Consider the following 57,671-nt stretch of genomic DNA (forward strand, 5'->3'; position numbering starts at 1 on the left):
TGCAAATCTGGACTTCAGGCAGTGATGAATTTCAGGAGTATTCCTATGAAGACTTGGGGGCGGCACGCCAGATCTTTATTTCTTCCGACAGTGCCTGGCTCGCCGTTAGTGGCGGTAACGCCACATCTCATATTTTGGATGCCGGGTCGTTGCGGCCAAGAACTTCTCTTACGGAAAATCGAGGATTCATTCGCACCGCAGCCGCGGCACCTGATGGCGCCTGGATTGCAACTGGCGGGAGTGTCATCCGTATTTGGGATCGCATATCCAGTTCTGAACCACGGAGTGCGCCGACGGCCGAGGCGTCTGTTCGGCAAGTGGTTGCAGCTCCGGCCGGAGATATTCTCGCGACGGTGAATGTGAACGGGCAGGTGTGTATAAGGAGCCAGAGCACCGGAGGATTGATTACGCGATTCGAACATCCGGTTCGAATTGAACGGCTTGTTTTTTCTCATGATGCCACGTGGCTGGCCACAGTGGGAGAGGAAGGAGTGCGCCTTTGGGATACTTCCGGTGTTCTACTTGAAACCCTCACGGAAGTGGGATTTCTGCGTGCAGTAACGATTACTTCCGATGGCACTCGGATCATCGCTGGCGGTGAAGAAGGGAAAGTGTATATCTGGAACAGACTCGGTATGCTTGTCGAACAATTTGTTACAGGTCCAAGAACCGTGCGCTCGATCGCAGTCTCTCCTGATGGGCGCTGGCTCGCCACGGGAGAGGGGGAAGGTTTTGACTCTATGGGAGGAGGTAAGGCCGTCCAAATTTGGCGTCTTAATCCTGACTCCTCCGTCGTGTCGATTGCAGAGTTTTCCGATGGGTCCCAGGAATTGAGCGTGACGCCAGATGGCGTGTGGTTGGTAGGTCTAGACGGTTCACATGTGAAAGTGCGGGATATTGCTACCGGCCAAATATTTCCCGTGTTCGGTGAATCCTCGACAAAGCCGGCTTATTCTCCGGCAGGCACTTGGATGGCCACCGTTTATCAAGGCCGAACAATACGCATTTGGAACTGGATGGATGGCGCCCTAGTTACCGTGTTGCGCACGGAAGGGCTGCTAGCCGACCTTTGCTGGTCGGCTGACGGGACGGTTCTATTTGCATGCGGTGAATGGGGTGTATATTCATTTAGGTTCGTCCCGTAACTCATCTAGGACCTTGATTTTAGGGTGCAGCAGTGTCATGTGGGCTGCCGTGGTGCTTCGGGGTCGCTCTTAGGGCGCGGGCTCGGTACGGTCGAGGTCGTGTCTGGCGTGCGTCGGGTTGGTCACCTGTAGACGTACGCCGGTTGATCGCGCGCGACTAGGGGAGCTGGTACGGGCATGGCGGTTGACGCTGCTCGGACGGACGAGGGGTTCACGTCGGCGAGGGCTACGCGGGTGATGAGTGCCGCGTGCCAGGCGGCGGGATTGGCTGACAGAAGTGCTGAGCTAATTCGGCTCGGTGAGAACGCGCTGTTTCGGCTGGCCTCGGCGCCGGTGATCGTGCGTGTGGCTCGGGGAGAGGCCTGGCTGCCCAAAGCCCGTACGGAGGTGGCCGTCTCTCGGTGGTTGGAGGGGGATGGGTTCCCGGCTGCCCGTCTGGTTGAAGGCTTGGAACAGCCGCTCTTGATCGACGGGCACCCGGTGACGTTCTGGCAGCTGATTGTCGAGGGCGAGCGGAAGGCCTCGTACGGGGAGTTGGGTGGCATCCTCCGGGATCTGCACGCCATGACGCTGCCGGCCGGGTTGGAGTTGCCTCGGTTCGATCCCTTCGACAAGCAAGAGCTGCGGATCAACCGGGCCATGATCCCGGAGGATGACAGGGCCTTTCTGAGGAAGCGCTGGCATGAGTTGCGGGCTCAGTATGAGGAGTTGCAGTTCGAGAGCCCCAAGGGGCCGGTGCACGGTGATGCTCACGTGCAGAACCTGATGGTGGACACCCAGGGGCGGGTGATCCTGATCGACTTCGAGGCCTTCTGCTTCGATCACCCTGAGTGGGACCTGATGGTCACAGCCACCGAGCATCACAGCCTTGGATGGCAGACGGATGAGCAGTACGCGGACTTCGTGCGGGCCTATGGGCGAGACCTGCACGACTGGCACGGCTACGACACGCTGCGCAGGCTCCAAGAGTTCGGCATGACGACGTGGCTCATGCAGAACGTGCAGGAGGACGAGAGGACGGCGGCCGAGTACCAGCGGCGCATCGCCGGGTTGCGTAACGACGATGCGCCGCGTGACTGGCGGCCCTGGTAACTGCTACTCGTCCTCTTCGTCGAAGCGGGCTATTGCGTCCCGCACCGTCTCGTTGAAGGCGGCCACGGCGGGGTTGCCGGCGTGCACGTCGACCTCCTGCTGGAAGTCGGTCACGTAGCGCTGGAAGCGGGAGGACTGTAGGGAGTCGCCGCCGTCGACCGCCAGGCTTGCGGTGGTGACGGCGGCTTCCAGCTCGCCGTTGAGTAGCTGACTCTGGGCAAGCACCATGCGGCAGAAACCCAGAGTGCGCGCGTACATCGGGTCGGTGCTGTCGACGGCGCGCTGTGCGTGCACGACTGCCTCGCGACGCATCTTCAGATCGCGGAAGCAGTGGCAGAACTCGCCCATGAGCTCTGCATCGTCGAAGTAGCCGAGCCACGCCGGGTCTTCGACGGTGTCCGCGCGCTCGAAGTTTCGTTCAGCCTCGTTCATCGCGCGGCCGGCCCCGGTCCGGTCGCCCGCGTTGGACAGGGCCCGGGCTTCCATCGCCCAGTAGTTGGCCATCGCACGTGGGGTGGCTCGCCCCCTCGCTCCCTCGACGGCGGCACGGGACAGCTGGATGGCTTGGGCGTGGTTGCCGAGGTAGTTGGCTTGGTGACTGAGGTTACCGAGGATGCGGGAGCCGAACATACGGTCGTCGGTAGCCTGGGACAGCCGCAGCGTGGCGGTCAGGTACCGGTAAGCCAGTTGGTGGTTACCAACGTCGTATGCCGTCCACGCCAACAACTGGGACACCTCGGCGGCGGCGCTGAACAACGCGGTACCCACCTTCTCGCTGTAGCTCGCGCTGAGCAGCGGCAGGACCTCGTGGCGGAAATAGTGGCGCAAGGCTCGGTGGCCGTGACCCCCGCCGTACTTGAAGTCGAGCTGCATGAACGTGGCAGCCGCGTCTCTGATCGCCCGCACGTCGCGCATGCCTACACGTTGGTGGGCCGGATTGTCTGGCTGGACACCGTCAGGGCGCGCGATCATCCATGACAGAACAGCAGCACTCAGCTCGGCGTCGGCAACGACCAGGCGATCGGTAACCGCGGCTTCGGCGCGCTCCTGTGCGAGGCCATCCAGCATCGACAGGACGGCGGGGACCGTGCTCGGGTAGTCGACTGGTTCCGGCGCAGTCGACTGTGTGTGGTCGAAGAAACCAAGGTCACCCGGTGTGACGCGGCGTCCGAGCTTCGAACTGAACACGTCAGCCATGATCGCCGCAGTCTGGGGCTGGATGCCTGTGCCGTCGCGCCATCGCTGCACGGAGACGTGTGTGGTTCCCAGCCTGATGCCTCGATGAGCGGCGGCATCCTTCATTCGTTTCGCGAGACCCTTGTTCGAGACACCTGCCTCGGTCATCACGGCGATTAACTGCGCGTTCGGCTCTCGGCTCATGCTCCCCTGCCAACCCGAGAATGACGGCGAGTGCTCATCCTGTCACAGCAGTATCGCGCTAGGGGGTTCATCCTCGAACCCCCTTTGGCTTTGCAAGTGTTCGCGTGAACCCCCTGGTGAACGCTCCCGGTCGCGCCCGGAGCGTCGTGTACTGGCTTGCGTGAAGCAATCGGTGACGTGAGCGCCGGCGAATGCGCAGAAGGGGACGTGATGGACGCGGGGAAAGCTGAGTATGTGGCGAGGGAGCTGGAGGCATACGCCCACTGGTTTGCTGCACCGGATCCATCCGCAAACGCGCACTTCCTGGCGCTGACGCTCTTCGACGGGTGCGGAGACGCCGCCCGCGTCGCACGTGACACGACGTCGGCGTTCCTGCGTGGCGTCGTCACGGGTGAAGTGGTGCATGACGCCCGGCTGGCCGTCTCGGAGCTGGTGGGAAACGTGGTGAACCACGTGGTGCCGGACCGTACCCGTTCCCGGCCCGGCGGACGTCGGCGCATCGACGTGATCTTCAAGCTGTACCCCGCGTGGTTCTTCATCGGAGTCAAGGACGAAGACTCGACGCCGCCGATTCTCCCCATGGGCGATGCCCTCTGTCCCGAGTTGGTGGGGGAGCTGAGCGAGGCGGTTCTTCCGGATAGCGGCCGCGGGTTGATGATCACGCAACGGATGGCGGCGGCGGTGTGGTGGACGCCGGACGAGGGCGGCGGCAAGACGATCTGGTGTCGCTTCGACCTGGACGGTTACAAACCGCGTCAATGATCTCCGGGCCGCCGCCTCCTCGTCACTCCCACGCGATCGGGAGCAGGGCGGTGGCTCGGAAACCGGCCGGAGTCTGACCCCTCCGGCCAGCGGAGCGCGGCCTCTTGCGATAGGGCCACTGGACTCCCCCGCCCTGGAGCAGGGGGCCGCGCTTCACAACCACATACCGAGGCCGGGCCACCCCATCAGCCCTGGAAAGCGAAGGGTGGCCCGGCTGGGAACACGGCGGTTCCCGGTGCCTGATGGTACCGGGGCCGCCGTGCTGCTTTCGGCCCTGGTCCAAAGGAAGTTGATGACCAGTTATGTGGATCAGGGCTGAGGTGGGCAAGGTGACTGGCGCAAGTGAGGACTGGCTCGGCGATGGGCTCGACGGCATCGCGGGCGTGGAGACCGGCCTCTGGGTGCCGGGAGTCGACTACTTGGCGGGCTGGCGTGAGGGGCGTGAGGTCGCTGATCGCCTGAACAGGGCGCTCCTGAGCGCGGGCTTCGAGTTGTCCGTCGTGCGGGCCGTCGCCTCGACGAATGAGGACGGGCGCGGCGTCGTTCGCCTGGCGGGCAGGCCTGCTGACATGGACCGGCTCGCTGTGCTTCTGGAGGCGGGGGACGATGGCGACGGTGGTGCAGCATGAGGCGTCCATCCGCTGGTGAGCGCGGCACGTGGGCACGTCGCCGGCCGCAGAGACTTTGGGCAGTAGCTGCCATGGGGCGAGAGAACAGGGGGCCTTACGCTCGCCCGCGAACCGGGCTGGCTGTTGGCCTGCCCGCAATAGCCCGGTCGGCCCCCTGTTCTTCGAGGCTCGCCCCATGGGAGCTGCCTAAAGTCCCGGAGGCCGTCGACCCCCAGCCCACCCCGCCCCTGCTCACGACGGCCGGTCGACTCCTCGACGTCTCGGGCGTGCTGCGGTCTGGGGCGGCCGGCGACTGGCCGGGACCGGCGGTCACGCCGCACGCCCGGCCGGGGCGGCCGGGCGGCCCGGCGCGCCGCAGGCGCGCCCTTGAGGAAGTGAAGGCTGTTTCGACCGATCGCCGCTGGCACTCAGGCGCGGGCGCGTCGTGCGGGCTGCTTGTCGGCGGTGATCCGGAAAGCGAGTTCGGCACGGTCGGCGCCGATTCGGAGTTCTTCGAGGATCAGGGGACGGTCGTCGGTGCCGTGCGTAACGCGGGCGAGGTGCAGGATGGGGGTCGCGTCGGGGAGCTGGAGCGTAGCGCGCTCATCGGGCAGCGGCATGCGGGCGCGGACCGTCTCCGACCACCACAGCTTGTGGCCGTCCGTGGTGAGCACCCAGTAGATCGCTGCCGGTCGCTTCCACGGTTCTTCCGCGAGCAGCGGCACCGCCTCGGCGACTTCGAACGGGATCAGAGTGCGATGCATCGCGCGGGTGCCGGTGGCAGTGTCGATCAGGAGCCGGTCACAGCCGAACACGGCTTCCTCCTCGGCCAGTTGGAGAAGCTGACCGGTGGCTTTCGTGGTGCGCGCGCGGTACGTGGTGGGCTCTTCGGCCTCCTCCCAGACGTCAGCATCGGGCATGGCGAACTGGCCGTCTGTGGTGCGGCTGATACGTCGTTCGAGGGTGAGCGTGGGCTGGCCGTCGGAGCGTACGAAGCTGCCCTTGCCGTGGCGGACGTCGATCAGGCCTTCGGCGCGCAATGCGGCGATCGCGTTTCGGACCGTGGGGCGGGAGACGCCGTAGCGGCTCATGAGCTGGGCTTCGGACGGCAACAGGGAGTCAGGGGCGAACTCGCCCGACAAGATCGCCTCGCGGATTGCGGCGGCGACTTGCTGGTAGAGGGCTCCGGGGCGCTGGATCTCCGACATCTCGGCATCTCCGGTGTGAGGTCGTAGGCACGTCGCACGCGCGACGTCACTCGTCAGCATAAGTAGTTGCGCTCTCGCCGTACAGAACCTCATAGTCATAACTCGTTAGGACAAGTGACGTCAGCATCTCTCTGATGTCCCGACTGGCCAGGGAGGCCAACACCAATGCAGTCCATTCCCGTGGACACGGCGCGGCTCGGCGTACTGCGGTGCGCCAGCGCGCCCGAAGTGAAGCTCAGCAACACCGAGACACAGGAGGTGAAGAAGGACCGGGACGGCAACACGGTCTACACCGTCGCCGTCACCGTGCGGCCGGACGGACGGCGTATCTCCGTGATCGAGATCGCCGTCAGCGGTGAGCCCAAGGGCATCGAACCGGGTCAGGTCGTCAAGGTCACCGGCCTGACGGCGTTCGCCTGGTCGATGGGCGACCGCAGCGGCGTCAGCTTCCGCGCGGACGCTGTCTCGCCCGCGCACGGAACGGCCGGGCAGGGCAAGGGCGGTGACGCGTGATGGGCGCGATCCTGCTCGCCTTCGCCCTAGCCGTGCTGGCCTGGGTGCTCGTCGTCGGCGACCTGGTCCGCCGCCACCGGCCGGCCTGGCACTGGTACCTCGTCGGCTACCCGGTGACTGCGTGCCGGGTGATGTTCACCTGGCGCCGGGTCGCCATGCTCAACGACCTGTCCGTATCCCGTCTTCCGGCGCGCACGCTGATCGGGCATCTGCTGGTCAAGGGTGATCCGGTGCGGCCAGTGGCCCCGCGGAGCTCCTTTCCGCGTGCTACGCGCACGGGGCTGACTGTGACCGTGAGGCTGCACGCGGGCCAGACCCCGGTGACCTACCTGAAGGCGGCCGATGCGCTCGTGCACGCGTGGAAGGTCCACGCAGTGCGGGTCACCTCGCCGGAACGCGGCCTCGTCCTGCTGACTGCGATGGCCAGTGATCCGCTGGAGCGGCCCGGCTTAGCGACCGCACCCGCCGAACTGCTGTCCGCGCTCATCGGCGCGCTGGAGACCGGTCGGGCGTGGGTGATGAACCTGCGCCTGGTGCCGCACTGGCTCATCGTCGGGGCCACCCGGTCCGGCAAGTCCACCCTGCTGGCCCGGCTGATCACTCAGCTCGCACCGCAGCCGGTCGCCTTGGTCGGCATCGACTGCAAGGGTGGCATGGAACTCGGCTTGTTCTCCGGTCGGTTGAGCGCGCTGGCCACATGCCGACGCGAAGCGGTCGCCGTGCTCTCCGCGCTCGTCATCGACATGCAAGACCGGATGAGCGCCTGTCGGTCGGCCGGTGTGCGCTCGATATGGGAACTGCCGGACAAGCTCCGACCGGTTCCGGTCGTCGTGCTCGTCGACGAGATCGCAGAGCTGTACCTGTCCGACGGCACACGCGACAGCAAGGCGGAAGCCGAACAGTGCTCCACGCTGCTGCTGCGTCTGGCTCAGCTCGGGGCAGCCCTCGGCGTCCACTTGGTCGTGGCCGGACAGAGGGTCGGCTCCGACCTGGGGCCCGGTGTCACCGCCCTGCGGGCCCAGCTCGGCGGCCGGATCTGCCACCGGGTCAACGACCCAGGCACGGCAGAGATGACCTTGGGCGACCTGAACAAGGACGCCGTGGCCGTCGCACAAGCGATCACGGCGGAGGAACGGGGCGTGGCCGTGTGCACCGGCCCGGATGGCGGGTGGAGTCGTGCCCGCTCCCACCTCACGCCCACAGAAGAGGCCGTGTCGACGGCCCGCAAGCATGCGGCCCTCACCCCGGATCTGCCCGCCCTCGGCCGCGCTCTGGCAGCACTGGAAGGAGACGACAAGTGATCAGCGAAGGTACGGCGTTCACGTTCGCGGTGGTCTTCGGGATCATCACCGTCCTCCTCGTCCGCTCCCGCGATGTGCGCGCGTGGGAAGCGGTCTGCGTCGGCCTCTTCGGCCTGTACCTCGGCCAGACCCCTGTCATCTACACGGTGCACGGACTCGTCACCTGGGTGATCAGCGGCTTCTCCCACACCTGACCAGAGAAGGGAACGCAACGGCATGCCTATGCCCCGCGTGAGGTGCCCCCACTGCAAGGGCGACGGAGCCCGGAAGACCTGGACCGGCCGGCTGCGGCGCTGCCGCGTCTGCCGGGGGACCGGCACCATCCGCTGAACCTCAGACTCCACCCGGCCACGCACGGAAGGTGACCCCATGACCAACACCGCTCCGCCACCCCTCCACCGTGCCGCTGCGGCGGCCCTCCCCGGAAGGTCACCACCATCATCCCGGAGTACGCACCGGCTGACCGGCGCGCCGTCCTCGACCGCGCGGCGCGCCTGCGTCAGTTGCCCGAAGCAGACCGCGACGCAATCCGCCTCGCTCAAGACCCTAAATTTCCGCGCTGGCTGGACCAGGTCACCGCTACCGGTGGCTGCGCACACCCCGTCCACCTGTCCGGCTCGACCACGACCCTGGACGCCGAAACGGGGGAAATCCTCCACCACTACGACACCCGCAACGAACCTGGCGAACGCCTCCTCGTCCGCTGCCGCAACCGACGCGCAACCGTCTGCCCGGCATGCTCCCGCCTCCACGCGGGCGACACTTTTCACCTTGTCCGCGCGGGCCTCCTCGGCGGCAAGAACGTCCCCGCCACGGTCCGGCACCGCCCTCGGCTCTTCGTGACCCTGACCGCCCCGTCCTTCGGCCCCGTGCACCGAGCCGGAGAGCAATGCAGGCCCCGCCGCGACCGTGGGGTGTGCGAACACGGCCGCTCCCTTGGCTGCGGCGCCATGCACGACCCTGATGATGCCGCCGTCGGACGACCGCTGTGCGCCGAGTGCTACGACTACACGGGCCACGTGCTGTGGCACGCGCACGCGTCCAAGCTGTGGGATCGGTTCGTCATTGACGTCCGGCGGCGTCTGGCCTCCTCGGTCGGCCTCGTGCAGTCCCGATTCGCCGAGCATGCCCGGCTGTCCTTCGCCCGCGTCGCCGAGTATCAAAAGCGGGCGGCCGTCCATGTGCACACCATTATCCGCCTCGACGGCCCGGCCGGGCCCAGCGACGAACCCCCGGCTTGGGGCACCGTCGACCGCCTGACCGATGCCGTGCGGGCATCGGCGCGTCGGGTCCAGATCGGAACGCCCCACACTGCGGCCGTTGGTGAGGTGGTGCTGCGCTGGGGCGCCCAGCTCGATGTCCGTCGGCTGCGCGTAGACGGTGAGGGGCCGGATGACGACGCGGTGGCCGCGTACGTCGCGAAATACGTCACCAAGGGAGCCAGCGAGACAGGCGCCGGCACCGACCATCCGCTCACGACCTGGCACGACATCGGCATGACGCCCGTGAGCGAACACGTCCGCACAATCATGCGGACCTGCTGGCGCCTCGGCGGCCTCCCTGAGTACGAACACCTCCGCCTCCGCGCCTGGGCTCACACTCTCGGCTACCGGGGGCACATCCTCACCAAGTCCCGTGCTTACTCCACCACCTATGCGGCCCTGCGTGCCGAACGCGCCCACCACATGGGCCACGGCGACGGACGAGACGAGATCCCCAACCAGGTCACCGATCGGCACTGGCGTTACGTCGGCTCTGGCCATACCCCCGGTGCGGCGCTCATCGCGGCGGGAATCGCGGATGACCTTGCAGAGTCTCGACGGCTTGGCACCGAAGCGAAGCAAGAGGGGGAGTGGCGCTTATAACCGCACTTCCCGAGCGTGAGCCGCAGCAGTCAGGGCGCCCGCTGCTACGTCGGTGTGGCGACGGCAGGGCACCGAGTGTGATCGAAAGCGAGATCGTGATCGTTGACGATGATGGCACGGAAGAGCCGTTCGACCCCGCGTCGTGGTTCTCGTGAGTCGAGAAGCCACCTCCCCGTACGGCACGAGAAGGCGGCTGCCCGCGTCAGTCGGACGGACCGTGTTAGAAGGCCTCCGCGAAGTCGTCTTCCTTGAGTATCAGCCGGTCTCGCACGTCCTTGGGGATCATCAGCTTCATGTGGATGCGTGGGGCGCGTACACCCTTCACCTTGGTCCGCGTGATCACGCACTTCACGCCGACCCGGAGCAGATCGGCGGCCATGGCCTCCATGCCGCCTTCCTCCCAGTGGGTGCGGAACGACTTGCCGTTGTGCACGGCCACCCACCGGTCCTTGGTCGCCTCGGGGTCGATGGCCTCCAGCTGCTTGATGAGGTCGTCCAGTGTCTTCTCAGCCTGTTCCTTGGTGAAGCGCGTCTTCGTGAAGCGGCCTCCAGGCTCAAGCCCGGTCATGTAGTAGCTGATGGACTGTTCCAGGCGCTGTTGCTCCTTGCGGGCCTCGGCGCCCTGTCGGTACTCGCGTGTCATGACGGGATCGTCCCCGAGAACCCTCAGAACGTCGCCGACGAGCTTGCCGTAGATCTCATCGGGGTTCGGAGCGCCGTGGCCTCCGGCCTTGCACTTGCCACACCGCAGATACGAGTAGGACCGCTCCTTGACGCGGTTCTGCTGAACAGTCATGTTCGAGCCGCAGTCGTGGCAGATCAGGACGCCGAGGAACTTCGTTGCCCCCTCCGGGCGCCGGGTGGGCTGGTTCTTCCCTCGGCGGTCGAGTGCCTCTTGAAGGCTGTTGAACTCGTCCTCGGTGAAGATCGGGTCTGCCACGCGAATAGGCTTCGCGTCGCTACCCAGAACGATCTTTGAGCGGCGTACGCCCCCGTTCTTGTCCTCTTCTACGCGGTAGCCCATGAGTGCCGGGTTCCTGAGTCGGCGGAGCTGTGTCGACGCTGTCAGGCCTGATCCGCAGAGGCCGGCGCGCACCAGGACCTTGACCATGCGCCGGGCGGAAGCAGGCTGGTCCCGCATGGCGGCCTTGCGGGACCAGTGCAGTGCCCGGTGCGCGTCCTTGTCGATGGCGAGTACGACCCTGCCGTTCTCGTCCTCCGCCGTCTCGTACCCGTACGCCGGCTTGCCCACAAGCCAGTCGCTCTGTGTCTTGGTGTAGTCCCAGAGGCTCGCTACGCGCGTGCTGGTGTTGGCGGCCTCGATCTCGGCGATGCCGCCGACGATCGTGACCATGATCTTCCCGGCCGTCGTGGTCAGGTCGATCGAGTCGTTCTTGGAGACGAGGTTCTTCCCATACTTCAAGCACCAGTCGATCATGGTGCTGAGGTCCGAGAGGCGACGTACGAAACGGTCCAGTTTCCAGAAAAGGATCTCGTCGAACTCGGGCGCCCGGTTGTTCAGCCAGTCCCCGAGCTCCTTGCGCCTCCACGGCGGGACCTTCGTCGCCGAGACGTTGAGATCGCTCGCGACTCCGATCACTCGGCAGCCGCGCTCCCTGGCGAGCAGACGCAGATCGAGTTCCTGCCGGACGGGCGATGTCGTGTCGTCGGTGAGGACCGACAGACGCACGGACAAGAGTGCCCGCGGTGCGTCGTCCGGCAGGAGGGCTTCCGTCTTCTTCAGCTCCCGTAAGAGGGCTAAGTCACCCTCGGACCATTCGGCATCAACTGAGTACAGCCCGCGGTCAGTTGCGGCGCGGGTCCTCGTTCGCTTCCCCATGACCTGCACGGTAGCGGTTTTGGGTCCGTTGGTGAATGGCCGCAGATGGACACGGAGATCCAGATCGGCCCGACGGGGAAGAAGCTGCTGCCTCTGTCGGTCAAGAACGCCGGCCCGGCGCCCGCCGCGAGTGGGCACGCGCACTGAGCGTGACGTCGGCGGCTGCCTCCGCGAGGAGGAGGTAGCCGGCGGCGGTCCAGGTGTAGGCGCGGTCCCGTAGGCCCGTGCCGGTCAGGGCGTCGAAGTTCTCGGCGAAGCCGTGGGTTTCGCACAGGGTGCGGAAGCGGGTGCTGATGTCGGCTGCCAGCCGGTGGTGGCCGGCGCGGCGCAGGCCGTCTTCGACGAGGACCGTGGCGGGGGCCCAGATCGGGCCGCGCCAGTAGCCGTCGGAGAGATAGTGCGGTGAGGCCGGCAGCTCCGTGGCCAGGCCGTGGGGGGTCAGGTGGGCCGCGATGCGGTCGGCCAGCTGTGCGCTGATCTCGGGCGGGAGGTGCTCGCCCAGCACGATGGGCATCAGGTCGAGGAGGCTGGAGCCGGTCCAGGTGTTCCCGCTGTGGACGCCTCGGGTCATGAAGCGGTCGCCGGTCCAGAGTTCGTCCAGCAGGGCCGCCTGGGTCGTCTCGGCGGCTCGTGTCCACCGTGCGGCGTCGTCAGGTCTGTCCAAGTGTGCTGCCAGGGCGGCGAGTTCGTGTAGCTGGAGAATGAGGAAGGCGGCCAGGTCCGCGGTGACGACCACGCGTTCGGGGTCGAACGTGGTGGCGTTGTCCCAGCCGCTGTCGTTGCCGTGGTGGTAGTGGGGGAGTGCCGAGCCGCCGGCGCGTCGGGCGGTGAGCCAGAAGGTCGTCCAGCGTTCCAGCCGGTCGTAGGCGGCTGCCAGTTCCGTGCGGTCGGGGGGTGTGGGCAGGCGGCGGAGCAGGTGGCCCAGTGCCCAGCCGTGGATGGGCGGTTTGACGAAGTTGTGCAGGACCTCGGAGTGGGTGACCGAGTCGGGGAGCGCCCCGGTCTCGTCCTGGTGGTCGAAGGGCAGCCGGTACTGGTCCCAGGCCAGTTCGGGGCAGCCCGGGGCCAGGGCCAGGGCGTTGAAGCAGTGGTCCCAGCTCCAGACCTTGTCCATCCAGTGCTTGGACATCAGGACGGCGGGCCGGGGGACCAGCCCCGCCGGGCGTACGGTCGCGGACCACAGGACGTAGGCGGCCAGTTCGGGTGGCCGGAGAACGCCACGGGGCCACCGCGTCGACGAAGTCCGCGAAGGCGTTCCGCGCCGCCTCGACGATCTTGCCGAAGCGTGACGCCGATACGTACGGCGGGCGGGCCGTGTCGAGTTCCTCGACCGCGATCTCCCAGGAGTCGTCCGGGTCGGCGGTGACCGTGAGGCCGCGGTCGGCGGTGCCCAGGGTCTGGTCGCCGTGGGTGTGGGTCACCGTGCCGGACAGGACGGTGACGCGGTAGCGGCGGCCGGTCTCGTACGAGGTGAAGACGTAGGCCTCGGTGGCCGCTTCGCGGAAGAAGTACGTGCCGCTGAAGGGGGTCAGGGTGGGGGCTGCCGCGGAGACGCGCAGCGACAGGGCCGTGCCGCGCAGGCGTACGGTGTCCGGCGATTCGTAGGCGAGGTCCACGCGGCCGGCCCCGCTGACGCCGATCCAGCTCAGCAGGCCCGGGGTGGCCTCCACCCGGGTCTCGGCCCGCTCGCCCGTCGCCCGGTCGAGCGGCGTCAGGGTCAGGACGGCGTGCATGCCGTTCTGGTGCGAGACGAGGTGGAGGTCTTCGGCGTACGTCTTCTCCGCCACCACGGGGGAGATGTCGAACCAGGACCCGTACGTGCTGAACGGGATGTCCTGGACGGAGAAGGCCGGGCCGGAGCGGTCGGCGGTCATGAAGGGGCACTCGTTTCTCGAGCAGGGATCGTGCGGAGGCCGGTCCTTGACCACACTGGACCGGTCCTTGACCACACCGGGTCAGTCCTTGACCGCGCCGGCCGTCACGCCGGCGGCGACATAGCGCTGGGCCAGGACGAGGATGACCGCGGCCGGCAGCGAGGCCACGACGGCGGTGGCCATGATCGCGTTCCACTCCTGGTTGTTGTTGCCGATGTAGTGGTAGATGCCGAGGGTGATCGGCTCCCGCGCGCCGCCGTTGACGAGGGTGCTCGCGAAGACGAAGTCGGACCAGGACCACAGGAACGCGAACAGCGACACGGTGACGACGGCGTTGCGGCTCATCGGCAGGACGATCGACCGGAAGGTGCGCCAGGGGCCGGCGCCGTCCGTCCGCGCCGCCTGGAGCAGTTCGTCGGGGATGCCGGACATGAACGCGGTGAAGATGAGGACCGCGAAGGGGACGGCCAGGGTGGAGTCGGCGACGATCAGGCCGGGGACGGACTGGAGCAGGCCGAGCTGGAGGTAGATGGCGTAGAAGCCCATCGCCATGATGATGCCGGGGATCATCTGGGCGGCGAGCAGCACGAAGGTGAGGATGCCGCCGCCGCGTGGGCGCAGTTTCGCCAGCGCGTAGCCGGCGGGGGCGGACAGGGCCACGGTCAGGGCGACGGTGCCCAGGCCGATGACGAGGCTCGTGCCGAGGTAGGGCAACTGCTCGTCGAGGACGGTGCGGTAGCCGGCCAGGGTGCCGTGGACGGGGAGCAGGTCCGGCGGGCTCTTGCGCAGGGCCTGGGGGCGGGTGAGGGACACGTTCAGCATCCAGTAGACCGGGAAGAGCATGATCCCGGTCAGCAGGACGCCGAGGGTCGTCTTTGTCCAGCCTCCCCACGTGCGCTTGCCGTTCCGGCTCATGAGAGCGCCTGCTTTCTCTGCACCCGGACGTAGACCAGGCCGAACACCAGGGCGGCCACCACCAGCAGGTTGCCGACGGCCGCGCCCGGGCCGAAGGCGGGCAGCAGATTGCCGAAGCCGAGCTGGTAGGACCAGGTGGCGAAGGTCGTGGACGCTCCGGCCGGGCCGCCCTTGGTCATGATCCAGATGATGTCGAAGACCTTGAGCGTGTAGACCAGCCCGAGCAGCAGGGTGATCGCGGACACCGGCCGCAACAGCGGGAAGGTGATGCTCCGGAACCGCCGCCAGGCACCCGCCCCGTCGAGGGCGGCGGCCTCGTACAGGCCGGCCGGGATGGACTGCAGGCCGCTGTGGAGCACCACGAGGTTGAACGGGACGCCGATCCAGATGTTGGCGATGATCACGGAGGCGAGCGACCAGGAGGGCGAGGTCAGCCAGTTCACCGGGCCGATGCCGACGCTGCTCAGCAGGGCGTTGACCAGCCCGGAGTCGCTGTTGAACAGCCACGACCAGGTGGAGGCCGACACGATCAGCGGCAGCAGCCAGGGCACCAGGAACAGGGCCCGCAGCGTGGCGGAGAGCCGGAAGTGCTGGTGGAAGAAGACCGCGAGCGCCAGGCCGATGACGTACTGGAAGACCAGGCACACGGCGGTGAACACCACGGTGTGGAGCAGGGCGGGCGCGAAGGCCGGGTCGTCGAGGACGGTCCGGTAGTTGTGCAGGCCGGTGAAGGGCGCGTCACCCTGGACGAAGGAGCGGACGGTGTAGTCGCGCAGGCTCAGGTCGAGGTTGCGGTAGAGCGGATAGGCGTAGAAGAGGACGAGGTACAGCGTCACCGGGGTGAGGAAGGCCCAGGCGGCCCACTGCCTCGGGTGGATCGTCGGATGACCTCGGTCCATGGTCACTCGGCCGCGGACTGGGCGGTGGCGAGCGCGTCCTTCGGCGACTTGGAGCCGCTGAGGGCGGACTGCACGGCCTTCCACAACTGCTCGGAGATCTTGGGGTACTTGGTGCCCAGGTCGTCACTGGTGCGGCCCTTGGCCGACTTGACCGCGTCCACCCATGGCTTGAGGGCGGGGTCGGCCGCCACCTGCTGGTCCTGGACCTCGCTGGTGGGCGCGACGTAGGAGAGGGTGGTGTCGGTGTCGTACAGGTTCTTGGTGCTGGTCAGGCAGGTCGCGAGCTTGCGCGTGGTGCTGTAGCGGCCGGTGTCGCTCTGCACCGGGACGGTGACGAACTCGCCGCCCGTCGGGGCCGCGGCGCTGCCTCCCCTGGATGCCGGGATGGGCAGGACACCGAAGTCGAAGCCGGCCTTCTTGGCGGCGGCGAGCTGCCAGGTGCCGTTCTCCGCGAAGGCGTAGTCGCCGGTCGCGAACTCCTGCCAGCTGGTGGTCTGGGTGTTGTTGAGCACCGAGTTGGGGGCGTAGCCCTTGTCCAGCCAGTCCTTCCAGAGGGAGAGCGCGGAGACGGCCGCGGCCGAGTCGACGTCGGTCAGCTCGGCGCCGGAGCCCCAGAACCACGGCAGGAACTGGAAGCTGCCCTCCTCGGTGCCGATCGCGGAGAAGGTGATGCCCTTCTTCCCGGCCCGCTCGACCTTGGCCAGCGCGGCCGTCAGCGACGCCCAGTCCTTGACGGTGGATATGTCCACCCCGGCTTCCTTCAGGACCTTCTTGTTGTAGTAGAGGGCGAGGGTGTTGGCACCGATCGGGGTGCCGTAGGTCTTGCCGTCCGACTGGCCGGCGGCGAGCAGGTTGGGGTCCACGCCCGAGGTGTCGAGCTTGCTGTCGTCGGTGGTGGTGAGCACGCCCGCCTCGGCCAGGGTCGACACCACCGGGTTGTCGACGACGAGGACGTCCGGGGAGTTGCCCTGCTGGGCGGCGAGCAGCGTCTTGTTGGCCAGGTCGCCGGTGTCGAAGCCGGTCCGCTTGATCTTCACCCCGGCCTCGCTGCCGCAGGCGTCCAGCAGCTTCACCCACGCGGAGCCCTTGGCGAACTGCGGGTACGGGTCCCAGATCGTGTACCTGCCGTCGTCGGCGGCCTTCGTCCCGGTGCCCGCCGAGCCGGATCCGCAGGCGGTGGCACTGGTGGCGACGGCCAGGGCGGTCAGGGCCGCGGCGGTCAGGCGGCGCCGTCTGGAGAAGCTGTTCATCGCGGGGTCCTTTGTGTCGGGCATGCGGGTGCCGAGGCGAGGGCTGCTGAAGGTGGGCACGCCGAACGGCACCGCCGTCAGGGCGTGTGACGGGAGGAGAGGAGGTGGGTGTCGATCAGGGAGTGCCCGCGCCGGGCGCGGCTCCCGCGGGCCCGGTGCTGGCCCGAAGGGAGATGGGCGGGGTGAGGAGGTGGTGCCGGGGCGGGGCGCCGGGATGGTCGAGCCGCTCCACCAGCAGGTCGACGGCGAGCCGGCCCAGGTCGGCCGCGGGTACGTCCGCCGCCGTGAGCTGAGGTGTCACCGTCTCCGCCCAGCGGGCGGCCACGACCCCGGTGACGGAGAAGTCGCGCGGGACATGGCGGCCGGCCTGGGCCAGCCCCCGGTACAGGCCGCCCAGCGCGGCCTCGTTCAGCGTGACCAGGCCGGTGGTGGCCGGGTCGTCGTGCAGGATCCGTTCCACACAGGCCTGGCCCGAGGCGGCGTCGTCCCCGCAGCAGTAGGTGCGGACGGTCAGCCCGCGTTCGGCCGCGGCCTTGGTGAAACCGTCGAGGCCGCGGTGCGCGGACTCGTACCCGGCCCGCAGCAACTGCTCCGGACGGTTGACGAAGGCGATCCGGCGGTGGCCGAGATCCGCCAGGTGATGGACGCACGCCTCCACGAGGGCGATGTGGTCCAGGCCCACCCACCAACTGCCCTCGGGGCGAGCGGTACGGCCGATGGCGACGGAGGGGAAGTCCAGGGCGGCCAGGTGGTCCACCCGGTCGTCCTCCAGCCTGATCTCCATCAGGATCGCGCCGTCGACCCGCCGCTCACCCAGCAGGCGCTGGAAGGAACGGTCGCTGTCCACGCCGCTGGGGGACAGCAGCACGTCGTAGTCGTAGACCGCGGCGGCCTCCACCACGCTGCCGATGAAGTCCAGCTGCATCCCCGTGTAGTGGGTTCCAGCCGGCGGGAAGACCAGGCCGAGGGTGCTGGTCCGCCCGTTGGCCAGGGCACGGGCACTGGCGCTGGGCCGGTAGCCGAGTTCGTCGACGACCTGCTGGATCTTCCGGCGGGTGTCGTCGGACACCGGGCGCTTGCCGCTCAGCGCGTAGGACACGGTGCTCCGCGAGACACCGGCCCGGCGGGCGATCTCACCGATGTTCACGGCCACTCCTTGCTCGAAGGTGCTCGAACCGGTTCGACGCTGACCGGGTCGTCGTCGAACCGGTTCGCATGGAGGGAACGTAGGAACTGCCCGGACGCCTGTCAATACCCGGATCGAACTTCGCAGGCCGGGCGCGAAAGCCGACAAGATCCCGGTGTCGAAGGGATTGCTGGCCCGGGGTACCGGTGCTAGCTTCCCGAACCGGTTCGACATGGCGATCCCGTTTCCCGGGCTTGCCCTCCCCTCCCCGAGCCCACCAACGTCACCCACCTCGCGTCTCCGCCTGCCGCCCGAATCGAACCGGTTCGACGATCCCCGACGATTGAGGACGCCATCCATGCCACCCATGCCATCCGCTGACAGATCCAGGCGGCGCCGGGCCCCGGCCGCCGTGGCCCTGACCGTCGGTGCGGGCCTGCTGGCCGCACCGGCCGTCCCCGCGCACGCGGCGGAGCCACCCCGGCCCGCCGCCCGATACACCTTCGACCAGGACGACATGGCCGCCGGGAAGATCGCCGACAGTTCCGGCAACGGCCTGACGGCAGACCTGGTGAACGCCTCCACCGCCCGGTCCGTCGAGGGCACGGCCGGGGGCAAGGCCCTCGCCCTGCCCGGCGGTGCGGCCGACTCCAGCGGCGCGTACGTCCGCCTGCCCCGCGAAGTGGTCGGTGACGCGGCCGACCTGACGGTCTCCGCGCGCGTGAAGTGGAGCGGCGGCACGTCGCCCTGGCAGCGGATCTTCGATCTGGGCACCGACACCACCAAGTACCTCTTCAGCACCCCGTACAACGGCAGCGGGCTGTTCCAGACCTCCGTGACCACCGGCGGCGGGGGCGCGGAGGCACAGGTGCGCGGCTACGCGCCGCTCCCCGCGGACGAGTGGCGGACGGTGACCGTCACCCTCGACACCTCCGCGGGCCGGCTCACCACCTACCTCGACGGCGTGGCGGTCTCCTCCGCCGGGACCGGCATCAAGGCCAAGGACCTGCTGGAGCGTTCGGCCACCGCCGCCGGCTACATCGGCAAGTCCCTCTACCCGGACCCGCTGCTCAAGGGCGCGATCGACGACTTCACCGTGTGGCACGCGGCGCTGAGCGCCGAGCAGGTGGCCGGTACGGTCGGTGCCGTGCCGACCGTCCAGGAGCTCTCGAAGACGTCCTTCGAGGTCCGTACCACCACCGGGACCGCCCCGTCCCTCCCGCCCGCCGCCCGCGCCTCCTTCTCCGACGGCTACGACCGGGACACACCGGTCACCTGGGACGCCGTACCGTCCGAGAAGTACGCGAAGCCGGGCACCTTCACGGTGGCCGGGACCGCGGCCGGACGCGCGGTGAAGGCCACCGTCACCGTGGTCCGCGAGGGGCAGCTCACCGTCGACCTCGCCTCGGACACCGGCGCGTTCCACGGCGGCGCCTCCGGCACCCTCTACGGCGTGTACGGACCGGACGTCCCCACCAACAACCTCATGGAGGGCATGGGCCTGCGCACGGTCTCCACCAAGGCGCAGGACGGCCCGCAGCACCCCGGTGCCGACGCGCTGGAGGTGGTCAAGCCGCTGGCCGACTCCACCGACGGCGATGTGTACATCTACATGACCGACATCCACCGCGGCTTCCCGTACCAGTGGCCGGGCGACACGCCCGAGGAGAAGCTGAAGCTCTACAGGGAGAAGGTCGCCCAGCAGGTCGACCAGGTTCTCAAGCTGCCGAAGCAGTACCAGGACAACGTCGTCTTCGTGCCGTTCAACGAGCCCGAGGGCAACATGTTCGGCACCGGCGAGTGGAGCTACGACAAGGTCAGCTGGCTCGACGACCCCGACGACTTCTTCGCCGCCTGGGACGACTTCTACCAGCTCATCAAGGGCAAGATGCCCGAGGCCCGTATCGCCGGCCCCAACACCAGCGTCCTGTACGACCAGGTGAAGGGCTTCCTCACCCACACCCTGGCCGCCGGCACCCTGCCGGACGTCATCACCTGGCACGAGCTGAGCCACCCGGAGGCGGTGCGGGCGAGCGTCGCCAAGTACCGGGCGTGGGAGAAGGACCTGTTCAAGGGCACGGACAAGGCGGGCACCGAACTGCCCGTCAACATCAACGAGTACGCCTTCAACTACCACACCTCGGTGCCCGGCCAGATGATCCAGTGGGTGTCCGCGATCGAGGAGTCCAAGGTCGACGCCGACATCGCGTACTGGAACATCGACGGCAACCTCTCCGATTCCGCGGTGCAGTCGAACCGCGGCAACGGCCAGTGGTGGCTGCTCAACTCGTACGCCTCGATGAGCGGGCACACGGTGAAGGTGACCCCGCCGTTCCCGGGCGAGAACTACACCATGCAGGGCGTTGCCACGCTCGACGAGAAGAAGAAGCAGTCCCGGCTGATCTTCGGCGGCTCCACCGGCAAGGGGCACATCACCTTCGCGGGCGTTCCGAAGAAGCTGTTCGGCGACCGCGTGCACGCCTGGGTGAAGGAGATCGACTGGAGCGGGCAGGTGGGCGACAACTCCGGCCCGAAGCTGCTCGCGGAGCAGAACCTGACGGTCGCTGACGACGGCACGGTGGTGGTCGACTTCGGCGACGGCGCGCTGCCGAAGCTGAAGGAGTCCTCGGCCTACGAGATCGTCCTCAGCCCGGCCGGGAAGGCCAGGAGCACCCAGTCCCCGCCTGTGCGCTGGCAGGGTTCGTACGAGGCGGAGGACGCCGCCCACACCGGGTCCGGCTGGTCCAGGAACGGCCCGGAGGGCTCGCCCCGCGACGTGTCGAAGTTCTACACCTCCGGCGGCTACGACGTGGGCGGTCTGCGCACCGGCTCGGACGTCACGCTGGACTTCACCGTGGACGTGCCCGAGGACGGCACCTACGACCTGAGCGTCTTCGCCAACTCCCTCAACACCTTCGACAAGGTGAAGGAGCAGGGCCCGACCAATGTCTTCCTGCGCGTGGACGGCAAGGCGGACAGCGAGCGGGAACTGCACCTGCCGCTCGGCTACAAATGGGTGGTCTGGGACCACACCGACACCCAGGTGAAGCTCACCAAGGGCAGGCACACCCTGACGCTCGCCGCGAAGAGCCTCGACGGCAAGCGCGCCACCAAGGGTGACGCCATCGTCGACCGCCTCACCCTGTCTCTGCCGGACGCCTCGGCCCGCACCCAGGTGTACGAGGGCGAGCTGGCCTGGCCGGCCGGCGGGGCGCGGCCCGTCCACGACCTGCCGACGCAGTCGGGTGCGGGCGCGCTCCGGCTCGCGAAGGGCCAGACGGCCACGTTCTGGGTCTACTCACCCGCCGACCGCGAGGCCACCCTCAGGGCCGACACCCTCGGCGGCACCGGCGCCCGGCTCTCCGTCAACGGGCACGACGTGCTGCGCCTGGCCGGGAAGCGGAGCAGCGTGGCCGTGTCCCTCTCGGGCGGCGTCAACAAGGTGACCGTGACCGGCGGCCGGGCCACGACCCTCCTCGACCGTCTGACGGTCACACCGAGCGAGGGCAAGCTGCCGACGCGCACCTACGAGGCCGGGGACGCCGAGCTCGCGGGCTCGGCCACGCTCACCCCGCTCTCCCTGGCCACCGACGGCACGGCGATCAACGGCATCGGCGGCGAGCCCGGCAACGGCAACACCGCGACGTTCACCGCCACGGCCGACCGGGCCGGCCTGTACGCGCTGCGCGTCCGCTACTCCAACCCGGAGCAGTCCGAGGCCACGCACTACAACCCGGACCCGCTCGCCCGCCACGCCGACATCAGCGTCAACGGCGGCCCGCCGCGGCGCGTCGGCTTCCCGCACAGCTTCCACCAGAACAACTTCTGGGAGCTGACCGTCCCGGTCCAGCTCAGGAAGGGGAAGAACACGATCGGCTTCCGCTCCGAGGAACTGCCGAACTACGACGGCACCACCTACGCCTCGGACACCTTCCCCGGGGTGCTGCTCCGCTCCCGCTACGCGCCGCTGATCGACCGGATCACCGTCGTGCCGTACGCGCGAGAAGACTGAGCGGACCGAGGGGTGAGGTCGCTCCTCCGGGGGACCCGCTCAGTAAGCGGGGTCGGTGACGTTCCCCCGGGGGACCGGCTCGGCCCAGGTTCCCCCAGTTCAGCCATGTGCTGGGGGAGCCGTCAGGCGAGGCGGCCCTGTTCGCAGACCCGCCGGGCGACCTCGCGGAGCTTGATGTTCTTCTCCTGGGAGAAGCGGCGCAGCACGTCGAAGGCCTCCTTCTCTGTGAGGTGGTGGCTGCCCATGAGGATGCCCATGGCCTCGCCGATGACGTGACGGGTGGCGACGGCCTGCTCCAGCTGGGCGTGGCTGCGGGCGCTGGAGAAGGCGACGGCGGCGTGCGAGGCCAGCAGCCAGCCCGCCGTCTCGCTGTCCTCCGTGAAGGCTCCCGGGCGGCCGGAGTAGAGGTTGAGGGCGCCGAGATCCTCGTCCTCGGTGTAGAGCAGGAAGCCCATCATGCTGCCCACGCCCAGGTCACGGGCCTGCTCGGCGTACGCGGGCCAGCGCGGCTGCTCGTCGGTGAAGTCGGTGATGCGGTAGATCCGCTCCGCGGTGTCGCTGCGGGCCGCGTCGAAGCAGGGGCCCTCCGCCAGGCGTTCCTGCAACTGATCGCTCTTGACGACCAGATCGGACGTGGGAGCCAGCGTCTCCACCCGTTTGCCGTGCAGGAGCAGGATGCCGGCCGCGTCGCATCCCGCCACGAGCTTCGTGGCCGAGTCGGTGATGTGCTCGAGGGTGGCATCGACGGACTGCTGAGCGAGCAGGTCCCGCGCCATGAAAGCCATCTCCTGCGCGAACACGCGCCATTCCACGGTGCTTCTCCCTCGGTCGTCGCCTCGGCGTGCTCTCTGCCCACCGTGCCATGTTTCCCCGGGGAGGGCTCCCCACTTCCTGCCCACTTGCGCGGCCTATCGAATTTCGATAGATTTTCATCGTGGTTCGATCGAAGGAGTGGTGATGGGGAAGCTGGCCGTCGATCTGGACGGCCTGAACCCGGATCACGCGTACCTCCGCACCCCGATCCTCGTGATCACGATCCTCGGTATCGTGACGGCCCAGGTCGTTGTGGTCTGTGTGTGGCGGCTGGTGACGATGGTGCGCCGCGGGACGGTGTTCTCCACCGCCGCCTTCCGGTACGTGCACATCGTGATCGGCGCGTTCGTGGCGGCCGCCCTGCTGGTCTTCGCCCTCGCGGTCGTCCTCGCGCCCGGCGAGGCCGTCGCTCCCAGGGTGGTCCTGCTGCTGTGCGGGGGCGTCGTGGCCGTGCCGGGCGTCGCGCTGGTCGTGCTCGTGCTGCGCATGCTGCTCGCGCAGGCCGTCGCACGCGATATCGAAGCGGCCCGGATGCGGGCCGAGTTGGAAGAGGTCATCTGATGCCGATCGCCGTCGACATCGACGTGATGCTGGCCAAACGGAAGATGTCCGTGGGCGAGCTCGCGGAACGCGTCGGCATCACCCCCGCCAACCTGGCGGTCCTCAAGAACGGCCGCGCCAAGGCGGTCCGCTTCTCGACCCTCGCCGCGCTCTGCGAAGTACTGGAATGCCAGCCGGGGGACCTGCTGCGCTGGGAGTCCGACGGCGTGGACGGCTGAAGGAGCGGGAACGGGGGATCCGAACGGGACGCTGAGGCGTCTTCGACGGTATGGATGTGGAGAAGCCGGCCCGCGAGGGTTCCGAGGCGCGGGTCGACCTGCGCAAGAGGGTGCCCGAACCGACCGCGCCACCCGTGCGTGGGGGCGCCGCGCCCGAGGGGTGTCTCGCCGTCGCGATCCGGATTCCCGTGCGGATCATCGTGCTCGTGCTGGTCGTCCCCGTGCGGATGGTGTGGGACGCGCTCGTCGTGGCCGGGCGGTTCCTGAACGACGCGCTGTTCCGGCCGGTGGGGCGGGCGTTGCTGTGGCTCGGGCGGGCGGTGTTCGTCTGGCCGTTCGTGGGGCTGTGGCGGTACGTCGTCGTGCCGGTGGGCAAGGCCCTCGGGTGGCTCGGGTACGTGCTCGTGGTCGTGCCGCTGGGGTGGCTGTACCGGTTCGTGCTGACACCGGTGGGGCACGCGGTCGTGTGGGTCGCCAAGGGCGTCGGGGCCGCGCTCGGCTGGGTGTACGCGTACCTGCTCGCGCCGGTCGGGCGGGCCGTGATGTGGGTGCTCAAGGGGCTCGGCGCCGTGCTCGCCGCGACCGGGATCGGGGTGTACACGGCCCTGGCCTGGCTCGCGCGGTACCTCGTCGTCGTCCCCGCCCTGTGGCTCCACACCTGGGTGCTCGCACCCGTCGGGCGTGCGATCGCCTGGTGCGGCAGGGGGCTGGTGTGGCTGGTGAGCGCGATCGTCACCGGCATCGGAATGGTCCTCTACTGGATCACCCGGATCCTGCTCGTCCTGCCCGCGCTCGCGCTCTGGCGCTGGGTTCTCGCCCCCGTCGGCAGGGTCCTCGCCGTCATCGGACGGGAGATCGGTGACGCCCTCGGGCACGCGTGGCGCGTCGCCGGGCACCTCTCGCTCGCCGTCGGGCGATTCCTCGGCACCCTCTTCCGGTGGATCTTCGTCGAGCCGGTGCGGTGGGTGTACCGCAGTGTGCTGACACCGGTCGGACACGTCGTGCGGGACACCGTCCTGCGGCCCGCCGCCGACGCCGCCCGCAGCGTGGGGCGCGCCACCCGGCAGGCCCTGGCCACCGCCCGGGAGTCCGTACGGCAGGCCCGTGCCGACTTCCGGCGGATGCTCTTCGGTGAGCCGCAGCGGCCCCGGCCCGTCGACCGCGGGGAACCTTCGGGGCGCGGGACACGTACTCTTGGTAGCAGTACGACCGCTCTCACGAAGGACTGAACGACACTGGGCAAGCGACAGCCCGAAGGCCCGCCGCCCGCACCCGCGGTGCAGCGCATCCGACTGCGCTACACCAAGCGCGGCCGCCTCCGGTTCACCAGCCACCGTGACTTCCAGCGCGCCTTCGAGCGTGCGTTGCGCCGTGCCGAGGTGCCGATGGCCTACTCGGCGGGCTTCACACCGCACCCGAAGGTGTCGTACGCCAATGCCGCACCCACCGGCACGGGCAGTGAGGCGGAATTCCTGGAGATCGCGCTCACCGCATCGCGTGATCCGGAGCAGCTCAGGGCCCTTCTCGACGCGTCGATGCCCACCGGGCTCGACATCGTCGAGGCGGTCGAGGCCCGGACCTCGGGACTCGCCGACCGGCTGACGGCTTCCGTATGGGAGCTGCGGCTGGACGGTGTGCCGCCGGAGGAGGCCCGCCGCGCGGCGGACGCCTTCACCGCGGCCGAGACCGTCGAGGTCCAGCGCCAAGCCAAGAACGGCATCCGCACCTTCGACGCCCGCGCGGCCGTGGTGAGCCTGGAGATCCCGGACCTCACGGAAACGCACAGTTCGCAGGCTGATAGGCCGACCGACCAGCCCTGTGCGATACTGCGGCTGGTTGTTCGGCACGTGACGCCTGCCGTACGACCCGACGACGTCCTGTCCGGTCTTCGCGCCGTGGCCGACCTGGCGCCGCCGGTCCCCGCAGCGGTGACCAGGCTGGCGCAGGGGCTGTTCGATGAAGAGACCGGCACGGTGACCGACCCGCTCGCGCCCGACCGCGAGGCAGCGGAGGCCCACTCAACGGCCGAACCGACTGCCGCCGCGACGGCGCCGGCGTAAGGAAGGTTCCGCGAAGGGACGGACGTCGTAGCGCCGCCCTCGGACTCGGGAGCCACCTGGGTCGGGCAGCGTACCGACCAGCAGACTTTCGCCAGGCCGTACGCATTCGGCGTACGGAACCGGCGAGACAGGACACGGAGAGCTCCCGTGCGGCGCCCGCGCCCCGGACGGCGGCGACGCGCACAGCGCGAGCCGCGGACGTCACCGGCATCGCCGGACCAGGTGCGGCGCCCGGGAGCCTGACGGGAGAAAAGCCCGCATGCTCGAACCGACCGAGACCGCAGAGTCCTCAACGGGCTCCGAACAGAACACCCCCAGCGACACCCTGCCGCCTCGCCGGCGGCGCCGTGCCGCGTCCCGCCCGGCGGGTCCCCCCGTCGGCGGCACCTCCGACGCCCCGGTGGAGACCGTCGCGCCGGCCATACCGGCCGCCGATCCCGAGGAACTCGCCGAGGCTGTGGAAGCCGAGGAGGCCGCCGCGGAGACGGACGAGACGTCCGAGGCCGCGCAGGCCGCCGAGGCCCCCGAAGCCACCGAGAGCGCCGAAGAGGCCGCGCCCGCCGCTCGCAAGCGGCGCCGCGCGGTCCGTCGCGCGTCCGCACCCGCCGGGACTCCGGAGGCCACGGAGGCCGCCGAGACCGTCGTCCCGGTGACCGCCGCCGCTCCGGCCGGCTCCGAGGCGTCGGAGCAGGCCGAGGTCTCCACCCCCGCCGCCTCCGCCGCGGTGTCCGAGGACGCCGCTCCCCGGCGGACCCGGCGTCGTGCGACGCGCACGGTGACCTCGCCTGCTGCGGCTCCGGCGGAGACGCCCGAGACGGCGCCGGCGGTCGTGACCGACGGACCCGCCGAAGAGGCCGAGGCCACCACATCCGCCGAGACCACCGCATCCGCCGAGGTCTCCGAGGACGCCGCCCCGCGTCGGACCCGTCGCCGTGCCTCGCGGCGGGCGTCCGCGCCCGCCGGTGCGCCGGAAGGCAACGCCGAGGAGGCGAAGGCACCTGTGACCGAGAACCCCGCCACCGAGCCCACCCGCGCCACCGAGGCACCCGCCTCCGAGGCCGCGCCCGCGCCCGAGGCCCCCGCCGAGGCCACCCCTGCCGCGGAACCCGCCGAGGCCGCCGAGGCCACCGAGGACGCTGCCCCGCGGCGTCGTCGTCGGGTCGCCCGCAGGGCCGCCGGCGGTTTCGCCGAGCCTGCCCAGACCTCCAGGTCCGCCAGGTCCTCGAAGTCCGCCGCCGCGGCCACGGACACGGCCGCCGGTGAGAGCGAGTCGGCCGCGCGCCCCGCGCGTCCGGCCGTCGCCGTGTTCCAGGCGCCCGTGTTCACCGAGCCCCAGTTCCAGACGCCGGAGCGGGCCGCCGCCGCTGCCGCCGCCGAGGCGGCCGTGACGGAGGAGCCCGAGGAGACGGAGGAGTCCGCGTCCGCCGAGGCCCCTCGCGAGGAGCAGTCCGGCGGTTCGCGCCGCCGGCGTCGCCGCCGGGGTGCCGCAGACGAGCCCGAGGCCCCGGCCGCCGAGGCCGCTGCCGCGCAGAGCGCCGACGACGAGTCCGAGGACGCCGAGGACTCCGCCGACGGCGACGAGCAGGAGGAGTCCGAGGGGAGCGGCTCGCGCCGCCGCCGTCGCCGGGGCGGTCGCCGCCGTCGGCGTGGCGACTCGGCCGACTCCGACGAGTCCGCGGACGACGAGTCCGAGCAGGGCGCCGCAGCACAGGACGCCGAGGACACGGCCGAGGAGGACGAGGAGTCCGACGAGGCCGCCGACCGTGACGAGTCGTCCGGCGGGGGCGGCTCCAGCAGCAGCCGCCGGCGCCGTCGCCGCCGTCGCCGTGCCGGTGACAGCGGCACCGAGTCCGAGACCTCCGAGGACGACCCGGAGCGCACGGTCGTCAAGGTCCGCGAGCCCCGTCCCGCGCGGGAAAAGGGTGCGGAGCCGTCCGACGAGGTGCAGTCCATCAAGGGCTCGACCCGTCTGGAGGCCAAGAAGCAGCGCCGCCGCGAAGGCCGCGAGCAGGGCCGCCGACGCGTCCCGATCATCACCGAGGCCGAGTTCCTGGCCCGGCGCGAGGCCGTCGAGCGCGTGATGGTCGTCCGCCAGCACGGCGACCGTACGCAGATCGGCGTCCTCGAGGACAACGTGCTCGTCGAGCACTACGTCAACAAGGAGCAGTCGACCTCGTACGTCGGCAACGTCTACCTGGGCAAGGTCCAGAACGTGCTGCCGTCGATGGAGGCCGCCTTCATCGACATCGGCAAGGGCCGCAACGCCGTGCTGTACGCCGGTGAGGTCAACTTCGAGGCACTGGGCATGGCCAACGGGCCGCGCCGCATCGAGTCCGCCCTGAAGTCCGGCCAGTCCGTGCTCGTCCAGGTCACCAAGGACCCGATCGGACACAAGGGCGCGCGTCTGACCAGCCAGGTCTCCCTCCCGGGCCGTTACCTCGTGTACGTCCCCGAGGGCTCGATGACCGGCATCAGCCGCAAGCTGCCCGACACCGAGCGGGCCCGGCTGAAGACCATCCTCAAGAAGATCGTCCCCGAGGACGCGGGCGTCATCGTGCGCACCGCCGCCGAGGGCGCGAGCGAGGACGAGCTGCGCCGGGACGTCGAGCGGCTGCAGCAGCAGTGGGAGGACATCCAGAAGAAGGCCAAGAGCGGCAACGCTCCGACGCTGCTGTACGGCGAGCCGGACATGACCGTCCGGGTCGTGCGCGACATCTTCAACGAGGACTTCTCCAAGGTCGTCGTCAGCGGTGACGACGCCTGGTCGACCATCCACGGGTACGTCTCGCACGTCGCCCCCGACCTGGCCGAGCGGCTGTCGAAGTGGACCTCCGAGGTCGACGTCTTCGCCACGTACCGGATCGACGAGCAGCTCGCCAAGGCACTGGACCGCAAGGTCTGGCTGCCCAGCGGCGGCTCGCTGGTGATCGACCGGACCGAGGCGATGGTCGTCGTCGACGTCAACACCGGCAAGTTCACCGGTCAGGGTGGCAACCTCGAGGAGACCGTCACCAGGAACAACCTGGAGGCGGCCGAGGAGATCGTGCGCCAGCTGCGGCTGCGCGACCTCGGCGGCATCATCGTCATCGACTTCATCGACATGGTGCTGGAGTCCAACCGGGACCTGGTGCTGCGGCGTCTGCTGGAGTGCCTGGGCCGGGACCGGACCAAGCACCAGGTGGCCGAGGTGACCTCACTGGGGCTCGTGCAGATGACCCGCAAGCGGGTCGGGCAGGGGCTGCTGGAGTCCTTCTCCGAGACCTGCGTCCACTGCAACGGCCGCGGTGTCATCGTGCACATGGAGCAGCCGACCGGCGCCGGTGGCGGAGGCGGCGGCAAGCGCAAGAAGCGCGCGCGTGCCGGTGCCGACCAGCCGCACACGCACGAGGCGGCCGCCGTCGAGACCGCCGAGCAGGAGGCGGAGACCGAGGCGGAGGTCGGTGCCGAGATCGCCGAGCCGATCGCCCTGCCCGAGCCGTCCTTCGAGCCCGACGAGGAGCTGTACAGCAGCGCCGCCGAGGCGGAGGCCGCGGCCGGGCGTGGGCGTACGCGGCGCCGGGCGAGCCGGCGGGCGTCCGCTCCGGCGGGTGCGCCGCGCGGTGAGGCGGCGGAGCCGAAGGCCAGGAAGGGCCGGGGCAAGGCCGAGCAGGCCGAGGCCGAGGGGCCGACGGCTCAGGACGTGACCGCCGCCGAGGAGGTCGCCCGTCCGGTGCAGCCGGAGCCGGCCGCCGAGGCGCACGCCGAGCCGATGGCCGTCGAGGACCCGGTCGTCGAGGTCCCGGCCGCCGTAGCCGAAGCGGCCCCGGCCGCCGAGGAGGCCGCGCCCAAGGGCCGTGGCCGTCGGCGGGCGACGCGCAAGGTGTCCGCGCCGGCCGGTTCCCCGGCGGGGGCGGAGGCGACCGTGGTGACGGTCGCCGAGACCGCACCCGCCGCGTCCGAAGCCACGGAGGCGCCGGAGCAGGCCGAACAGCCCGAGCCGGCCGCCGAGGTGCCCGCCGAGAGCGCCGCCCCGGCCCGTCCGCGGCGCCGCGCCGTGCGCAAGCCCACCGCGTCCACCGCGTCCGAGGAGGCGGCCGTCGTGGTCGTGTCGTCGGCAGCGGAGGAGGCGTCGGAGGCCGGAGCCCCGGCCGCCGAGGTCGCCGCGGAGGCGCCCGCCGAGGAGGCTGCTCCGGCCAAGAAGACGGCCCGCAAGACGGCCAAGAAGGCCACCACGGCGAAGAAGGCCGCCACCAAGAAGACTGCGGCGAAGAAGACCGCGGCCAAGAAGACGACGGCCAAGAAGGCGGCGACCACCAAGACCGCCGCGAAGAAGACCGCGTCGAAGAAGACCGTGGCGGCGGAGCAGACGGTGTCGTCCGCGTCCTCCGTCTCGGCCTCCACCGACGAGGGCTGACATCCCGCCCCTGTGCGACCGGCGTGACCGGTCGCACAGGCGGCGGACCGGCCTCGGTTTGACCCCCTTGGCCGGGGCCCCGTAACCTTGACCGTCGGCGTGTCGAATGACGCGTCACATCCCCGTAAACCTCACCCTCCGGGCGCCGGGCGCCCAGGAGAGGCTGCTCGCTGAGTCGGGCGGCTGGCCTGCGGGGGTGCCGTTTCCCCGAGCGAGAGAGAGTTCCGCGTGTACGCCATCGTGCGCAGCGGTGGTCGCCAGCACAAGGTTGCTGTCGGCGACATCGTTGAGGTTGACAAGATTTCCACTGCCCAGGTTGGCGACACGGTCGAGCTCTCGACCCTGCTCGTTGTCGACGGCGACTCCGTGACCAGCGACCCGTGGGTGCTGGCCGGCATCAAGGTCCAGGCTGAGATCGTGGACCACCACAAGGGCCAGAAGATCGACATTCTGCGCTACAAGAACAAGACCGGCTACCGCCGTCGTCAGGGCCACCGCCAGCAGTACACGGCGATCAAGGTCACTGAGATCCCCGCGGCTGCGAAGTAAGGGACTGAGGAGAAATGGCACACAAGAAGGGCGCATCGTCCACTCGGAACGGTCGCGACTCCAATGCCCAGCGGCTCGGCGTGAAGCGCTTCGGCGGTCAGGTCGTCAACGCGGGTGAGATCCTGGTCCGTCAGCGTGGCACCCACTTCCACCCGGGCTCCGGCGTCGGCCGTGGCGGCGACGACACGCTGTTCGCCCTGGCCGCCGGTTCGGTGCAGTTCGGCACCCACCGTGGCCGCAAGGTCGTGAACATCGTTCCGGTCGCCTGACCGGAAACTTTCGCGAGGCGGACCTCACTTCCCTCACGGGAAGCGGGTCCGCCTTTCGCGTGTTGGTTCTCAGAGAACACCCCGTACGTAACTGGAGGCACATCCCATGACCACCTTCGTGGACCGCGTCGAGCTGCATGTCGCCGCGGGTAACGGAGGCCACGGCTGTGCCTCCGTCCACCGTGAGAAGTTCAAGCCGCTGGGCGGACCGGACGGCGGCAACGGCGGTCGCGGCGGGGACGTGATCCTCACCGTCGACCAGTCCATCACCACGCTTCTCGAGTACCACCACTCCCCGCACCGCAAGGCCACCAACGGCAAGCCCGGCGAGGGCGGCAACCGCTCCGGCAAGGACGGGCAGGACCTGGTGCTGGCGGTGCCGGACGGCACGGTGGTGCTGGACAAGGCGGGCAACGTCCTCGCCGACCTGGTCGGGCACGGCACGTCCTTCATCGCCGCGCAGGGCGGCCGGGGCGGGCTCGGCAACGCTGCGCTGGCCTCCGCGCGGCGCAAGGCGCCCGGCTTCGCGCTGCTCGGCGAGCCGGGGGACCTGAGGGACGTCGTCCTGGAGCTGAAGACGGTCGCCGACGTGGCGCTCGTCGGGTATCCGAGCGCCGGCAAGTCGTCCCTGATCTCGGTGCTGAGCGCCGCCCGGCCGAAGATCGCCGACTACCCCTTCACCACGCTCGTGCCGAACCTCGGTGTCGTCACGGCCGGCTCGACCGTGTACACGATCGCCGACGTGCCCGGGCTGATCCCCGGGGCCAGCCAGGGCAAGGGCCTGGGCCTGGAGTTCCTGCGGCACGTGGAGCGGTGCAGTGTCCTCGTGCACGTCCTGGACACCGCCACGCTGGAGTCCGACCGCGACCCGGCCTCCGACCTCGACGTCATCGAGGAGGAGCTGCGGCAGTACGGCGGGCTGGACCGGCGCCCGCGGATCGTCGTCCTGAACAAGACCGACGTACCGGACGGCAAGGACCTGGCCGAAATGGTGCGGCCCGACCTGGAGGCGCGCGGCTACCGCGTGTTCGAGGTGTCGGCCGTGGCGCACCTGGGGCTGAAGGAGCTGTCGTTCGCACTCGCGGAGCTGGTGGCCACGGCCCGGGCCGCGAAGCCGAAGGACGAGGCCACCCGGATCGTGATCCGGCCCAAGGCCGTCGACGACACGGGCTTCACCGTGACCCGCGAGGCCGACGGCCTGTTCCGGGTGCGCGGCGAGAAGCCCGAGCGGTGGGTGCGGCAGACCGACTTCAACAACGACGAGGCGGTCGGGTACCTGGCGGACCGGCTCAACCGGCTCGGTGTCGAAGAGGCGCTGGTGAAGGCGGGTGCCCGGGGCGGCGACGGCGTCGCCATCGGACCCGAGGACAACGCGGTCGTCTTCGACTGGGAGCCGTCCCTGACGGCCGGTGCGGAGATGCTGGGCCGACGGGGCGAGGACCACCGGTTCGAGGGAGAGCGCCCGGCCGCGCAGCGCCGTAGGGACCGGCAGGCCGAGAGGGACGAGGCGCAGCAGGAGTTCGACGACTTCGAGCCGTTCTGAGTTAACAAAGAGCAAATTCGCGACCGACTTTGATGCAACCAAGTCGCTCTCCGGGATGTCGTACAGGGCGGAGCGGATGAGGATCTTGTTCCTCTCCGCTCAGCAACTGCCCATGCGATCAACGGAGTTGACGTACGTGCCCCAGTCCACGAGCAAGCGCAGGATCGGTCGAGGCATCGGAGTCGCGGCGGCGATCGCCGTCGCCGCCGCCGTCACCGCCCCGGTGGCCGCGCAGGCCGCCGGCGCGGCCGTCACCGCCCCGGCCGCCGCGTCGAAGCTCCACGACGACTTCAACGGCGACGGCTACCAGGACCTGGCGGTCGCCGACTCGCACGGCAAGGTCGACGGGAAGGCCCGGGCCGGATACGTGGCCGTCGTGTACGGCTCGGCCAAGGGACTCGACCTCGGCCACAAGCAGGTCATCAGCCAGAACACCCCGGGCATACCGGGTGCGGCGGAGGCCGACGACTACTACGGCGAGGGCATCGCCGCAGGTGACCTCGACGGCGACGGCTACGCCGATCTGGTCGTGGGGGCCCCGAGCGAGGACGTCGGGGACGTCACGGCCGCCGGCACACTCGCCGTGCTGTGGGGCGGGAAGCAGGGTCTGTCCGGCGGTACGGCCGTCGCGACCGGCACCGAGGAGGACCGGGTCGACTCGAAGACCCCGGCGCTCGGCGACTTCGACAACGACGGCCACCTGGACCTCGCCACCGGCAACCGCCTGCTGTCCGGGCCGTTCGACCGCACCGCCGGCGCCGCGAGCAGCCGCACCCTCGCCCTGGAACCCGCGTACGTCACGGACGACGTGGCCGCGGGCGACGTCGACCACGACGGCGTCACCGACCTGGTCGCGCTCATCCACGACGTCAGCGACGACGACATGCACGACCCCGACTACAGGCACCGTCGCGCGGTCTATCTGCGCGGTACACCGGACGGCCTGAGCAAGCCCGTCGAGCTGAAGAACCCTGACGGCACACGCATGCGCGGCGGCGAGGACCTCGGCATCGGTGACGTGAACAAGGACGGGTTCGCCGACCTCGTGATCGGCCGTTCGAACGACGGCTTCGGCGAAACCGACCTGGACGACCCGCTGCTGAAGGGCGGCCAGATCGGTGTGGTGCACGGCTCGGCCGACGGCCCCGACACCTCCCGTACGACGATCATCACGCAGAACACTCCCGGTGTGCCGGGCGACGCGGAGTGGGCCGACGGCTTCGGCGGGGGCATCTCCGTCGGTGACATCAACGCGGACGGCTACGCGGACGTCTCCACCGGCAGCGCGAGCGAGGCCATCGGAGAGGTGTACGCGGCCGGCCAGGTCACCGTCCTGCGCGGCGGCAAGTCCGGGCTGAGCGGCAACGGCGCCTTCAGCATGAGCCAGAACACCAAGAACGTCCCGGGTGAGGCGGAGCAGAACGACTTCTTCGGCGCCGAGACCAAGCTCCTCGACGTCAACGGCGACGGCCGGGCCGAGCTGTTCGCCGGTGCGACCGGTGAGAACCGGGACGGCGGAGTCTGGGCGTTCCCGAACCCCGTCAACGCCCCCACCGCCACCGGCTCGGTCAGCTTCGGCGCGGGCACCCTCGGCACGGGCGCGAACGGCTCCGCCCTCGGCTCGGGCTTCACCCGATGAGCGCGCGCTTCCGTTCCCGCCGCGGCCGGCTCGCCTTGGCCACCGGCCTCGTCCTCCTCACGGGCGCGCTGGCGGTCCCGGCCGCCCACGCCGCGCCCCCGAGCGCCACGCCGAACGCCGAGCGTCCGCGTGACGACTTCAACGGCGACGGCTACGCCGACCTCGCCACGGCCGCCCCGGCCGCGACCGTCGGCGGCAAGAAGGGCGCCGGCTACGTCGCCGTGCTCTACGGCACGGCGAACGGGCTGACGACGACGAAGAGGCAGGTGTTCAGCCAGAACACGGCCGGCGTGCCCGGCAGCGCCGAGACGGACGACGCGTTCGGCAGCGCGCTCGGCACCGCCGACCTCGACCGCGACGGATACGCGGACCTGGTCGTCGGTGTGGGCGGCGAGGACACGGCCGACGGCGGCACCGACTCCGGCCTGGTCGAGGTCCTGTGGGGCGGCCCGCAGGGGCTGTCCGGCAGTGCCGCATTGGCCACCGGGAAGGAGCACGACGGGCTCGGCCGCCAGGGACGCCTGACCGTCGGGGACGTCGACGGCGACGGTGCCGAGGACCTGGTGACCGTGGAGAACCAGTTCAACCTGCGCGTGGTGAACGGACCCTTCGCCCGGGACGGCTCCACGGCCCGCGACGAGCAGATCGTGACGGACGAGTTCGACAGCCGCTTCCTCGACCTGGCCACCGGCGACGTCAACGGCGACGGCGTCACCGACGTCGCCGCCACCCAGAACGACGGCGACGAGTGGGACGCCCGCCGGGTCGTGTACTGGCAGGGCTCCCGGCAGGGACTCAAGCCGTACACCACCGTGAAGGGCGCCGACGGCTACCGGATCCAGGGCGGCGAGAACCTCGACATCGGGGACGTCGACCAGGACGGCGTCGACGACATCGTGGTCGGCAGGGCCGTCACCGGGTACGACAGCGACCTCGACACCCCCGCCGCCAAGGGCGGCCGGGTCACCTGGATCCCGGGCACCTCGAACGGGCCGGACGGCACCAAGGCCACGCACCTCAACCAGGACAGCCCCGGGGTGCCGGGTGCCGCCGAGGCGGGCGACGGCTTCGGGACGGATGTCCGGGTCGCCGACGTCAACGGCGACGGCTACCCGGACGTGGCGACCGGGCTGCCCGGTGAGGACCTGGACGGCGTGGCCGACGCGGGCTCGGTCGTCGTGCTGCGCGGCAGCGCGAAGGGGCTCACCGGCACCGGCGCCCAGGTCGTCACGCAGGACACGCCGAACGTGCCGGGCGCCCCCGAGAAGGGCGACACCTTCGGCTCGGCCGTGCACCTCGCCGACGCGAACCACGACGGCCTGGCCGACCTGGCCGCCGGCGCGGCGGGGGAGAACGCCAAGGCCGGGTCCGTCTGGTACTTCAGGTCCGGTCCCACGACCGTCGTGAGCCCGAACGGCACGACGACCTTCGGCAACACGCTCCTCGGCACCACCCCCACGGGCGCTCGGCTCGGTAGCGTCTTCGCCGACTGATCATCCGTCAGACCCGTCCCGGCAACGGCTTGTTCCGGTGCTGGCGGCGGGTCTCTTTTTGTCTGCTTAGTTGTCATGTACGTGAACCCCGGCGTTCAGCGGGCGGGTCGCCCGCGAGCGTGAAGCTTCCCAGAGTCCATGTGGCCAGCGAGGTAAGGGAGTCAGCCGATGACAGCAGGATCGCCCGACCGACGCCGCTTTCTGACCGCCGGCGCCGCGGTGCTCGGCGCCGCCGCCTCCGCCCAGTTGTGGCTCCCGGCCGCCGCCCGCGCGGCCGAGACGCCGCTCCCCGACGGTGTGTTCAGCCTCGGCGTCTCCTCAGGTGACCCGCTGCCTGACGGCATAGTGCTGTGGACCAGGCTCGCCCCCGACCCGCTGAACGGCGGGGGCATGCCGGACCGGGTGGTGCCGGTGGAGTGGCAGCTCGCGGAGGACCACCGGTTCAGAAAGCTCGTCCGCCGGGGCACCGCCCAGGCCCGGCCCGAGTACGGGCACAGCGTTCACGTGGACGTACGCGGGCTGCGCGCGGACCGCAGGTACTGGTACCGCTTCCGCACCAGCGGGCAGCTCTCACCCGTCGGCCGCACCCGCACCGCGCCCCACCCCCACAGCTCCGGTGGCTCCCTGCGCATGGCTCTCGCCTCCTGCCAGAACTGGCAGCACGGCTATTTCACGCCATACGCAGACATGCTCGATCAGGACCCCGACGTCGTGGTGTTCGTCGGCGACTACATCTACGAGTCCACGCCCTCGGCGACGGCCCTGCGACGGCACGAGGGCACCGGTGAGCCGTTCAGCCTCGTCCAGTACCGCAACCGGTACGCCCAGTACCGCACCGACCCGGACCTCGCGGCGATGCAGGCGAACGCGCCCTTCGTGGTGAGCTTCGACGACCACGAGGTGGACAACGACTTCGCGGGCGAGATCCCGCAGGACCCCGACAAGCAGCCGCACGACGCGTTCGTGGCCCGCCTGACCGCGGCCTACCAGGCGTTCTACGAGCACATGCCGGTCCGTGCCACCGCCGTCCCGGACGGCCCGCACATACGGATGCACCGCCGTCTGGAGTTCGGCCGCCTGGCCCGGCTCAACGTCCTGGACACCCGGCAGTACCGCAGCGACCAGGCCACCAGCCAGGCCGGGGCCCAGGACCCGTCGCTGACCATGCTGGGCGCGCAGCAGAAGCGGTGGCTGCTGGACGGGCTCAAGGACTCGCCCGCGCGCTGGAACCTGATCGCCTCCCAGATCATGATGGCCGAGACGGACCTCAAGGTCGGCGAGGGCAAGCTCTGGTTCTACGACGCCTGGGACGGCTACCAGGCCGAACGCAACGCGTTCCTCCAGGAGTTCAAGCAGGTCCGCAACCCGGTGGTGCTCTCCGGCGACCGGCACCTGACGATGATCAGCGACCTCAGGGAGGACTACGCCGACCCGGACTCCGCGGTCGTCGGCGCCGAGTTCGTCGGCACGTCCATCTCCAGCAACGGCGACCAGGACCAGGAGGCGTTCCGCAAGGAGTGGGACCCGCGGCGCCCGGACAACCCGCACTGGAAGCTGCTCGACGCGCACCGCGGCTACCACCTCTTCGACGTCCGCCGTGACGGCATCGACGCGCGGGTGAGGGTGGTCGACACCGTACGGCAGCCGACCTCGACACCGAGCACGGTGGCGACGCTGCGGGTCGAGGCGGGCCGGCCGGGCGTCGAGGTGGTCTGACGCCCTTTTGACCATGAAACGGACGAGAGCCCGGGACTCATCGGAGTCCCGGGCTCTTCCGGCTCTTCTCTTACCCCGACCGAGATCGAAATGCTGCGCAATCTTTACCGAGAATTCCGCGGCAAAGGGCGGCCGGGCGAACGGTATTCGGGACTTGCCCGCGCCCCCGTGACTCCGAAGCTTATGAAGAACGCGTGCCGCCCCGTGCCCGGGAAGGTGAAGACCTGTCCGTGACGACTGACACGGCGGCCGGGGGCCACGCGCCGTCGCCAAGACGCGTACCGTGCACCAGACATCGTCCCCGACATCGCTCAAGGAACTGGTGAAGGCCCTCCGGTCGCCGCTGTCCCACGCGGCTCTGACGCCGCTGCGCTCCTGTGGAGTTACTCACAGCGCATTTCGAGGGTCTTCACGGAGCCGTCTCACCAATCACCGGCACTCCCAGGTGAATGACAGGTTGCGCGCACATATGTGGCGAAGGTCGCTCACCTTGCACTGCGGTAACCACAAGTGGGACCATTTCCAAGTTCCCTGTTGCCCCGAGGTAGGTCACCTGTGTCCCAGCACATAGCCAAGCCCCGTACCACCGCAGTGATCCTGGCTGGTGGTACCGGTCAGCGCGTGGGTCTGTCGATCCCCAAGCAGCTGCTGAAGATCGCCGGCAAGGCAGTCATCGAGCACACGCTGACCACCTTCGAGAACGCCGACTCGATCGACGACGTCATCGTGCTGATGGCGCAGGGCTACGTGCCCGACATCGAGAAGATCGTGGCGAAGGCCGGATTCAAGAAGGTCTCGAAGGTCATCGAGGGCGGCTCCACGCGGAACGAGACCACCGAGCGCGCCATCGCCGCGCTGGGCGAGGGCCTGGCCGAGGGCGAGGACGCCAACGTCCTCTTCCACGACGCCGTGCGCCCCCTGCTGTCGCAGCGCGTCATCGACGACTGCGTCGTCGCGCTGGAGCGCTTCCAGGCCGTCGACGTGGCCATCCCGTCCGCGGACACCATCATCGTCACGCGCACGCACGGCGAGGACGGCGAGTTCATCACCGAGATCCCGGACCGCTCCCGGCTGCGCCGCGGCCAGACCCCGCAGGCCTTCAAGCTGTCCACGATCAAGCGTGCCTACGAGGTCGCCTCGAACGACCCCAACTTCCAGGCCACCGACGACTGCTCCGTCGTGCTCAAGTACCTGCCGGACGTGCCGATCCACGTCGTCGCGGGTGACGAGTACAACATGAAGGTCACGCAGCCCGTCGACGTCTTCATCGCCGACAAGCTCTTCCAGCTCGCCTCGACCGCCGCGCCGGAGCAGGTCTCCGAGGAGGCCTACCGCGAGCTCCTCACCGGCAAGACCATGGTCGTCTTCGGCGGCTCCTACGGCATCGGCAAGGACATCGGCGAGCTCGCCGAGTCCTACGGCGCCAAGGTCTACGCGCTGGGCCGCTCCACCACCGGCACCCACGTGGAGAACCCGGAGGAGGTCGACGACGCCCTGTCCAAGGCGTACGCCGAGACCGGCCGGATCGACTACGTGGTCAACACCGCGGGCGTGCTGCGCATAGGCAAGCTCGCCGAGACCGACAACGCCACCATCGAGGAGGCGCTGAAGGTCAACTACCTGGCCCCGGTGCAGATCGCCCGGTCGTCGTACAAGTACCTGTCCGAGACCAAGGGTCAGCTGCTGCTGTACACCTCCAGCAGCTACACCCGCGGTCGCGCCGAGTACAGCCTGTACTCCTCGACCAAGGCGGCCATGGTGAACCTCACCCAGGCCCTGTCCGACGAGTGGGCCGGCGACGGCGTCCGCGTCAACTGCATCAACCCCGAGCGCACCGCCACCCCCATGCGCACCAAGGCCTTCGGCCAGGAGCCCTCGGGTTCCCTGCTGTCCTCCGAGGCCGTGGCCCGCACCTCGCTCGACGTGCTGCTGTCCGAGCTGACCGGCCACGTCATCGACGTCCGCCAGCAGGACCCGACGGCCGGCGCGGCCCGGGCGTCCGGCTTCGAGCAGGCGCTCGCCACGGTTCTGGACCGGCAGGACGGCGTGTAATAATTGGCGCCAAATAGACTCCGGTAATTCAGGCCTCTGCGGTCTCCTGTTCACGACGTTCGTCGACAGGAGAGTTCGCAGGGGCCTGAATCCATACCGTCCCGCGAATATTCACAGACCAGCCGCAATTCCGAACCAGACCGGCACACCCCTCCCAAGAGCAGGTTTCTCCGTGATACCCACCGCTATTCGCGTCGCCCGGGTGGGCAGTGCGGCCCAGCTGGCCGCGGCGGTCCTCATGATGGCGGGCTACCCCGCCCTCATGCTGGCCGCGCTCGTCCCGAGCGTTCCCGCCTTCGCGGCAGCGGCCGCCGTGACGTACCTGGCGGACCACTATCTGCACCGCAAGAGCAGCTATCTGATCAACCGCCTCAGCAAGGTGCGGGCCGGCCTGTCGATCCGCTTCCTGATCCGGCAGCTGCTCCTCGTCCTGCTGCTGGCCCGGCTGTCCCTCGCGGACAACCTGATCTACTACGGGGCGATCGCCTGCTTCATCGCCTTCTACGGTCTTCAGGCCCCGCACGGCGCGCTGGTGCAGCTGATCCGCAACCGCCGCCGCATGCCGGTCGCGACCCGGAACGTCGACCTGAAGTCGCGGATCCGCATCCCGGACGCCCCGCCGCGCAAGCTGCTGCACCGCTCCGCCGAGAAGATGCTGCACATCGACCTCTTCGCGGTCGCCGGCATCCTGCTCGCCGCGCAGGTGAAGTCCGCCCTCGTCGGCTTCGTCGGCATCGGCATCACGGTGGCCCTCGGCACGCTCTACGTGCTGGCGCTCGTGCCGTTCGTGCGCGGCCGGAGGATCCCGCCGAAGGCCGACATGGTCCTGGCCGCCGTGGACGACTGGCTGGGCGAGTACCAGCCGGAGACGGTCCTGTACTTCTCCGGTTCGAAGGACTCCGCCTACCAGGTCAACATGTGGCTGGACACCATGGAGAACCTGGACTCCAAGCCGCTGATCATCCTGCGTGAACGGGCCATCCTGAACAACCTGGCGCCCACCACGGTCCCCGTCGTCTGCGTGCCCGGAGGGGTGCACCTGATGAACATGGACCTGTCCACGGTGCGTGTCGCGCTCTACGCGGCCAACGTCGGCAAGAACATCCACATGCTGCGCGTGCCCACGATCAAGCACGTCTTCATCGGCCACGGCGACAGCGACAAGCTCGCCAGCGTCAACCCGTACAGCAAGGTCTACGACGAGGTGTGGACGGCCGGCCGCGCGGGCCGCGACCGCTACGCCATCGCCGACGTCGGTGTCCGCGACGACGACATCGTCGAGGTCGGCCGCCCGCAGCTCGCCCCGATCCAGACCTGGCAGGGCGTGCCCGACGGACGTATCCCGACGGTGCTCTACGCCCCCACCTGGGAGGGCTGGGACGGCAACCCGGGCAACACCTCGGTCGTGCTGGCCGGCGAGAACATCGTGAAGCGGCTCGTGCAGGCCGACCCGCCGGTCCGCGTCCTGTACAAGCCGCACCCGTTCACCGGCAACGTCAGCAAGGAGGCCGGCGCCGCCCACCAGCGCATCACCGCCCTGGTGCGTCAGGCCGCCGCCGAGCGCGCCCTCGACACGCGCTTCGCCGCCGACACGGCCGTCCAGGCCGACGCCAAGGCCGAGCTGGCCCGTATCGAGGCCCGGCTCGCGCAGCTGTCCGGCTCCGGCGGCGAGCGCCGCGACGAGGCCGAGGCCACCCGTGACGGGCAGGTCGACATCGCCCGGCACGAGGAGGTCGCCCGGCTGCGCCGCGAGTGGAACGACGCCTACTGGCGTTCCTTCCCCGCCTGGGAGCACCGCGTCATCACCGGCGCCGACCCGCGACTGTACGACTGCTTCAACGTCTCCGACGCGATGGTCTCCGACATCTCCAGCGTGGTCTCCGACTTCATCGCGAGCGGCAAGCCGTACGCGGTCACGGACTCCGCCGAGGTGGGCGTCGAGGAGTTCAAGCGGAACAACACGGCGGTGCGCGCCGCGGTGATCCTGTCCAACAGCGCGGCCGAGCTGGGCGAGCTGCTCGGCGCCGTCCGCGACCGGGCCGCCGATCCGCTGGCCGAGGACCGCAAGGAGCTCAAGCAGTACCTGCTGGGCCCGGACGAGCCGACCTCCCTCGTCCAGTTCAACACCGCCGTCGCGAACCTCGCGCTCAAGGCCGAGACGCGCAACGTCGGCCAGGAGTCACGGGTCGCGGCCGCCCTGGCCGATGCCGAGGTCGACGCCGAGGCCGATGCCGAGCTGGCGAACGCCGTGCCCGGGCAGCGGGCGGCCGCGGCCGGTGACACGGACGGTGTCGGCGCGGGCTGAACAGCCGCCTGATCAAGGGCTCGGCCCCCGAGGAGCGTCTTCCTCGGGGGCCGAGCCCTTTCGCGTGCCCGCTGTCTGTCGATTCATTGTGTGACGTGTCCCACTAACACGTGCGTGCGAGGCAACCGCTTGCCCTGATCACCCGTCTACCAAGTAGCGAATGAGGCGATACGGGGGGAATATCCCATTGACTAGGGGGAAACGTGACCGTTGCGCAGCCTGATGTGAGTGTGGTCATCGGGGCGTACGAAGCGATGCCGTATCTGATCGAGTGCCTCTCGTCCGTCGAGGCACAGACCATCGATCCAGAGCGCGTCGAGGTCATCGCGGTGGACGACGGATCGACGGACGGCACGGGGGAGTACCTGGAGGAGTTCGCCGAGCGCGCTCCCATGAATGTCCTGGTGATCCGGCAGGAGAACTCCGGCGGCCCCAGCGGCCCGCGCAACGTCGGCCTGGCCAAGGCGACCGGGCGTTACGTCTTCTTCCTCGACGCCGACGACCGGCTGGGCCCCGAGGCCCTGGAGCGGATGGTCGGCATGGCCGACCGCGCGGGCACGGACGTCGTCCTCGGCAAGGTCGAGGGCGTCAACCGCTCCGCGCCGAAGTCCATGTGGGGCAAGACGGTGGAGCGGACCGACGTCTTCTCCTCCAACATCAAGTTCACGCTCAGCGCGCAGAAGCTGTTCCGCCGCGAGCTGCTGGACCGGCACGGCATGCGGTTCGACGAATCGCTGTTCACCGGCGAGGACGCGCTGTTCACCATGGAGGCCTATCTGCGGGCGGACGGCGTCTCCGTGGTCGCCGACCACACCTGCTACTACCTGGTCGGCCGCGACGACGGCAAGCACGTGACCAAGAGCGGCAGTTACGCGCTGCGGTTCGACTCCGCGCGGGCCCTGATGAACCTCATCGCCGAGCACGTCCCCGCGGGCGGCCGACGCGACCAGCTCATGCTGCGGCCGTTACTCGTCACGCTGCTGCCGCAGTTCGGGCCCAAGTACCTCACGGACAGCGAGGAGATCCGCCGGCACAAGTTCGAGCTGGCCAAGCCCCTGCTGGACGCCCACTGGACCGAGGGCGCCGCCCAGCGCCTCAGGGTCCACGAGCGGCTGCGGCTGCACCTGGTCGCCGAGCAGCGGCCCGAACTCCTCGTCGAGGTCGTGAAGTTCGTCAAGGCCAAGAAGCAGGCGGCGGCGCTCCTGGAGCGCAAGGGCCGCCGCGTCTACTTGGCCTACCCGCACTTCCGCGACCGCGACGCCGGCATCCCCGACTCGGTGTACCTCGCCGAGCCGCGGGAGGCCCGGGCCTTCCCGGGCTACCGCGAGGGCGGCGCCCACACGTTCGTACGCCGGGCGGTACGCAAGGCGCGGCGGGTGCTGACGTCGCGTGAGGTGCGGCCGGCGGCGTGAACACGGAAACGGGGGCCGGAATCTCGCCCGGCCCCCGCGTTCGTCCCCCATCTGTACCGGCTGCTCAGCGCGGTGCGGTCGGGAGTGCCGTCTCCGTGCGCTGGCCGGGCAGTTCCGCCGACAGCCGTTCCGCCACCCGTGCCCGGTGGTCCCGGGCCGTCTCGCACAGCTCCCGTACGGCCGTGTCGAACCGCTCCTGCGACGGCGGCTCGGCCGGGCCCAGCAGACGCAGCTTCAACGCGGCCCGCGCCTCGGCCAGTTCGTCCTTCTCCGGGTGCCGGACCGCCTCCAGCAGGGCCGGCACCCCCTCGGCGTCCGGCGTCAGCACCGTCGCCGCCACCACCGTCGGGAACGCCGTGCGGAACGCGTCCTCGCTCAGCCCGCTGGTGTTCGCCACCGCGTGCGGCTTCTCGCTCGCCAGGAAGTCGCTGATCACGCTCGACACATCACTGACCAGCAGGTCGGCCACATCGAAGCAGGAGTACAGCGCGGGCCGGACGTCCGTGATGATCTGGTGCTCGCCCTCCGGCAGCGACGCCCAGTACGCCTCCTCCCAGGCCGCCGTCGCCCGTGCCACCGCCTCGGCCCGGCCCGGCTCCGGCGCCGACTGCACCCGCATGCGCTCCACCGTGTCGGCCCCGGCCCGGAAAACGGCCGTGGTGAGACGGTCCAACTCCCGCGTGAGACGGTCGAGTCCGGCGGCGCCCGAGGGGCGTGCCCCCGTCCGCTCCCGGTTCGCCGCCCGGATCAGCTCCCGGATCCGCAGATCGGCCGCGCCCGCGCGCGGGTCCACCGACCCCGTCAGCGGATGCGGCTTGTACAGCAGCCGCACACCCGGGTCGGCGAGCAGCGCCCGCACCAGGTTCTCGCCGGCCGCGACCACCGAGGTGTTGCCGGGGTTGCCGTCCCAGCCCTCCCAGGTCGGCGCGTACAGGACCGTCGTCCACGCACCGGCCGGCGGGCCCGCGTACGGCCGTACGGCGTCCAGCTGCGGGCGGCCCGTCTCCACCACGTCCTTGTCCTCGACGCCCACCTCGGCCAGCGCGTACCGCTCGCGCGCGGCGGGCCCGGCCACCCACACCTCGTCGTAGGCCTTCGCGTACGGGTTGCACGAGGACAGCTTGTCGCTCTCGCCGTGGTTGACGAAGGTGTGCTTGATCGTGGGGATGCGCAGCACCTGGGAGGTCTTGCCGGAGTTCGACGGGTGGACGAGGACCTGCAGCGTGGAGTGCTCCAGCCGCATCAGCGTCGACACCTTCGGCAGGCAGACGATCGGGATGTCCGTCGCCGCGATCTTCTGCACCATGAACCGCTCGCGCAACACGATGACCGGCCTGCCGTCCACCCGCGCGAGCGGCTCCAGCCACATGTTCGCCTGGTAGGCCGAGGCGGCGCCGCCGGAGAAGTACAGGCCGACGGTCGGCCGGTACGCGGCCAGCCACGCGTCGAACCACTCGAGCACCTCCTGCTCACCGGCCGGGCGGCGGCCCGGCAGCAGCCGCAGCAGCAGCGCGCCGAGGCCGGTCAGCGCGAGGGCGAGGGAGAGCGCGATGCCCGCCGCCGCGTACACCGGCTCGTCGCCCGGGGCGGCGGCCAGCAGTCCGGCCGTCGCGGGCAGGCCGAACGCCAGCAGCCGATGGCCGGGGCGGCGCAGCAGCAGGGCCGGGGCCGGGGACAGCCGCAGCACCGAGGCGTCGATGTTCCGGGTCACCACCGGCAGGGTGCGGGTCCGGCGCACCAGGACGGAGACCGCCTGGATCGCGCAGTGCAGTACGTAGAAGGCGAGCAGCCCGGCCACCAGCGGGACGTACACCGTCTCCCGGTCCTGTTCGCCGAGCCGCAGCAGGCCCACGACCAGCAGCAGATCGCGCAGGACGTGCCGCACGGTGATGTCCGCGTGCGACTTGGCGAACAGCGACAGCACCCCGCGCTGCCACCGCAGCAGGGCGCCCTCGGTGGCCAGGGAGACGGCGGTCGCGGCGAGCAGCAGCGGTACGTGGGGCAGCAGCGCCGCGACCGCCTGGGCGACGAACGCGGCGGCCAGGACGACGGTGACCAGCCCCTTCAGCAGGACCGGTGGACGGGGAAGAGGTACGGGCACTGCGGTCACTCCAGGAGCGTCGGGTGTCGGCGCAGGTCGGCCGTACGGGTTAACGCGCGGCGACCTCCTGACGACACGCGCGTGTCGCCGGAGCGTAGGGGGCCTGTCGGCCCGCTGTGTCGTCGGACCGTAGCGGAAGATCGCGTTCCTGTCTTCGGCCGGGACGGAACTGCCCGCGGTCGTCGTCCGTGACGCGGGCAGCACCGTCCGTAGCGTGGACCGGCGCCGCGCCGGGTCTCGCCGTCCCGTAGATTTCCTGGTGAGGGACCGAATCGACGCGAGGGGCGGACGGGGACGTGGCAGGGGCAAGGCAGGCCGTGGGCGAGGCCCGCAGAATCGTCGTCAAGGTCGGTTCCTCCTCGCTGACCACCGCCTCGGGCGGCCTGGACGCGGACCGCGTGGACGCGCTGGTCGACGTGCTCGCCAAGGTCCGCAGCGGCGGGGAGCGCGAGATCGTGCTGGTCTCCTCCGGCGCCATCGCCGCGGGCCTGGCCCCGCTGGGCCTGCGCCGCCGCCCCAAGGACCTCGCCCGGCAGCAGGCCGCCGCCAGCGTCGGCCAGGGCCTGCTCGTCGCCCGCTACACCGCCTCCTTCGCCCGCTACGGCGTCCGCGTCGGCCAGGTGCTGCTGACCTCCGACGACATGAGCCGCCGCGCCCACCACCGCAACGCCTCGCGCACCCTCGACAAGCTGCTCGCGATGGGCGCCTTCCCGATCGTCAACGAGAACGACACCGTCGCCACGGACGAGATCCGCTTCGGCGACAACGACCGCCTCGCCGCCCTGGTCGCCCACCTCGTCCACGCCGACCTGCTGGTCCTGCTGTCCGACGTGGACGGCGTCTACGACGGCGACCCCGCGAGGCCCGGCACCTCCCGCATCGCCGAGGTGCGCGAGCCGTCCGACCTCGCGCACGTCGAGATCGGCAGCGCGGGCAAGGCCGGCGTCGGCACCGGCGGCATGGTCACCAAGGTCGAGGCCGCCCGGATCGCGGCCGCCGCCGGTGTCCCCGTCGTGCTCACCAGCGCCGTCCACGCGGCCGACGCCCTGACCGGCGAGGACACCGGCACCCACTTCCACCCCACCGGCAAGCGCTCCGCCGACCGGCTGCTGTGGCTCCAGCACGCCTCCACCCCGCAGGGCGCGCTGACCCTGGACGACGGTGCCGTCCAGGCCGTCGTGGACCGCCGCAAGTCGCTGCTGCCGGCCGGGATCGCCGCCGTCGAGGGCGAGTTCAGCGCAGGCGACCCGGTCGAGCTGCGGGACGGCACAGGCCGGGCGGTGGCCCGCGGGCTCGTCAACTTCGACGCCAAGGAGATCCCCCGGCTGATCGGCCGCTCCACCCGCGAGCTGGCCCGCGAACTCGGCCCCGCGTACGAACGCGAGGTCGTACACAGGGACGACCTGGTGGTCCTCCACCCGTAATGGGCCGAAACATCCGCCCCCGGTGGTGGACGTTCCGCAAAACCGCCACGCGATCCCTTGCGGCCTGCTGAACTTTGTCCCAGGGCAATATTCCGCAGGAGCACCACTGTGCAAAGGAGGCCGTCGTGAGACGAGTGCGCCCTGGGGCCACGGCGTCCCGTGGTGGTGCCGGCTCCCGCGCGGCCGGTGACGAGCGCGCCCTGACCAGTGTGGCGGCCGGGGACCGGTTCCAGGGCGAGGCCCCCGGGGACATCCCGCGCCTGTGGCACGTCACCCTCAGCGTCTCCGGCCGGGAGGCCCCGCTCACCGAGGTCAAGCGGGCCCTGGAACAGCTCGCCCACGACCACCCCTTCCTCCTGACCAGCCGCTACGCGGTCGACCACGCGGAGATCCGCTACTGGGAGGAGGCCCGCGACCTGCACGACGCGGCCGCCGTCGCCCTGCGCCTGTGGGGCGAGCACCGGCAGACCGCCGGGCTGCCGCCCTGGGAGATCGTCGGCCTGGAGGTCATCGACCGCGCGACCTACCACCAGCGCGTCGCCGAGGGGTACGGACCGCCACCGGCGTCCCCGGTCGGAGTCCACCCTTTCTGACCCGGTCCACCCCGGTCAGGGGGTGTCCCGGGAGTGCCCCGGGGGTGTCTCGGGGTGTGAAACGAACGATGAACGGACCGGCCCGGCGCACTACGCTTCTTTCATGACCACGCTTTCGCCGTACGACTCGATGTCCCCGGTCACCGAGGCCGCCTACCGCGCCAAGGCCGCCGCCGCGACCCTCGCGCCGCTGCCACGGGCCGACAAGGACGACGCGCTGCTCGCCATCGCGGACGCGCTGGAGGTCCGTACGAGCGAGATCGTCGAGGCCAACGGCAAGGACGTCGCCAAGGCCCGCGAGGCCGGCATCAGCGAAGGCATGATCGACCGGCTCACCCTCACCCCCGAGCGGGTCCGCGCCATCGCCTCCGACGTGCGCGACGTCGCCGCGCTGCCCGACCCGGTCGGCGAGGTCGTCCGCGGCTCCACGCTGCCCAACGGCATCGACCTGCGCCAGGTCCGCGTGCCGCTCGGCGTCGTCGGGATCATCTACGAGGGCCGGCCGAACGTCACCGTCGACGCCGCCGCCCTCTGCCTGAAGTCCGGCAACGCGGTCCTGCTGCGCGGCTCCTCCTCGGCCTACCAGTCGAACAGCGCCCTCGTGCGCGTCCTGCGCGACGCCGTGGGCGGGGCCGGGCTGCCCGCCGACGCCATCCAGCTGGTCCCCGGCGAGAGCCGCGACAGCGTGCGCGAGCTGATGCGCGCCCGCGGCCTGGTCGACGTGCTCATCCCGCGCGGCGGCGCCTCGCTGATCAACACGGTCGTGCAGGAGTCGACCGTCCCGGTCATCGAGACCGGCACCGGAAACTGCCATGTCTACGTCGACGCCGCCGCCGACCTCGACATGGCCGTCGACATCCTGATCAACTCCAAGGCCCAGCGGGTCGGCGTCTGCAACGCCGCCGAGACCCTCCTGGTCCACCAGGACATCGCCGCCGAGTTCCTGCCCCGCGCCCTGGAGGCCCTCGCCGGAGCCGGGGTGACCGTGCACGCCGACGAGCGCGTGCTGGCCTTCGCCAAGGACTCCAAGGCGACCGTCGTCGAGGCGACGGCCGAGGACTGGGAGAGGGAATACCTCTCGTACGACATCGCCGCGGCCGTGGTGGACTCCCTGGACAAGGCCGTCGAGCACGTCCGGCTGTGGACCTCCGGCCACACCGAGGCCATCGTCACGACCTCCCAGCAGGCAGCCCGCCGCTTCACCCAGCTGGTCGACTCCACCACCGTCGCCGTGAACACCTCCACCCGCTTCACCGACGGCGGCCAGTTCGGCTTCGGCGCGGAGATCGGCATCTCCACGCAGAAGCTGCACGCCCGCGGACCGATGGGCCTGCCGGAGCTGACCAGCACGAAGTACATCGTGACCGGCGACGGGCACGTGCGCCGCTGAGCGCCTGCCGCGTGAGTATGGGAAGCGGCGCATATGCGTGCGGCAGGGGCGGACCGGCCGGGCGCGCGCCGTAGGGAGCCCCGTGAACGCCGTCTCAAACGGCGGATGAATTTCCATACCGTCTGCCCAAATTGACCCCCCAGGTCTACTCTGGATTCGTGCCGGAGGACGTGGGGGGCACGCCGTTTCCGGACGGCTGGGAGCCCGACGACGACCACGACCGCGGGGTGTCGGACGAAGAGTTCGCCTCCGTGGTCTTCGACGAGGCCTTCGTCAGCGCCGCCGTGGTGCACGAGCCGACCGCCGTGGAGCGCCTCCTTGCCGCCGCACAGGCGAGAGCCGAGGCCTCCGAAGCGGAGGCGCGCCGCGCCCACTCCAGAGGCGAGCGCTACGACGACGGGTACGGCTCCGAGGGCCATGGCGATTTCGGCCATGATCCCGACCTCGACGAGCTGGACGACCCCGACATCCTCGAGGACGAGTACGGCGGCACGGGTCCGTACGGCAAGCAGGTCCGCTGGCACCGCCCCGTGGCCTGGGTGCTCGCCCTCGTGATGGGCATCGGCATGGTCGCGCTGGCCTTCACGGCGGTCTACCGGGGCGCGTCCTCGAACCGCCAGGAGCCCCTGCCGGCACCCACCTCGACCGGGCTGGAACAGAGCGGTGGCGCGACCCCCTCCGCGTCCGCCGACTACACCGGGCCCGCCGTCTCGGTGATCCCGCGCACCCCCTGACCGGAACCCGCCTGTCCTGGTGAGAACCTGTCAGAACTTGTCATGGAGCGGGGCGTTTACCTGACCTTCCGGCGACCTACCCTGAAGATATGGGCGGGCCTGGCGACCCACCTGAGGGGCCCCACGAGGGCGCTCCCGGAGGTGGAGAGGACGAGTATCGATCCGTCGTCTTCGACGAATCGTTCATTCGTGCTGCCCGCCTCCAGGAATTCTCCGCCCAGGAACGCATCGCCGACCACGCGCCCGCCGTGCGGCGCCGCCCGCCCCTGCGCCGGGGCCTGTCCCGGCAGGCACTGGTCCTGGTCCTGCTGATCGCCGTCGCCTTCGGCACCGCGATCTACATGGGGGTACGGCACCCCTACCAGACCCCCGCCGCACAGGAGCCCGCCGAGCCCCTGCGGATGACCGTCATCCCGCTCGCCCCCGAGGGCAAGGTGCCCGGCACGGCCGACCCGGCGTATCTGTACGAGCACAGCCCCGCCGCACAGTTCAAGAGCGGCGCGGAGGGCGTCCCGCTGCCCGCCTCGCGGCGCACCGCGCACTTCTCGGACAGCCAGGTGGTGTCAGCCCTGTCCACCGCCAAGGACTACATCGTCCGCTCCGCCCTCGACCCGGACGTGCTCACGGGCGGTGAGGTCCGCGCGGTCCGCGTCCTGCTCGACCCCGATCAACTGGGTCAGTTCGACCAGAGCCTCTCCCGCCCCACCGCGGACGGACGCCACGCGCCCACCGGCTGGCTGGTCCGCTTCGACCCCACCCGCGCGGAGCTGGCCGACCGCAAGGTGCGGGTCCAGGGCACGCTGCAGGCGGCCGAGGCCGACTCGTCCACGCTCGAGGTCACCGCCGACCACACGTTCGTGTACGCGCTGCGGCCGGCCGGGGCCGACGGCAAGGACGAGGTGTCCCTGTTCACCGTCCGGCGCGAGCTGCACTTCCGCTTCGACCGCGACGACCTGCGCCTGCACCAGGGCCAGCTCGTCGTCTCCTACGTCCAGGCCGGACCGCTCTCCTGCGCCGAGGACTCCACGAACCACCTCCGCCCCCTCCTGGCCGGCCAGACGGCCAAGGAAGGCGGCCCGGCCGGCACGGACCCCTATGCCACGGGCAGTGCGACGGCCCTGTGCGGGTCCTTGGCGACGAGCGCGCAGCCGAAGGTGTGAGACGGGGGCTGCCCGGGCGTCTCAGCCCTTGTCGCGCGGCGGCTGGTCGTCCCCCGGGGAGTCCGACGTACCCGGCCCCCGCGGTCCCTGTGGGTCCTGCGGCGCCTCGGGAGCCGAGTTCGTGAAGCCGCCGAAGCCTCGGCGGACCCGGTCGCCCAGGTCACCGGCGCCGCCGGCGAGGTCCGTGACCAGCTTCATCAGCGGGTCCTTGGAGCTCTTCACATGGCTCGTGTAGTGGTTCGCCGAGTCCCGCCAGGAGTCCCTGACCGAGGTGTCCTTGTCCTCGTCGCGCCGGGGGTAGTGGCCGTCCATGATCCGCTGGTAGTCCCGCGACTCGGCCCACTTCTTCAGCTCGGCCGCGCGCACGGTGGTGAAGGGGTGGGAGCGGGGCAGCACGTTCAGGATCTTCAGCACGGAGTCCCGCAGGTCGCCCCCGGCCTCGTACTCCTCGGCCTGGGCGAGGAACGCGTCCACGTTCATCTCGTGCAGATGGTTGCCGCCCGCGATCTTCATCAGGCCCCGCATGGAGGCCGTCAGGTCCTGCCCGACCAGCAGCCCCGCCCGGTCCGCCGACAGCTCCGACTTGCGGAACCACTCCCGCAGCCCGGTCACGATCGCCATGATCGCGAGATTGCCCAGCGGGATCCAGGCGACCCGGACGGCGAGGCTGGTCAGGAACAGCAGGATCGTCCGGTAGACCGAGTGGCCGGACAGCGCGTGCCCCACCTCGTGCCCGACGACCGCCCGCATCTCCTCCTCGTCGAGCAGTTCGACGAGCCCGGTCGTGACGACGATGATCGGCTCGTCCAGGCCGATGCACATCGCGTTCGGCGTCGGGTCCTGGTTCACGTACATCGGCGGGACCTTCTCCAGGTCCAGGATGTAGCAGGCGTCCCGCAGCATCACGTTCAGATGGGTGAACTGCTGGTCCGAGACGCGTACCGAGTCGGACAGGAACAGCAGCCGGAGACTGCGCTCGGGCAGCAGGCCGCTGAGCGCCTTGAACACCGTGTCGAAACCGCTCAGCTTGCGCAGCGCCACCAGGGCGGAGCGGTCGGCCGGATGCTCGTACGTACGCGAGGAGATTCCGGGGAAGCGCCTGCGCTGCCTGCTGGGCACGTGCTCGTGCCCGCTGTGCTCGTGGCCGTCGGACATGTCTTCCCCCATGCGTCTGTGTGACCTTTGCGGCCCCTTGTGCGGCCTTTTGCTTCCCCGAGGCAGAGCCCAGCCTAGGCGGAGTTACGGTGGTCGGGCAGTACAGCGAAGGGAACCACCGTCATGGAGCACCACCCCGCGTCAGCCTGGCTCGCCGAGGCCGCGAGCGCCGCCGAACGGCAGGGACCGGGGATGCTCCGGATCGTCCTCATCGTGATGATCCTGGGCTGTGCGCTGACCGCGTGGTTCCTGCTGCGTGGCTACAGACGGAAGGACGACTGAGGCAGGGGGAAGGTTCCCCGTCACCGACATGCGGAGTCGGGGTGATCGCGCTCGGGGCGCCCGCTTACGATGAGCCGACGTCTTTTATGCCGCCCACACGCGATAGGTCCTGCCGAAGATGAGCTTCCACAGCACCGCTGCCCAGTTGGTCACCCTCGCCGCCGAGGGCGAGGAGCACGGCGGAAACCACGAGAGCCTCAGCCCCTACCTCACCGGTGGCGCAGCCCTCTTCATCCTGCTGCTCCTGCTGTGGATCACCACCCGCTTCAACCGCGACCGCTGAACCCGGCAGGGTGCCCCGCGCAGGGCATCCAGGAGAGCACGGGGGCGGCCGGAGCCCTCAGGCAGGGCCGGTAGGGTCTGCACGCATGGGAGAGCAGGACATGCCTACCGGTCCGGCGAACGAGACGCCGCACGAACCGGCACAGGACACGGCGAGCGGCACCGAGCGACACTCGGAGCCCCGCCGTGCCGCCACGGAGCCCCGCCAGGCCGCCTCGGAGCCCTCCGGCGCCGACGGCCCCGGATCCGGCCCGTCGCGGCCGGGCAAGCGCCGCCTCGGCGTCATGGGCGGCACCTTCGACCCGATCCACCACGGGCACCTGGTCGCGGCCAGCGAGGTCGCCGCGGCGTTCCACCTCGACGAGGTGGTCTTCGTCCCGACCGGCCAGCCCTGGCAGAAGAGCCACCGCAGCGTCTCCCCGGCCGAGGACCGCTATCTGATGACGGTCATCGCGACCGCCGAGAACCCGCAGTTCTCCGTGAGCCGCATCGACATCGACCGCGGCGGTGCCACCTACACCGTGGACACCCTGCGCGACCTGCGCGCGCTCAACCCGGACACGGACCTCTTCTTCATCACCGGCGCCGACGCGCTCGCCCAGATCCTCACCTGGCGGGACAGCGAGGAGCTGATCTCCCTCGCGCACTTCATCGGGGTCACCCGGCCGGGCCACCACCTGAACGACCCCGGACTCCCGGAGGGCGGCGTCTCCCTCGTCGAGGTCCCCGCCCTCGCCATCTCCTCCACCGACTGCCGAGCGAGAGTCGCCAAGGGCGACCCGATCTGGTATCTGGTGCCGGACGGAGTCGTGCGTTATATCGACAAGCGTGAGCTGTACCGCGGCGAGTGAGCCGAGAGGGGCACCGGTGAACGACCGATACGACCCGGGGGCCGCGGGATACGAGGCCGAGCAGTACGAACTCGTCGGGTACGACGAGTACGGCCGGCCTGTCTACCGCCCGGTCCCGGCACAGCAGACCCAGACCTACGACCCGTACGCCCAGCCGGGCCAGCAACAGCAGCAGGGCCAGCAGGGCCAGCAGCAGGGCTACGGCTACGACCCGTACGCGACGGCCGGGCAGCAGCCTGCGTCGTACGACTACGGGACCTACGGCTCCTACGACCCGTACGCCACCGGCACCCACCAGGGCGGCCCCGCGGCCCCCGACTCCCACGGCCAGAACGCGGCCGGCGCCGGTACGGACCGGCAGCCCCGCGTCGCCGAACAGACCGCGCACATCCCGCAGCAGGCGGGCCCGGCCGATGAGGAAGCCCCCGGCCGGCCGGAACCGGAGTACCACACCGAGCAGTTCGCCTTCGTCGAGGAGCCCGACGCCAACTCCGAAGACGTCATCGACTGGCTGAAGTTCACCGAGAACCGCACCGAGCGCCGCGAGGAGGCCAAGCGCCGCGCCCGCAGCCGGATCGTCGCCCTGGTCGTCGTCCTCGCGCTCGCCGCGGCCGGCGGCATCGGCTACCTCGGGTACGCGGGGAAGCTGCCCGGCCTGTCCTCCGACGACTCCACGACGGGCACCGCGACGGCGGCGGGCGCCCAGAAGCGCGACGTGATCGTCGTCCACCTGCACGACACCAACGGCGCCCCCACCTCCACCGCCCTCCTCGTCGACAACACCACCACCAAGCGGGGCACCACCGTCCTCGTGCCCAACTCCCTGGCTCTGACCAGTGACGACGGCACCACGACGACCCTCGCCAAGTCGGTCGAGGACGACGGCTCCGACGGCACCCGCGACGCGCTCGACTCGGCCCTCGGCACCGACATCCAGGGCACCTGGCGCCTGGACACCCCCTACCTGCAGAACCTCGTCGACCTCGTCGGCAACGTCGACGTCGACACCGACACAGACGTCCCCGACCCCGCCGCCAAGAAGAAGGGCACGGCCCCCCTGGTCAACCAGGGCAAGGACCAGACCCTCAGCGGCAAGATGGCCGTCGCCTACGCCACCTACCGCGCCCCCGGCGAGGCCCAGAACGCCCAGCTGGAGCGCTTCGGGCAGGTCATGCAGGGCGTCCTGCGCAAGGTGTCCTCCGATCCGCAAGCGGCCACGACCACGATCCAGACCCTGGCGCAGATCCTGGACCCGTCCCTGACCGACAAGGACCTCGGCACCTTCCTCGCCGGGCTCTCCGACCTCGCCAAGGGCGGCGACTTCAAGACGGACCTGCTGCCCGTCCAGACCGACGGCACGCTCAGCGCCCAGGCGAGCGCGGGCGTGGTCAGGAACGTCCTCGGCGGCACCGCCAAGAGCCCGGACAAGGACGCCGCCGTCAGCGTCTCCGTGCAGAACGCCACCGGTGTGAAGGACAACACGGAGAAGGCCCGGGTCGTGCTCCTCAACGGCGGCTTCACCTTCCTGGAGGGCGGCACGGCCGGCGCCGCGCAGGCCACGTCCGAGGTCGTCTACGCCGACGCCGGCGACAAGGCGAACGCCGCCGAGGTCGCCAAGACCCTGGGCCTGCCCGCGGGCTCGGTCGGCAAGGGCAAGATCTCCGCGAACGCCGACGTCGCCGTGGTCCTCGGCCAGGACTACAAGCCGTAGTCCGGCCGGCAGGCAGGGCTCCGCCCCCACGTGATCCCCGTAATCACGTGGGGGGCCCACGGCTGGCCGTGAGACCCTTGGTGGCAAGTGTCCGCCGATCGAAAGCCTTGTAGTGACCGCGACCGACCGCTCTCACGAGCTCATCATCACCGCCGCCCAGGCGGCCGCCGACAAGCTGGCGCACGACATCGTCGCCTACGACGTCAGTGACGTGCTGTCCATCACGGACGCCTTCCTGCTGGCCTCGGCACCCAACGACCGCCAGGTCAAGTCGATCGTCGACGAGATCGAGGAGCGGCTCCAGAAGGAGCTCGGCGTCAAGCCGGTGCGCCGCGAGGGCGACCGCGAAGCCCGCTGGGTCCTGCTCGACTACGTCGACATCGTCGTCCACGTCCAGCACAGCGAGGAGCGCGTCTTCTACGCCCTGGAGCGGCTCTGGAAGGACTGCCCCGAGCTCGACCTGCCCGAGGACGCCAAGGCCACCCGGGGCAAGGCCGAGGAGCACGCCAAGCTGCAGGCGGCCGAGGAGGCGGCGGAGCTGGACGGAGACTGGCGGTGAGTTCCTTCAGCGAGGCCGGCAGGCCGGGCCGGGGCCGCCGCGTCATCCTCTGGCGGCACGGCCAGACCCTGTGGAACGTGGAGCGCCGCTTCCAGGGCACCACGGACGTCGAGCTCACCGAGACCGGCGTCGCCCAGGCCCGCCGCGCCGCCCGGCTGCTGGCCTCCCTGAAGCCGGACACGATCGTCGCCTCCGATCTGAAGCGGGCCGCGAACACGGCCGCCGAACTCGCCGCGCTCACCGGCCTCGACGTGACCCACGACGAGGCCCTGCGCGAGACCTACGCGGGCGTCTGGCAGGGACTGACGCACGAGGAGATCATCGGCCGGTACGGCGACGAGTACGCCGCGTGGAAGCGCGGTGAGCCGGTGCGCCGCGGCGGAGGCGAACTGGAGACCGAGGTCGCCGACCGTGCCGCTCCGGTGGTGCTCCGGAACGCCGAGAAGCTCCCCGAGGGCGGCACGCTCGTCGTGGTCAGCCACGGCGGCACCATCCGCACCACCATCGGCCGCCTCCTCGGCCTCGACCCCCGCGACTGGGAGAGCCTCGGCGGGCTCTCCAACTGCTGCTGGTCCGTCCTCGGCGAAGGCGCCCGTGGCTGGCGCCTGCTGGAGCACAACGCCGGCACCCTGCCCGAACCGGTGCTCGGTGACGACGACTGACCTCGGATTTCACTTTCCGGCAGGTCGCAGGCTAAAGTTCTTCTTGTTCGCCCCGCCAGCGGGGAAGGAACATGAGGGGCTATAGCTCAGTTGGTAGAGCGCCTGCATGGCATGCAGGAGGTCAGGAGTTCAATTCTCCTTAGCTCCACGTCTAGATCCCGTTCCCGTCCTGGGGGCGGGATTTTTCGTGCCCGGGGTTGAGTCACTCGGGCCTGCTGAGGCGTATACCTCTACGGCCACGACGCATGCCGTGTCCGGACTGGTGCTGAGGCGTCGCTGACCGTATTGGTCCGGCCGTGGCAGAATCAAACGGCCGGAAGGGAGCGCGGCCCGACGGGAGGAGTAGCGATGCCTGCGAGCATCCTCGAGGAGGTCGACCACCTCCTCGGAGCAGCGTTGATACGGCAGATGTCCACCCGCCTCAGCTGCCCTTCCTGCGGATCCGGGCATGTGGCCCAGATGCTCGGCGACAACGGCGGGATCTCCTACGTGTGCACGGCCTGCGGCCACAGCTGGAGCTGATCGATGGGTGCACACAGGCGAAAGTGCGACTGGTGCGGCAGCGGGACTCCGATCGTCCGTGACATGGAACCGATCAATCCCGACTACCAGTACTGGTGTGAGGAGTGCGCGCGGGCGCTGATCATAAAAGGCGACCCGATCGAGACGTACCGCGAGCTGGAGGGCGAGCCGATCTACGGCCGGCTTCTGGAGGAGCACTGCACGCTCAAGCGGTTCTATTCGTTCGTCACGGCCTGAGATCCGTCAAAACGGTCATTTCAGGCAAGGCGAAACCGATTTGGTGTTGGGCCCGATGGCCCAGTAATGTTGGCGTCGCCGCCGGGGAAACCCGGGGACGCGAGGGGCTATAGCTCAGTTGGTAGAGCGCCTGCATGGCATGCAGGAGGTCAGGAGTTCAATTCTCCTTAGCTCCACAGAAGATGAGAAGGCGGGCCATCCGATCGGATGGCCCGCCTTCTTGTTGTGCGCCCGCCTTCTTGTGGTGTGTATGAGTACGGCGGGCTCCCCCGGAGGGAAGCCCGCCGTATGTCTGCTCAGCGGCCGAGAGCGCGCCGTCCGCGGCCCTGGGAGAGGACCGGGAGGTTGCGGGACGACGGCGCGCCCTGGGAGCGCGTGTCCTCCTCCAGGCGCAGGGCCAGCGCCGGGCAGCGGCGTACCGCGCGCAGCGCCTTGGCCTCGGCGTACCGCGGCACCTGGGCCTGCGCGACGGTGGGGAAGCCGTCGGCGCCGAGCTGGAACACCTCGGGGAGGATGTCCGCGCACAGGCCGTGGCCCCGGCACAGTGTCCAGTCGACGTAGATCTTCTGGCGGCTGGGGCCGTTCTCCTCGGACTCGCCGCCGCCCGGGATGCCCGTGGGGGCCCTGCCGCCCTCGAAGAGCGGCAGAACGCCCTCCACGGGCCTGCCGCAGCCGTTGCCGAGGACATGGGCGGCCAGGTCGTCCGTGAACGCCTTGATCGTCGACTCGAGGAACATCGCCGAGCCGTCCGGGTGCGAGCACGCGCCGCGCCGCTTCACGTTCCTGGCGACCTGCTTGACCGCCTCCAGGGCGGCAGGGCCGCCGCCGTTGAGGATGTCCTCCAGGCCGCGTGCGGCGGCCGGCAGACCGAGGTAGCAGGGGCCGCACTGGCCCGCGCTCTCCTCGGCCAGCCACTGGGCGACCCGCAGCGACTCGCCCAGCGGGCAGGTGTCCTGGGTGATCGGCAGGATCGCTCCGGCGCCGAGCGCGCCGCCCACCGCGTCCAGGGAGTTGCGGGAGACGATCGCCTCGTTGACCGTCGCCGCGTCGATCCACTTGCCGTGGTAGCCGCCGGTGAGCACGCCCTGCGGCACCGGCGGCGCGCCGGCGAGCTGCAGGACGTAGCGCAGCGGCACGCCCGTCGGGACCTCGATCACCATGGGGCGGGCCACCGCCCCGGAGACCGTGAGCATGA

General features: G+C 70.1%; 47 protein-coding genes, 2 tRNA genes and 1 pseudogene (2 of these 50 running past the window's edge). 38 read left to right on the forward strand and 12 right to left on the reverse strand.

The annotated features are described in order from the left end of the window. Both ACFT4A_RS07575 and ACFT4A_RS07580 read left to right on the forward strand, forming a co-directional pair. Nucleotides 1–1,145, forward strand: partial view of an NB-ARC domain-containing protein gene (locus tag ACFT4A_RS07575; protein ID WP_382826852.1) — the final stretch only. 2,311 nt of this gene lie to the left of the window's left edge; the window shows 1,145 of its 3,456 coding nt (coding positions 2,312–3,456); its start codon lies beyond the left edge, outside the window; it ends in the stop codon at nucleotides 1,143–1,145. A 177-nt stretch (nucleotides 1,146–1,322) separates the two neighbouring features. Next, nucleotides 1,323–2,237, forward strand: coding sequence for a phosphotransferase enzyme family protein (locus tag ACFT4A_RS07580; protein WP_382826854.1), 915 nt, complete (start codon nucleotides 1,323–1,325; stop codon nucleotides 2,235–2,237). A gap of 3 nt (nucleotides 2,238–2,240) precedes the next feature. Here the strand turns inward: ACFT4A_RS07580 and ACFT4A_RS07585 are convergent, their stop codons facing one another. Continuing rightward, on the reverse strand, nucleotides 2,241–3,617 hold the full coding sequence (locus ACFT4A_RS07585) for a sporulation protein (RefSeq protein ID WP_382826856.1): 1,377 nt from the start codon (nucleotides 3,615–3,617) through the stop codon (nucleotides 2,241–2,243). A gap of 210 nt (nucleotides 3,618–3,827) precedes the next feature. On the opposite strand from ACFT4A_RS07585, the gene ACFT4A_RS07590 reads away from it, so the two are divergent. Both ACFT4A_RS07590 and ACFT4A_RS07595 read left to right on the forward strand, forming a co-directional pair. Next, complete coding sequence (locus tag ACFT4A_RS07590) at nucleotides 3,828–4,379, forward strand: ATP-binding protein (protein ID WP_382827156.1); 552 nt, start codon at nucleotides 3,828–3,830, stop codon at nucleotides 4,377–4,379. A 329-nt stretch (nucleotides 4,380–4,708) separates the two neighbouring features. Then, nucleotides 4,709–5,008, forward strand: a complete 300-nt coding sequence (locus ACFT4A_RS07595; RefSeq protein ID WP_382577137.1) for a hypothetical protein — start codon at nucleotides 4,709–4,711, stop codon at nucleotides 5,006–5,008. Nucleotides 5,009–5,415: 407 nt separating this feature from the next. On the opposite strand, the gene ACFT4A_RS07600 is transcribed toward ACFT4A_RS07595, so the two are convergent. Continuing rightward, nucleotides 5,416–6,195 (reverse strand): GntR family transcriptional regulator, encoded by a 780-nt coding sequence (locus tag ACFT4A_RS07600; RefSeq protein ID WP_382826858.1) that lies wholly within the window; start codon nucleotides 6,193–6,195, stop codon nucleotides 5,416–5,418. A gap of 165 nt (nucleotides 6,196–6,360) precedes the next feature. On the opposite strand from ACFT4A_RS07600, the gene ACFT4A_RS07605 reads away from it, so the two are divergent. The 4 genes from ACFT4A_RS07605 to ACFT4A_RS07620 all read left to right on the forward strand — a co-directional run bounded on the left by ACFT4A_RS07605 (nucleotide 6,361) and on the right by ACFT4A_RS07620 (nucleotide 9,874). Beyond that, nucleotides 6,361–6,708: a hypothetical protein gene (locus ACFT4A_RS07605; RefSeq protein ID WP_382826860.1), complete on the forward strand. Its 348-nt coding sequence runs from the start codon at nucleotides 6,361–6,363 to the stop codon at nucleotides 6,706–6,708. Continuing rightward, nucleotides 6,708–8,009, forward strand: a complete 1,302-nt coding sequence (locus ACFT4A_RS07610; RefSeq protein WP_382826862.1) for an FtsK/SpoIIIE domain-containing protein — start codon at nucleotides 6,708–6,710, stop codon at nucleotides 8,007–8,009. The genes ACFT4A_RS07605 and ACFT4A_RS07610 overlap by 1 nt, the downstream gene beginning before the upstream one ends. Next, complete coding sequence (locus ACFT4A_RS07615; RefSeq protein WP_382577129.1) at nucleotides 8,006–8,203, forward strand: hypothetical protein; 198 nt, start codon at nucleotides 8,006–8,008, stop codon at nucleotides 8,201–8,203. Before ACFT4A_RS07610 ends, ACFT4A_RS07615 begins: the two co-directional genes overlap by 4 nt. Nucleotides 8,204–8,503: 300 nt before the next feature. Beyond that, nucleotides 8,504–9,874, forward strand: a complete 1,371-nt coding sequence (locus tag ACFT4A_RS07620; protein ID WP_382827157.1) for a replication initiator — start codon at nucleotides 8,504–8,506, stop codon at nucleotides 9,872–9,874. Nucleotides 9,875–10,094: 220 nt separating this feature from the next. On the opposite strand, the gene ACFT4A_RS07625 is transcribed toward ACFT4A_RS07620, so the two are convergent. The 6 genes and pseudogenes from ACFT4A_RS07625 to ACFT4A_RS07650 all read right to left on the reverse strand — a co-directional run bounded on the left by ACFT4A_RS07625 (nucleotide 10,095) and on the right by ACFT4A_RS07650 (nucleotide 17,799). Next, nucleotides 10,095–11,714 (reverse strand): recombinase family protein, encoded by a 1,620-nt coding sequence (locus tag ACFT4A_RS07625; RefSeq protein WP_382826863.1) that lies wholly within the window; start codon nucleotides 11,712–11,714, stop codon nucleotides 10,095–10,097. Between the two features lie 100 nt (nucleotides 11,715–11,814). Continuing rightward, nucleotides 11,815–13,588: pseudogene (locus tag ACFT4A_RS07630) on the reverse strand (amylo-alpha-1,6-glucosidase). 81 nt (nucleotides 13,589–13,669) lie between these two features. Beyond that, complete coding sequence (locus ACFT4A_RS07635; protein WP_382826865.1) at nucleotides 13,670–14,503, reverse strand: carbohydrate ABC transporter permease; 834 nt, start codon at nucleotides 14,501–14,503, stop codon at nucleotides 13,670–13,672. Continuing rightward, nucleotides 14,500–15,402, reverse strand: coding sequence for a carbohydrate ABC transporter permease (locus tag ACFT4A_RS07640; protein WP_382826867.1), 903 nt, complete (start codon nucleotides 15,400–15,402; stop codon nucleotides 14,500–14,502). Before ACFT4A_RS07640 ends, ACFT4A_RS07635 begins: the two co-directional genes overlap by 4 nt. Nucleotides 15,403–15,404: 2 nt before the next feature. Further along, nucleotides 15,405–16,652, reverse strand: a complete 1,248-nt coding sequence (locus ACFT4A_RS07645) for an extracellular solute-binding protein (protein WP_382826869.1) — start codon at nucleotides 16,650–16,652, stop codon at nucleotides 15,405–15,407. Nucleotides 16,653–16,767: 115 nt separating this feature from the next. After that, nucleotides 16,768–17,799, reverse strand: a complete 1,032-nt coding sequence (locus ACFT4A_RS07650) for a LacI family DNA-binding transcriptional regulator (protein WP_382826871.1) — start codon at nucleotides 17,797–17,799, stop codon at nucleotides 16,768–16,770. A 346-nt stretch (nucleotides 17,800–18,145) separates the two neighbouring features. On the opposite strand from ACFT4A_RS07650, the gene ACFT4A_RS07655 reads away from it, so the two are divergent. Further along, on the forward strand, nucleotides 18,146–21,790 hold the full coding sequence (locus tag ACFT4A_RS07655; protein WP_382826873.1) for a LamG-like jellyroll fold domain-containing protein: 3,645 nt from the start codon (nucleotides 18,146–18,148) through the stop codon (nucleotides 21,788–21,790). Between the two features lie 122 nt (nucleotides 21,791–21,912). Here ACFT4A_RS07655 and ACFT4A_RS07660 read toward each other — a convergent pair whose 3' ends face one another. Then, nucleotides 21,913–22,602: a GAF and ANTAR domain-containing protein gene (locus tag ACFT4A_RS07660; protein WP_382826875.1), complete on the reverse strand. Its 690-nt coding sequence runs from the start codon at nucleotides 22,600–22,602 to the stop codon at nucleotides 21,913–21,915. A gap of 145 nt (nucleotides 22,603–22,747) precedes the next feature. On the opposite strand from ACFT4A_RS07660, the gene ACFT4A_RS07665 reads away from it, so the two are divergent. The 14 genes from ACFT4A_RS07665 (at nucleotide 22,748) to ACFT4A_RS07730 (ending at nucleotide 42,813) form a co-directional block, all read left to right on the forward strand. After that, nucleotides 22,748–23,164, forward strand: coding sequence for a DUF2975 domain-containing protein (locus ACFT4A_RS07665; RefSeq protein ID WP_382826876.1), 417 nt, complete (start codon nucleotides 22,748–22,750; stop codon nucleotides 23,162–23,164). After that, entirely contained in the window at nucleotides 23,164–23,382 is a 219-nt protein-coding gene (locus ACFT4A_RS07670) for a helix-turn-helix domain-containing protein (RefSeq protein WP_382826877.1), read from the forward strand. The genes ACFT4A_RS07665 and ACFT4A_RS07670 overlap by 1 nt, the downstream gene beginning before the upstream one ends. A 50-nt stretch (nucleotides 23,383–23,432) precedes the next feature. Next, complete coding sequence (locus ACFT4A_RS07675) at nucleotides 23,433–24,611, forward strand: hypothetical protein (RefSeq protein WP_382826879.1); 1,179 nt, start codon at nucleotides 23,433–23,435, stop codon at nucleotides 24,609–24,611. Nucleotides 24,612–24,659: 48 nt separating this feature from the next. Next, nucleotides 24,660–25,442, forward strand: coding sequence for a TIGR03936 family radical SAM-associated protein (locus tag ACFT4A_RS07680; RefSeq protein WP_382826881.1), 783 nt, complete (start codon nucleotides 24,660–24,662; stop codon nucleotides 25,440–25,442). 259 nt (nucleotides 25,443–25,701) lie between these two features. Beyond that, nucleotides 25,702–29,835 carry an Rne/Rng family ribonuclease gene (locus ACFT4A_RS07685; RefSeq protein ID WP_382826883.1) on the forward strand — a complete coding sequence of 1,378 codons (4,134 nt, stop codon included), beginning with the start codon at nucleotides 25,702–25,704 and terminating at the stop codon, nucleotides 29,833–29,835. A 228-nt stretch (nucleotides 29,836–30,063) separates the two neighbouring features. Next, nucleotides 30,064–30,384: a 50S ribosomal protein L21 gene (gene rplU / locus ACFT4A_RS07690; RefSeq protein WP_382826884.1), complete on the forward strand. Its 321-nt coding sequence runs from the start codon at nucleotides 30,064–30,066 to the stop codon at nucleotides 30,382–30,384. A 14-nt stretch (nucleotides 30,385–30,398) separates the two neighbouring features. Continuing rightward, nucleotides 30,399–30,653, forward strand: a complete 255-nt coding sequence (rpmA, locus tag ACFT4A_RS07695; RefSeq protein ID WP_031130899.1) for a 50S ribosomal protein L27 — start codon at nucleotides 30,399–30,401, stop codon at nucleotides 30,651–30,653. 106 nt (nucleotides 30,654–30,759) lie between these two features. Beyond that, nucleotides 30,760–32,196, forward strand: coding sequence for a GTPase ObgE (gene obgE, locus ACFT4A_RS07700; protein WP_382826886.1), 1,437 nt, complete (start codon nucleotides 30,760–30,762; stop codon nucleotides 32,194–32,196). A 136-nt stretch (nucleotides 32,197–32,332) separates the two neighbouring features. Continuing rightward, nucleotides 32,333–33,835 (forward strand): FG-GAP repeat protein, encoded by a 1,503-nt coding sequence (locus ACFT4A_RS07705; RefSeq protein ID WP_382826888.1) that lies wholly within the window; start codon nucleotides 32,333–32,335, stop codon nucleotides 33,833–33,835. Then, entirely contained in the window at nucleotides 33,832–35,328 is a 1,497-nt protein-coding gene (locus tag ACFT4A_RS07710; RefSeq protein ID WP_382826890.1) for an FG-GAP repeat protein, read from the forward strand. The genes ACFT4A_RS07705 and ACFT4A_RS07710 overlap by 4 nt, the downstream gene beginning before the upstream one ends. A 168-nt stretch (nucleotides 35,329–35,496) precedes the next feature. Continuing rightward, nucleotides 35,497–37,044, forward strand: a complete 1,548-nt coding sequence (locus ACFT4A_RS07715; RefSeq protein ID WP_382826892.1) for an alkaline phosphatase D family protein — start codon at nucleotides 35,497–35,499, stop codon at nucleotides 37,042–37,044. Between the two features lie 555 nt (nucleotides 37,045–37,599). Then, complete coding sequence (locus ACFT4A_RS07720; RefSeq protein WP_189723548.1) at nucleotides 37,600–39,096, forward strand: bifunctional cytidylyltransferase/SDR family oxidoreductase; 1,497 nt, start codon at nucleotides 37,600–37,602, stop codon at nucleotides 39,094–39,096. Between the two features lie 202 nt (nucleotides 39,097–39,298). Next, nucleotides 39,299–41,401, forward strand: a complete 2,103-nt coding sequence (locus ACFT4A_RS07725; RefSeq protein ID WP_382827158.1) for a hypothetical protein — start codon at nucleotides 39,299–39,301, stop codon at nucleotides 41,399–41,401. Nucleotides 41,402–41,604: 203 nt separating this feature from the next. Continuing rightward, complete coding sequence (locus tag ACFT4A_RS07730; protein WP_382826894.1) at nucleotides 41,605–42,813, forward strand: glycosyltransferase family 2 protein; 1,209 nt, start codon at nucleotides 41,605–41,607, stop codon at nucleotides 42,811–42,813. 64 nt (nucleotides 42,814–42,877) lie between these two features. Here the strand turns inward: ACFT4A_RS07730 and ACFT4A_RS07735 are convergent, their stop codons facing one another. Then, a complete protein-coding gene (locus tag ACFT4A_RS07735; protein WP_382827160.1) occupies nucleotides 42,878–44,914 on the reverse strand; it encodes a hypothetical protein in 2,037 nt (678 codons plus the stop codon). A gap of 317 nt (nucleotides 44,915–45,231) precedes the next feature. Here ACFT4A_RS07735 and proB point away from each other — a divergent pair, with 317 nt between their 5' ends. The 5 genes from proB (at nucleotide 45,232) to ACFT4A_RS07760 (ending at nucleotide 50,215) form a co-directional block, all read left to right on the forward strand. After that, complete coding sequence (proB, locus tag ACFT4A_RS07740; protein WP_382827162.1) at nucleotides 45,232–46,338, forward strand: glutamate 5-kinase; 1,107 nt, start codon at nucleotides 45,232–45,234, stop codon at nucleotides 46,336–46,338. A 134-nt stretch (nucleotides 46,339–46,472) separates the two neighbouring features. Next, a complete protein-coding gene (locus ACFT4A_RS07745; protein ID WP_382827163.1) occupies nucleotides 46,473–46,931 on the forward strand; it encodes a hypothetical protein in 459 nt (152 codons plus the stop codon). Between the two features lie 103 nt (nucleotides 46,932–47,034). Next, the gene (locus tag ACFT4A_RS07750) at nucleotides 47,035–48,321 is read left to right on the forward strand and encodes a glutamate-5-semialdehyde dehydrogenase (protein ID WP_382826896.1); all 1,287 of its coding nucleotides are present in this window, start codon (nucleotides 47,035–47,037) and stop codon (nucleotides 48,319–48,321) included. A 131-nt stretch (nucleotides 48,322–48,452) separates the two neighbouring features. Next, on the forward strand, nucleotides 48,453–49,055 hold the full coding sequence (locus ACFT4A_RS07755) for a hypothetical protein (RefSeq protein WP_382826898.1): 603 nt from the start codon (nucleotides 48,453–48,455) through the stop codon (nucleotides 49,053–49,055). Between the two features lie 89 nt (nucleotides 49,056–49,144). After that, nucleotides 49,145–50,215 carry a hypothetical protein gene (locus ACFT4A_RS07760; protein WP_382826899.1) on the forward strand — a complete coding sequence of 357 codons (1,071 nt, stop codon included), beginning with the start codon at nucleotides 49,145–49,147 and terminating at the stop codon, nucleotides 50,213–50,215. 21 nt (nucleotides 50,216–50,236) lie between these two features. Here ACFT4A_RS07760 and ACFT4A_RS07765 read toward each other — a convergent pair whose 3' ends face one another. Then, nucleotides 50,237–51,370: a M48 family metallopeptidase gene (locus ACFT4A_RS07765; protein WP_382826901.1), complete on the reverse strand. Its 1,134-nt coding sequence runs from the start codon at nucleotides 51,368–51,370 to the stop codon at nucleotides 50,237–50,239. A gap of 123 nt (nucleotides 51,371–51,493) precedes the next feature. On the opposite strand from ACFT4A_RS07765, the gene ACFT4A_RS07770 reads away from it, so the two are divergent. The 10 genes from ACFT4A_RS07770 (at nucleotide 51,494) to ACFT4A_RS07815 (ending at nucleotide 56,652) form a co-directional block, all read left to right on the forward strand. Further along, complete coding sequence (locus ACFT4A_RS07770) at nucleotides 51,494–51,652, forward strand: hypothetical protein (RefSeq protein WP_184592584.1); 159 nt, start codon at nucleotides 51,494–51,496, stop codon at nucleotides 51,650–51,652. Between the two features lie 118 nt (nucleotides 51,653–51,770). Then, nucleotides 51,771–51,935: a hypothetical protein gene (locus tag ACFT4A_RS07775; RefSeq protein WP_094057638.1), complete on the forward strand. Its 165-nt coding sequence runs from the start codon at nucleotides 51,771–51,773 to the stop codon at nucleotides 51,933–51,935. An 85-nt stretch (nucleotides 51,936–52,020) separates the two neighbouring features. Continuing rightward, complete coding sequence (gene nadD, locus ACFT4A_RS07780) at nucleotides 52,021–52,785, forward strand: nicotinate-nucleotide adenylyltransferase (RefSeq protein ID WP_382826903.1); 765 nt, start codon at nucleotides 52,021–52,023, stop codon at nucleotides 52,783–52,785. A 16-nt stretch (nucleotides 52,786–52,801) separates the two neighbouring features. Beyond that, complete coding sequence (locus tag ACFT4A_RS07785; protein ID WP_382826905.1) at nucleotides 52,802–54,496, forward strand: LytR C-terminal domain-containing protein; 1,695 nt, start codon at nucleotides 52,802–52,804, stop codon at nucleotides 54,494–54,496. A gap of 112 nt (nucleotides 54,497–54,608) precedes the next feature. Continuing rightward, a complete protein-coding gene (rsfS, locus tag ACFT4A_RS07790) occupies nucleotides 54,609–55,055 on the forward strand; it encodes a ribosome silencing factor (protein ID WP_382826907.1) in 447 nt (148 codons plus the stop codon). Further along, nucleotides 55,046–55,717 carry a histidine phosphatase family protein gene (locus ACFT4A_RS07795; RefSeq protein ID WP_382827165.1) on the forward strand — a complete coding sequence of 224 codons (672 nt, stop codon included), beginning with the start codon at nucleotides 55,046–55,048 and terminating at the stop codon, nucleotides 55,715–55,717. The genes rsfS and ACFT4A_RS07795 overlap by 10 nt, the downstream gene beginning before the upstream one ends. A 75-nt stretch (nucleotides 55,718–55,792) precedes the next feature. Beyond that, a tRNA-Ala gene (locus ACFT4A_RS07800) sits at nucleotides 55,793–55,865 on the forward strand. Between the two features lie 200 nt (nucleotides 55,866–56,065). Then, a complete protein-coding gene (locus ACFT4A_RS07805; protein ID WP_184592574.1) occupies nucleotides 56,066–56,239 on the forward strand; it encodes an IS1 family transposase in 174 nt (57 codons plus the stop codon). Nucleotides 56,240–56,242: 3 nt separating this feature from the next. Continuing rightward, nucleotides 56,243–56,476 (forward strand): hypothetical protein, encoded by a 234-nt coding sequence (locus ACFT4A_RS07810; RefSeq protein WP_006136074.1) that lies wholly within the window; start codon nucleotides 56,243–56,245, stop codon nucleotides 56,474–56,476. A 103-nt stretch (nucleotides 56,477–56,579) separates the two neighbouring features. After that, a tRNA-Ala gene (locus ACFT4A_RS07815) sits at nucleotides 56,580–56,652 on the forward strand. 120 nt (nucleotides 56,653–56,772) lie between these two features. On the opposite strand, the gene ACFT4A_RS07820 is transcribed toward ACFT4A_RS07815, so the two are convergent. After that, nucleotides 56,773–57,671 carry the 3' portion of an NADH-ubiquinone oxidoreductase-F iron-sulfur binding region domain-containing protein gene (locus ACFT4A_RS07820; RefSeq protein ID WP_382826909.1) on the reverse strand. Its footprint extends 718 nt past the window's final position, so only the last 899 of its 1,617 coding nucleotides appear in the window; its start codon lies beyond the right edge, outside the window; its stop codon occupies nucleotides 56,773–56,775.

It is taken from the genome of Streptomyces sp. NPDC057099 (assembly GCF_042671245.1).
Taxonomy (GTDB): Bacteria; Actinomycetota; Actinomycetes; order Streptomycetales; family Streptomycetaceae; genus Streptomyces; species Streptomyces purpurascens.

Coding starts and splice junctions, on each gene's coding strand:
- obgE (WP_382826886.1), top strand. CDS start 30,760: ATGACCACCTTCGTGGACCGCGTCGAGCTGCATGTCGCCGCGGGTAAC.
- ACFT4A_RS07765 (WP_382826901.1), bottom strand. CDS start 51,370: ATGTCCGACGGCCACGAGCACAGCGGGCACGAGCACGTGCCCAGCAGG.
- ACFT4A_RS07665 (WP_382826876.1), top strand. CDS start 22,748: ATGGGGAAGCTGGCCGTCGATCTGGACGGCCTGAACCCGGATCACGCG.
- ACFT4A_RS07605 (WP_382826860.1), top strand. CDS start 6,361: ATGCAGTCCATTCCCGTGGACACGGCGCGGCTCGGCGTACTGCGGTGC.
- ACFT4A_RS07670 (WP_382826877.1), top strand. CDS start 23,164: ATGCCGATCGCCGTCGACATCGACGTGATGCTGGCCAAACGGAAGATG.
- ACFT4A_RS07685 (WP_382826883.1), top strand. CDS start 25,702: ATGCTCGAACCGACCGAGACCGCAGAGTCCTCAACGGGCTCCGAACAG.
- ACFT4A_RS07805 (WP_184592574.1), top strand. CDS start 56,066: ATGCCTGCGAGCATCCTCGAGGAGGTCGACCACCTCCTCGGAGCAGCG.
- ACFT4A_RS07600 (WP_382826858.1), bottom strand. CDS start 6,195: ATGTCGGAGATCCAGCGCCCCGGAGCCCTCTACCAGCAAGTCGCCGCC.
- ACFT4A_RS07760 (WP_382826899.1), top strand. CDS start 49,145: ATGGGCGGGCCTGGCGACCCACCTGAGGGGCCCCACGAGGGCGCTCCC.
- ACFT4A_RS07585 (WP_382826856.1), bottom strand. CDS start 3,617: ATGAGCCGAGAGCCGAACGCGCAGTTAATCGCCGTGATGACCGAGGCA.
- rpmA (WP_031130899.1), top strand. CDS start 30,399: ATGGCACACAAGAAGGGCGCATCGTCCACTCGGAACGGTCGCGACTCC.
- ACFT4A_RS07640 (WP_382826867.1), bottom strand. CDS start 15,402: ATGGACCGAGGTCATCCGACGATCCACCCGAGGCAGTGGGCCGCCTGG.
- ACFT4A_RS07675 (WP_382826879.1), top strand. CDS start 23,433: ATGGATGTGGAGAAGCCGGCCCGCGAGGGTTCCGAGGCGCGGGTCGAC.
- ACFT4A_RS07710 (WP_382826890.1), top strand. CDS start 33,832: ATGAGCGCGCGCTTCCGTTCCCGCCGCGGCCGGCTCGCCTTGGCCACC.
- ACFT4A_RS07770 (WP_184592584.1), top strand. CDS start 51,494: ATGGAGCACCACCCCGCGTCAGCCTGGCTCGCCGAGGCCGCGAGCGCC.
- ACFT4A_RS07655 (WP_382826873.1), top strand. CDS start 18,146: ATGCCATCCGCTGACAGATCCAGGCGGCGCCGGGCCCCGGCCGCCGTG.
- ACFT4A_RS07635 (WP_382826865.1), bottom strand. CDS start 14,503: ATGAGCCGGAACGGCAAGCGCACGTGGGGAGGCTGGACAAAGACGACC.
- ACFT4A_RS07715 (WP_382826892.1), top strand. CDS start 35,497: ATGACAGCAGGATCGCCCGACCGACGCCGCTTTCTGACCGCCGGCGCC.
- ACFT4A_RS07750 (WP_382826896.1), top strand. CDS start 47,035: ATGACCACGCTTTCGCCGTACGACTCGATGTCCCCGGTCACCGAGGCC.
- ACFT4A_RS07580 (WP_382826854.1), top strand. CDS start 1,323: ATGGCGGTTGACGCTGCTCGGACGGACGAGGGGTTCACGTCGGCGAGG.
- ACFT4A_RS07625 (WP_382826863.1), bottom strand. CDS start 11,714: ATGGGGAAGCGAACGAGGACCCGCGCCGCAACTGACCGCGGGCTGTAC.
- ACFT4A_RS07775 (WP_094057638.1), top strand. CDS start 51,771: ATGAGCTTCCACAGCACCGCTGCCCAGTTGGTCACCCTCGCCGCCGAG.
- nadD (WP_382826903.1), top strand. CDS start 52,021: ATGGGAGAGCAGGACATGCCTACCGGTCCGGCGAACGAGACGCCGCAC.
- ACFT4A_RS07590 (WP_382827156.1), top strand. CDS start 3,828: ATGGACGCGGGGAAAGCTGAGTATGTGGCGAGGGAGCTGGAGGCATAC.
- ACFT4A_RS07810 (WP_006136074.1), top strand. CDS start 56,243: ATGGGTGCACACAGGCGAAAGTGCGACTGGTGCGGCAGCGGGACTCCG.
- ACFT4A_RS07645 (WP_382826869.1), bottom strand. CDS start 16,652: ATGAACAGCTTCTCCAGACGGCGCCGCCTGACCGCCGCGGCCCTGACC.
- ACFT4A_RS07610 (WP_382826862.1), top strand. CDS start 6,708: ATGGGCGCGATCCTGCTCGCCTTCGCCCTAGCCGTGCTGGCCTGGGTG.